At 67.8% G+C, this 57,241-nt stretch carries 56 protein-coding genes and 1 tRNA gene (1 of these 57 cut by a window edge); 17 read left to right on the top strand and 40 right to left on the bottom strand.

The features are described 5' to 3' along the window. Positions 1–209: 209 nt before the first annotated feature. The 6 genes from LCL87_RS14845 to LCL87_RS14870 form a co-directional block, all read right to left on the bottom strand. Entirely contained in the window at positions 210–407 is a 198-nt protein-coding gene (locus tag LCL87_RS14845) for a hypothetical protein (RefSeq protein WP_225020890.1), read from the bottom strand. A gap of 334 nt (positions 408–741) precedes the next feature. Further along, a tRNA-Thr gene (locus tag LCL87_RS14850) sits at positions 742–814 on the bottom strand. Positions 815–876: 62 nt separating this feature from the next. Then, positions 877–2,064 carry a DNA polymerase III subunit delta' gene (locus tag LCL87_RS14855; RefSeq protein ID WP_225020892.1) on the bottom strand — a complete coding sequence of 396 codons (1,188 nt, stop codon included), beginning with the start codon at positions 2,062–2,064 and terminating at the stop codon, positions 877–879. A gap of 44 nt (positions 2,065–2,108) precedes the next feature. Beyond that, positions 2,109–5,000 carry a type I DNA topoisomerase gene (gene topA, locus LCL87_RS14860; protein WP_225020894.1) on the bottom strand — a complete coding sequence of 964 codons (2,892 nt, stop codon included), beginning with the start codon at positions 4,998–5,000 and terminating at the stop codon, positions 2,109–2,111. 146 nt (positions 5,001–5,146) lie between these two features. Next, on the bottom strand, positions 5,147–5,731 hold the full coding sequence (locus tag LCL87_RS14865; RefSeq protein ID WP_225020896.1) for a hypothetical protein: 585 nt from the start codon (positions 5,729–5,731) through the stop codon (positions 5,147–5,149). 182 nt (positions 5,732–5,913) lie between these two features. Then, positions 5,914–6,117, bottom strand: a complete 204-nt coding sequence (locus LCL87_RS14870) for a cold-shock protein (protein ID WP_005515803.1) — start codon at positions 6,115–6,117, stop codon at positions 5,914–5,916. Between the two features lie 436 nt (positions 6,118–6,553). Here LCL87_RS14870 and sftH point away from each other — a divergent pair, with 436 nt between their 5' ends. Next, the gene (sftH, locus tag LCL87_RS14875) at positions 6,554–8,860 is read left to right on the top strand and encodes a DNA 3'-5' helicase SftH (protein WP_225020898.1); all 2,307 of its coding nucleotides are present in this window, start codon (positions 6,554–6,556) and stop codon (positions 8,858–8,860) included. 4 nt (positions 8,861–8,864) lie between these two features. Here the strand turns inward: sftH and LCL87_RS14880 are convergent, their stop codons facing one another. The 3 genes from LCL87_RS14880 to LCL87_RS14890 are packed head-to-tail and all read right to left on the bottom strand — an operon-like array spanning position 8,865 to position 9,687. After that, positions 8,865–9,221, bottom strand: coding sequence for an Rv3654c family TadE-like protein (locus tag LCL87_RS14880; RefSeq protein WP_225020900.1), 357 nt, complete (start codon positions 9,219–9,221; stop codon positions 8,865–8,867). Then, a complete protein-coding gene (locus LCL87_RS14885; RefSeq protein ID WP_225020902.1) occupies positions 9,218–9,574 on the bottom strand; it encodes a TadE family type IV pilus minor pilin in 357 nt (118 codons plus the stop codon). The genes LCL87_RS14880 and LCL87_RS14885 overlap by 4 nt, the downstream gene beginning before the upstream one ends. Continuing rightward, positions 9,571–9,687 carry a DUF4244 domain-containing protein gene (locus tag LCL87_RS14890; RefSeq protein WP_225021558.1) on the bottom strand — a complete coding sequence of 39 codons (117 nt, stop codon included), beginning with the start codon at positions 9,685–9,687 and terminating at the stop codon, positions 9,571–9,573. Before LCL87_RS14890 ends, LCL87_RS14885 begins: the two co-directional genes overlap by 4 nt. A gap of 215 nt (positions 9,688–9,902) precedes the next feature. Between LCL87_RS14890 and LCL87_RS14895 the strand changes: the two genes are divergently transcribed. Beyond that, the gene (locus LCL87_RS14895) at positions 9,903–10,064 is read left to right on the top strand and encodes a hypothetical protein (RefSeq protein ID WP_225020904.1); all 162 of its coding nucleotides are present in this window, start codon (positions 9,903–9,905) and stop codon (positions 10,062–10,064) included. 359 nt (positions 10,065–10,423) lie between these two features. On the opposite strand, the gene LCL87_RS14900 is transcribed toward LCL87_RS14895, so the two are convergent. Further along, positions 10,424–11,509 carry an MrcB family domain-containing protein gene (locus LCL87_RS14900; protein WP_225020905.1) on the bottom strand — a complete coding sequence of 362 codons (1,086 nt, stop codon included), beginning with the start codon at positions 11,507–11,509 and terminating at the stop codon, positions 10,424–10,426. A 52-nt stretch (positions 11,510–11,561) separates the two neighbouring features. On the opposite strand from LCL87_RS14900, the gene LCL87_RS14905 reads away from it, so the two are divergent. Beyond that, positions 11,562–12,170 carry a hypothetical protein gene (locus LCL87_RS14905; RefSeq protein WP_225020907.1) on the top strand — a complete coding sequence of 203 codons (609 nt, stop codon included), beginning with the start codon at positions 11,562–11,564 and terminating at the stop codon, positions 12,168–12,170. Between the two features lie 175 nt (positions 12,171–12,345). After that, positions 12,346–13,074 carry a heme biosynthesis HemY N-terminal domain-containing protein gene (locus LCL87_RS14910; RefSeq protein WP_225020909.1) on the top strand — a complete coding sequence of 243 codons (729 nt, stop codon included), beginning with the start codon at positions 12,346–12,348 and terminating at the stop codon, positions 13,072–13,074. Between the two features lie 96 nt (positions 13,075–13,170). On the opposite strand, the gene LCL87_RS14915 is transcribed toward LCL87_RS14910, so the two are convergent. From LCL87_RS14915 to ssd, 13 genes are all read right to left on the bottom strand, one after another. Continuing rightward, the gene (locus LCL87_RS14915; protein WP_225020911.1) at positions 13,171–13,539 is read right to left on the bottom strand and encodes a hypothetical protein; all 369 of its coding nucleotides are present in this window, start codon (positions 13,537–13,539) and stop codon (positions 13,171–13,173) included. After that, positions 13,536–13,922: a hypothetical protein gene (locus LCL87_RS14920; RefSeq protein WP_225020913.1), complete on the bottom strand. Its 387-nt coding sequence runs from the start codon at positions 13,920–13,922 to the stop codon at positions 13,536–13,538. Before LCL87_RS14920 ends, LCL87_RS14915 begins: the two co-directional genes overlap by 4 nt. A gap of 531 nt (positions 13,923–14,453) precedes the next feature. Then, positions 14,454–15,224, bottom strand: a complete 771-nt coding sequence (locus LCL87_RS14925) for a hypothetical protein (protein WP_225020915.1) — start codon at positions 15,222–15,224, stop codon at positions 14,454–14,456. An 82-nt stretch (positions 15,225–15,306) separates the two neighbouring features. Further along, positions 15,307–15,696 (bottom strand): hypothetical protein, encoded by a 390-nt coding sequence (locus LCL87_RS14930; protein ID WP_225020916.1) that lies wholly within the window; start codon positions 15,694–15,696, stop codon positions 15,307–15,309. 81 nt (positions 15,697–15,777) lie between these two features. After that, the gene (locus LCL87_RS14935; RefSeq protein ID WP_225020918.1) at positions 15,778–16,038 is read right to left on the bottom strand and encodes a hypothetical protein; all 261 of its coding nucleotides are present in this window, start codon (positions 16,036–16,038) and stop codon (positions 15,778–15,780) included. Between the two features lie 176 nt (positions 16,039–16,214). Then, positions 16,215–16,673, bottom strand: coding sequence for a hypothetical protein (locus tag LCL87_RS14940; protein ID WP_225020921.1), 459 nt, complete (start codon positions 16,671–16,673; stop codon positions 16,215–16,217). 441 nt (positions 16,674–17,114) lie between these two features. Further along, a complete protein-coding gene (locus tag LCL87_RS14945; protein ID WP_225020923.1) occupies positions 17,115–18,104 on the bottom strand; it encodes an AAA family ATPase in 990 nt (329 codons plus the stop codon). A 391-nt stretch (positions 18,105–18,495) separates the two neighbouring features. Next, complete coding sequence (locus LCL87_RS14950) at positions 18,496–18,882, bottom strand: hypothetical protein (RefSeq protein WP_225020924.1); 387 nt, start codon at positions 18,880–18,882, stop codon at positions 18,496–18,498. 986 nt (positions 18,883–19,868) lie between these two features. Beyond that, the gene (locus tag LCL87_RS14955; protein WP_225020926.1) at positions 19,869–21,602 is read right to left on the bottom strand and encodes a recombinase family protein; all 1,734 of its coding nucleotides are present in this window, start codon (positions 21,600–21,602) and stop codon (positions 19,869–19,871) included. Between the two features lie 165 nt (positions 21,603–21,767). After that, the gene (locus LCL87_RS14960; RefSeq protein ID WP_225020927.1) at positions 21,768–22,370 is read right to left on the bottom strand and encodes a type II secretion system F family protein; all 603 of its coding nucleotides are present in this window, start codon (positions 22,368–22,370) and stop codon (positions 21,768–21,770) included. Further along, positions 22,370–23,176, bottom strand: a complete 807-nt coding sequence (locus tag LCL87_RS14965; protein WP_225020929.1) for a type II secretion system F family protein — start codon at positions 23,174–23,176, stop codon at positions 22,370–22,372. Before LCL87_RS14965 ends, LCL87_RS14960 begins: the two co-directional genes overlap by 1 nt. Further along, complete coding sequence (locus LCL87_RS14970) at positions 23,173–24,351, bottom strand: TadA family conjugal transfer-associated ATPase (RefSeq protein WP_225020930.1); 1,179 nt, start codon at positions 24,349–24,351, stop codon at positions 23,173–23,175. The genes LCL87_RS14965 and LCL87_RS14970 overlap by 4 nt, the downstream gene beginning before the upstream one ends. After that, entirely contained in the window at positions 24,348–25,466 is a 1,119-nt protein-coding gene (gene ssd, locus LCL87_RS14975; RefSeq protein ID WP_225020932.1) for a septum site-determining protein Ssd, read from the bottom strand. Before ssd ends, LCL87_RS14970 begins: the two co-directional genes overlap by 4 nt. Before the next feature lie 396 nt (positions 25,467–25,862). On the opposite strand from ssd, the gene LCL87_RS14980 reads away from it, so the two are divergent. Further along, positions 25,863–26,681, top strand: a complete 819-nt coding sequence (locus LCL87_RS14980; RefSeq protein ID WP_225020935.1) for an HAD family hydrolase — start codon at positions 25,863–25,865, stop codon at positions 26,679–26,681. A 420-nt stretch (positions 26,682–27,101) separates the two neighbouring features. On the opposite strand, the gene LCL87_RS14985 is transcribed toward LCL87_RS14980, so the two are convergent. Genes LCL87_RS14985 through LCL87_RS15005 form a run of 5 tightly spaced genes read right to left on the bottom strand, consistent with a single transcriptional unit; the run spans position 27,102 to position 32,844 of the window. After that, positions 27,102–27,854: a Fic family protein gene (locus tag LCL87_RS14985; protein WP_225020937.1), complete on the bottom strand. Its 753-nt coding sequence runs from the start codon at positions 27,852–27,854 to the stop codon at positions 27,102–27,104. 11 nt (positions 27,855–27,865) lie between these two features. After that, the gene (locus LCL87_RS14990; protein ID WP_225020939.1) at positions 27,866–29,476 is read right to left on the bottom strand and encodes an ABC transporter ATP-binding protein; all 1,611 of its coding nucleotides are present in this window, start codon (positions 29,474–29,476) and stop codon (positions 27,866–27,868) included. Beyond that, on the bottom strand, positions 29,473–30,315 hold the full coding sequence (locus LCL87_RS14995) for an ABC transporter permease (protein ID WP_225021560.1): 843 nt from the start codon (positions 30,313–30,315) through the stop codon (positions 29,473–29,475). The genes LCL87_RS14990 and LCL87_RS14995 overlap by 4 nt, the downstream gene beginning before the upstream one ends. Before the next feature lie 10 nt (positions 30,316–30,325). Beyond that, positions 30,326–31,252: an ABC transporter permease gene (locus tag LCL87_RS15000; RefSeq protein ID WP_225020941.1), complete on the bottom strand. Its 927-nt coding sequence runs from the start codon at positions 31,250–31,252 to the stop codon at positions 30,326–30,328. Between the two features lie 2 nt (positions 31,253–31,254). Next, on the bottom strand, positions 31,255–32,844 hold the full coding sequence (locus LCL87_RS15005; RefSeq protein WP_510850777.1) for a peptide ABC transporter substrate-binding protein: 1,590 nt from the start codon (positions 32,842–32,844) through the stop codon (positions 31,255–31,257). Positions 32,845–33,147: 303 nt separating this feature from the next. On the opposite strand from LCL87_RS15005, the gene acs reads away from it, so the two are divergent. From acs to LCL87_RS15020, 3 genes are all read left to right on the top strand, one after another. Beyond that, positions 33,148–35,076, top strand: a complete 1,929-nt coding sequence (gene acs, locus LCL87_RS15010; protein WP_225020945.1) for an acetate--CoA ligase — start codon at positions 33,148–33,150, stop codon at positions 35,074–35,076. A 134-nt stretch (positions 35,077–35,210) separates the two neighbouring features. Further along, positions 35,211–37,541, top strand: coding sequence for a LuxR C-terminal-related transcriptional regulator (locus tag LCL87_RS15015; RefSeq protein ID WP_225020947.1), 2,331 nt, complete (start codon positions 35,211–35,213; stop codon positions 37,539–37,541). 139 nt (positions 37,542–37,680) lie between these two features. Beyond that, complete coding sequence (locus LCL87_RS15020; protein WP_225020949.1) at positions 37,681–38,043, top strand: OB-fold domain-containing protein; 363 nt, start codon at positions 37,681–37,683, stop codon at positions 38,041–38,043. 88 nt (positions 38,044–38,131) lie between these two features. On the opposite strand, the gene LCL87_RS15025 is transcribed toward LCL87_RS15020, so the two are convergent. Beyond that, entirely contained in the window at positions 38,132–38,872 is a 741-nt protein-coding gene (locus LCL87_RS15025; protein ID WP_225020951.1) for a CLIPPER-2 domain-containing protein, read from the bottom strand. Between the two features lie 214 nt (positions 38,873–39,086). Further along, the gene (locus LCL87_RS15030) at positions 39,087–40,475 is read right to left on the bottom strand and encodes an MFS transporter (protein WP_225021562.1); all 1,389 of its coding nucleotides are present in this window, start codon (positions 40,473–40,475) and stop codon (positions 39,087–39,089) included. Between the two features lie 250 nt (positions 40,476–40,725). On the opposite strand from LCL87_RS15030, the gene nhaA reads away from it, so the two are divergent. From nhaA to LCL87_RS15045, 3 genes are read left to right on the top strand one after another with little or no spacing between them, the layout of a single operon-like run. Further along, entirely contained in the window at positions 40,726–41,934 is a 1,209-nt protein-coding gene (nhaA, locus tag LCL87_RS15035; RefSeq protein WP_225020953.1) for a Na+/H+ antiporter NhaA, read from the top strand. Positions 41,935–41,991: 57 nt separating this feature from the next. Further along, positions 41,992–42,516: a phage holin family protein gene (locus LCL87_RS15040; protein WP_225020955.1), complete on the top strand. Its 525-nt coding sequence runs from the start codon at positions 41,992–41,994 to the stop codon at positions 42,514–42,516. A gap of 20 nt (positions 42,517–42,536) precedes the next feature. Next, positions 42,537–43,472, top strand: coding sequence for an alpha/beta hydrolase (locus LCL87_RS15045; protein WP_225020957.1), 936 nt, complete (start codon positions 42,537–42,539; stop codon positions 43,470–43,472). 15 nt (positions 43,473–43,487) lie between these two features. Here LCL87_RS15045 and LCL87_RS15050 read toward each other — a convergent pair whose 3' ends face one another. Beyond that, a complete protein-coding gene (locus LCL87_RS15050; RefSeq protein WP_225020959.1) occupies positions 43,488–44,693 on the bottom strand; it encodes an alpha/beta hydrolase in 1,206 nt (401 codons plus the stop codon). A gap of 159 nt (positions 44,694–44,852) precedes the next feature. Here LCL87_RS15050 and LCL87_RS25900 point away from each other — a divergent pair, with 159 nt between their 5' ends. Next, entirely contained in the window at positions 44,853–46,094 is a 1,242-nt protein-coding gene (locus LCL87_RS25900; RefSeq protein WP_225020961.1) for a histidine kinase, read from the top strand. 16 nt (positions 46,095–46,110) lie between these two features. Further along, positions 46,111–46,776, top strand: a complete 666-nt coding sequence (locus tag LCL87_RS15060) for a response regulator transcription factor (RefSeq protein WP_225020963.1) — start codon at positions 46,111–46,113, stop codon at positions 46,774–46,776. A gap of 27 nt (positions 46,777–46,803) precedes the next feature. Here LCL87_RS15060 and marP read toward each other — a convergent pair whose 3' ends face one another. The 4 genes from marP to nth are packed head-to-tail and all read right to left on the bottom strand — an operon-like array spanning position 46,804 to position 50,115. After that, on the bottom strand, positions 46,804–47,994 hold the full coding sequence (gene marP, locus LCL87_RS15065) for an acid resistance serine protease MarP (protein WP_225020965.1): 1,191 nt from the start codon (positions 47,992–47,994) through the stop codon (positions 46,804–46,806). Further along, complete coding sequence (locus LCL87_RS15070; RefSeq protein WP_225020967.1) at positions 47,991–48,764, bottom strand: NUDIX hydrolase; 774 nt, start codon at positions 48,762–48,764, stop codon at positions 47,991–47,993. The genes marP and LCL87_RS15070 overlap by 4 nt, the downstream gene beginning before the upstream one ends. Continuing rightward, on the bottom strand, positions 48,761–49,429 hold the full coding sequence (locus LCL87_RS15075; RefSeq protein ID WP_225020969.1) for a TlpA disulfide reductase family protein: 669 nt from the start codon (positions 49,427–49,429) through the stop codon (positions 48,761–48,763). The genes LCL87_RS15070 and LCL87_RS15075 overlap by 4 nt, the downstream gene beginning before the upstream one ends. 5 nt (positions 49,430–49,434) lie before the next feature. After that, positions 49,435–50,115, bottom strand: a complete 681-nt coding sequence (nth, locus tag LCL87_RS15080; protein ID WP_225021564.1) for an endonuclease III — start codon at positions 50,113–50,115, stop codon at positions 49,435–49,437. 175 nt (positions 50,116–50,290) lie between these two features. On the opposite strand from nth, the gene LCL87_RS15085 reads away from it, so the two are divergent. The 4 genes from LCL87_RS15085 to LCL87_RS15100 all read left to right on the top strand — a co-directional run bounded on the left by LCL87_RS15085 (position 50,291) and on the right by LCL87_RS15100 (position 53,501). Continuing rightward, on the top strand, positions 50,291–50,560 hold the full coding sequence (locus tag LCL87_RS15085) for a hypothetical protein (RefSeq protein WP_225020971.1): 270 nt from the start codon (positions 50,291–50,293) through the stop codon (positions 50,558–50,560). A 210-nt stretch (positions 50,561–50,770) separates the two neighbouring features. Continuing rightward, the gene (locus LCL87_RS15090; RefSeq protein ID WP_225020973.1) at positions 50,771–51,445 is read left to right on the top strand and encodes a Crp/Fnr family transcriptional regulator; all 675 of its coding nucleotides are present in this window, start codon (positions 50,771–50,773) and stop codon (positions 51,443–51,445) included. Between the two features lie 159 nt (positions 51,446–51,604). Next, positions 51,605–52,462: an alpha/beta hydrolase gene (locus LCL87_RS15095; RefSeq protein WP_225020975.1), complete on the top strand. Its 858-nt coding sequence runs from the start codon at positions 51,605–51,607 to the stop codon at positions 52,460–52,462. Between the two features lie 106 nt (positions 52,463–52,568). Then, the gene (locus LCL87_RS15100) at positions 52,569–53,501 is read left to right on the top strand and encodes a LysR substrate-binding domain-containing protein (protein ID WP_225020977.1); all 933 of its coding nucleotides are present in this window, start codon (positions 52,569–52,571) and stop codon (positions 53,499–53,501) included. A gap of 62 nt (positions 53,502–53,563) precedes the next feature. Here the strand turns inward: LCL87_RS15100 and LCL87_RS15105 are convergent, their stop codons facing one another. The 5 genes from LCL87_RS15105 to LCL87_RS15125 form a co-directional block, all read right to left on the bottom strand. Further along, on the bottom strand, positions 53,564–54,907 hold the full coding sequence (locus tag LCL87_RS15105) for an MFS transporter (RefSeq protein WP_225020979.1): 1,344 nt from the start codon (positions 54,905–54,907) through the stop codon (positions 53,564–53,566). A gap of 166 nt (positions 54,908–55,073) precedes the next feature. Next, positions 55,074–56,078, bottom strand: a complete 1,005-nt coding sequence (locus LCL87_RS15110; protein ID WP_225020981.1) for an amidohydrolase family protein — start codon at positions 56,076–56,078, stop codon at positions 55,074–55,076. Position 56,079: 1 nt separating this feature from the next. After that, positions 56,080–56,601, bottom strand: coding sequence for a 3-hydroxyanthranilate 3,4-dioxygenase (locus LCL87_RS15115; protein WP_225020984.1), 522 nt, complete (start codon positions 56,599–56,601; stop codon positions 56,080–56,082). Beyond that, positions 56,598–57,056 carry a RidA family protein gene (locus LCL87_RS15120; RefSeq protein ID WP_225020986.1) on the bottom strand — a complete coding sequence of 153 codons (459 nt, stop codon included), beginning with the start codon at positions 57,054–57,056 and terminating at the stop codon, positions 56,598–56,600. The genes LCL87_RS15115 and LCL87_RS15120 overlap by 4 nt, the downstream gene beginning before the upstream one ends. Further along, positions 57,053–57,241: the final stretch of a 2-keto-4-pentenoate hydratase gene (locus LCL87_RS15125; RefSeq protein WP_225020988.1), read on the bottom strand. It continues 591 nt past the right edge of the window; only the last 189 of its 780 coding nucleotides appear in the window; the start codon falls outside the window, past its right edge — the gene reads right to left on this strand; the stop codon is at positions 57,053–57,055. The genes LCL87_RS15120 and LCL87_RS15125 overlap by 4 nt, the downstream gene beginning before the upstream one ends.

The following is a 57,241-nucleotide window of genomic DNA, read 5'->3' on the forward strand; positions in this document are numbered from 1 at the left end:
GAGCCAACCAACTTCCGGGAATATCAGGCGCTCCCCGTACAACCTCGTTTTCCCTCGCTGACCTGTGAAGATCGCGTCCGGGTCGGTGTCCGTGTCGCTCTGACTTGGAATAAGTTACGCGAACCCGCCGGAGAATGCCAAATCGCCAGGTCAAGCCGCAGATAGCACCGGAACATGCGTTCCGCGGACCCCTCGGGCCGGCTCCGGAGTCAGGGAACCCAGTACTTGGTCGCCAACTCTTCCACGAGGGGATCGTCCTCGGAGACCTCTTCGAGGGCCGCCAGGTCGGAATCGATCGCGACGAGGCGCGGATCGTCACTCTCCACCTCCTCCACCGGGTGCCCCCCGTTCTCGGAGAGTTGGCGCAGAAGTTTCTCGCGAACGCGGGCCTTCAGCGAATCACTCACCTTCCGAGCATGCCGCCTCACGCGCAGCGCTGTCGAGACCTCTCGTCACGAATCGTCGCGCCGCTGGTCGTCGTCGGATCGACGGAACACCTGCCTCGCGACCGGTATCAACATGACCAACGCTCCGACGAGAAGAAGGAGCCAGAAGATCTCCATCCACACGATGAGCCACCTCCTTACCCGGAGTGCCGGGCCGGACCCACCGGCCACACGGTCCATCCTCCCCGTGTCGGCGCGGGACAGCCAGACTTCGGCGTCCGCCGAACATCCGCCGGGAGACCATGGAAACCAGAAGGGCCCCTCACCTGGTTTCCCAGGTGAGGGGCCCTTGCGGAGCTGCCTGCGAGAATCGAACTCGCGACCTTTTCATTACGAGTGAAATGCTCTACCGACTGAGCTAAGGCAGCGTGCCTTTCGGCGCACGCGAGTCTATCCCGTCCCCCCGGCCCAAATGCAAATCGGGCTCGTTCTACCTGAACTCCGCACCCAGACGGGCGACCAGAGCGTCGGCCGCGAACTTCGGCTTGACGTTCTGATCGAGCGCCTCCCGGCAGTCCAGGATCGCCTCGATGCAGCGCAGCAGGCCCTCCCTCGACGTGCGACCCGCGAGCTCTGCAGCGTGTTCCGCCATGTCCGGATGGTTCGGCGTGGCGGACGACCCGAACGAGTAGGCCAGTGCATCGCGATACAGACCGGCCAGATCCATCAGCGCGCGATCGAGCGAGTCGCGCCCCGTTCGGGTTGCGCGGGACTTCTGTCGTTTTTCGAGGTCCTTGAGAACTCCCGCCGATCCGCGCAGGGCGCCGGCCGCTCCCTTGCCGGTGCCGCCCGCACCGAGTGCCGTCCTCATCTCCTCGGTCTCACGCTCGTTGCGCTCGGCCGTGAGTTCCTTGGCTTCGAGTTCCGCGGCCTGCACCAGTTCCTCGGCAGCCGCGTAGGCGGTGCCGGGCCGAAGTGCCGCGTTCGCGAGAGCGAGCGCGCGCTTGCGTCGGCCCCGGGCGTCCTCGTCCCGCGCGAGGCGCCGGGCCCGTCCGACATGCCCACCGCAGATCGATGCGGCCCAGTCGGCGGTCTCGGCGTCGAGCTGGTCGCGCTCCCGCAGTACCTGCGCGATCGCGTCCACGCTCGGTGTCACCAACGGAATGTGCCGGCACCGCGAACGCAGGGTCACCGAGATGTCCTGCGGGTCCACCGACGGTGCGCACAGAAGGAACACCGTCCGCTCCGGCGGTTCCTCGACCACCTTGAGCAGCGCATTGGCCGCGCCCTCCGTGAGTCGGTCCGCATCCTCGACGACGACGACCTGCCAGCGACCGGTACTGGGTCGCCGGGAGGCGGTCTGCACGATGCCGCGCATCTCGCTGACGCTGATGCTCAGGCCCTCGGGCACGACACGACGGACGTCTCCGTGGGTTCCGGCCATCGTCGTCGTGCAGGCCTGACACTCGCCGCAGCCGGGGACGCCGTCGGACGTGCACTGCAGTGCCGCGGCAAAGCACACGGCCGCAACCGAACGACCCGACCCGGGTGGGCCGGTGAACAACCACGAGTGCGTCATCCGCGAACCGGCGTCGCCGCCGCGCGCCGCGGTCGCGGCAGCCGTCAACTCGACCTCGACATGCTCCTGGCCGACCAGTCGATCGAAGACACCCGCCACGCGCCGAGCCTAGCTGTCCCCGCCGACGGCGACGGCGCCACCGGTCACGACTTCTTCGCCGCAGCCTTCTTGGCCGGCGCCTTCTTGGCAGCAGTCTTCTTAGCCGCAGTCTTCTTGGCCGGCGCCTTCTTCGCGGCGGCCTTCTTCTTCACCGGGCCACGGGCGCGACGGTCGGCGAGAAGTTCGGAGGCACGCTCGTCGGTGATGGACTCGACCTCGTCGCCCTTGCGCAGGCTCGCGTTGGTCTCGCCGTCGGTGACGTACGGGCCGAACCGCCCGTCCTTGATGACCATCGGCTTGCCGGTGGCGGCATCATTGCCGAGTTCGCGCAGCGGCGCCGCCGCCGAAGCCTGACGTCCGCGCCGCTTGGGCTCGGCGTAGATCTTCAGTGCGTCCTCGAGGGTCACCGTGAACATCTGCTCCTCGTTCTCCAACGAACGGGAGTCGGTGCCCTTCTTGAGATACGGACCGTAACGGCCGTTCTGCGCGGTGATCTCTTCCTTCGACTCGGGATCGACGCCGACGACGCGCGGCAGCGACAGCAGTCGCAGCGCGTCCTCCAACGTCACGGTCTCCAGGTCCATCGACTTGAGCAGCGACCCGGTACGCGGCTTGGGTCCGGCCGCCTTCTTCGCGGCCTTCTTGGCGGGAGCCTTCTTGGCGGGCGCCTTCGTCTTGGTCGTGCCGTCGGCCGCCGTCTCGACCGGCACGATTTCCGGCTCCGGCTCGGGTGCCGGTTCGGGCAGGATCTCGGTCACGTACGGACCGAAGCGGCCTTCCTTCGCGACGATCTCGTGGCCGGTCAGCGGGTCGACGCCGAGCTTGCGCCCCTCCTGCGGGGTCGAGAACAGCTTCTCCGCGTACTCGGGCGTGAGCTCGTCCGGCGGCAGATCGTCGGGCAGGTTGGCGCGCTGCGAGATCGGATCGCCATCGGGATCGTCGGGGTTCTGGACCATCCGCTCGAGGTAGGGGCCGAAACGACCCACACGCACATGGACCTCGCGACCCTCGGCGTCGTCGAACAGGCGGATCGAGTTGATCTCGCGGGCGTCGATGTCCTCGAGGTTCTGGCCGACCATCTTCTTCAGGCCACCGGCCCGGGCGATCGAGTCGTCCGCAGCGTCCGTGTCACCGAAGTAGAACCTCGACAACCAGTTGCCCCGCTGCTCGCGGCCGCCGGCGATCTCGTCGAGGTCGTCCTCCATCGCGGCGGTGAAGTCGAAGTCGACGAGTCGGCCGAAGTGCGTCTCGAGCAGACCGATCACCGCGAACGCCACCCACGACGGAACGAGCGCGCTGCCGCGCTTGTAGACGTAGCCGCGGTCGAGGATGGTCTTGATGATCGACGAGTACGTCGACGGGCGACCGATGCCGAGCTCTTCGAGGGCCTTGATGAGGCTGGCCTCGGTGTAGCGGGCCGGCGGGTTGGTGGCGTGGCCGTCCGGATCGAGCTTGGTGGCGGTCACCTCCTGGCCCTGCGTCAGCACCGGCAGACGCGACTCCGCGTCGTCGGACTGGCCGCCGGCCTCCTCGTCGACGCTCTCGACGTAGGCCTTGAGGAAGCCGGGGAACGTGATGGTGCGGCCGGACGCCGAGAACGTGCACTCCTCGCCGGTGCCGGCGGTGCCGGTGATCCGCAGCGTGAGGGTGGTGCCGCGGACGTCGGCCATCTGGGAGGCGACGGTGCGCTGCCAGATCAGCTCGTAGAGGCGGAACTCGTCGTTCTCGAGGCGCGAATGCAGCTGGCCGGGCGTCTGGAAGACGTCGCCGGCGGGACGGATCGCCTCGTGCGCCTCCTGCGCGTTCTTCACCTTGCGGGTGTACTGGCGCGGGGTGTCGTGCACGTACTCGGCACCGTACAACTCGGTGGCCTGGGCACGGGCCGCGGCGATCGCCGACTGCGACAGCGTGGTCGAGTCGGTTCGCATGTAGGTGATGTAGCCGTTCTCGTACAGACGCTGCGCGACACGCATGGTCCGCTCCGAGGAGAAGCGCAGCTTGCGCGCGGCCTCCTGCTGCAGCGTCGACGTCATGAACGGTGCGTACGGCTTGCGGGTGTACGGCTTGTCCTCGGCCGAGGAAACGACCAGGTCGGCACCCTCGAGGGCCTCGGCGAGCCGACGGGCGTACGCCTCGTCGATCACCGTGACACCGGTGGACTTGAGCTTGCCGTCGGGCCCGAAGTCGCGTCCGGCCGCGACGCGGGAGCCGTCGACCGAGACGAGGCGCGCACCGAACGCACGGGGGCTGGCGGCGGCACCGGCGTCGAGTGTGGCCGAGATGTCCCAGTACTCCGCCGAACGGAACGCCATGCGCTCACGCTCGCGCTGCACGATGACGCGCGTCGCGACGGACTGCACGCGGCCCGCCGACAGCTTCGGCATGACCTTCTTCCACAGCACGGGGCTGACCTCGTAGCCGTAGAGGCGGTCGAGGATGCGGCGGGTCTCCTGGGCGTCGACCAGGTCGGTATCGAGATCGCGGGTGTCCTCGGCGGCCGCGCGGATCGCGGGCTCGGTGATCTCGTGGAACACCATCCGGCGGACCGGGATCTTGGGCTTGAGGGTCTCGAGCAGGTGCCAGGCGATGGCCTCGCCCTCGCGGTCGGGGTCGGTGGCGAGGTACAGCTCGTCGGCGTCCTTGAGGAGGCTCTTGAGCTCGGTGACCTTCGACTTCTTCTCCGGGCTGACGACGTACAGCGGCTCGAAGTCGTGGTCGACGTTCACACCGAGACGGGCCCACGGCTCGCCCTTGTACTTCGCGGGCACATCCGCGGCACCGCGCGGCAGGTCACGAATGTGGCCGACCGACGCCTCCACGACGTAATTCTTGCCGAGGTAGGGCGCGATCTTCTTGGCCTTCGTCGGTGACTCGACAATGACGAGGCGGCGCGTGCCGGACGCTCCGTCCGCCGTGCTCTTCTCCCGTGATGCCACCTGTTGTCCGCACCCTTCCTGGTCGATCAGTGCCGCTGTGTGCACCTGATGCGAATCTCGCCTCCGCCCCCGTTATACCGGGTCCGGTCAGTAACAGGGTGTCACACCGCGAAGCCGAGTACGTAGATCCGTCCCGGTCCGTTCGCTCAAATGTGCGGCCAGTTGCGGCGAGCGTCCGGATCGTCGGGCGCTTCGCCGATGTTCTCCGCCAGGTGCATCAGGCGTCTTCTCCCGGAAATGCGCAATCCAGGCGCGGATCCCCTGATTCCGACAATTGTCGGCGCAACGCCGGCACGCATGAGGGACTGGGCCAGGACTACATGAGTGTCCGGCGCGTGCGGATCCAGACCGAGCAGATAGCGCTGACCGTCGGCTTCGACCCGACCGGCCGCCAGCACCCACGCCCGTTGTTCACGGGCCCCGGGAATCCAGCCGGCGGGCACCGACTTGACCGCGCCCCGAGTCCATCGGGATGCGAGATCGATCAGATGCGGGACCGGCGCCGTCCGGACCAGCGGCCGCCCCTCGTCCGACCTGCCGATTTCCGGCTCGAGGTCCGCCTCGGCCATCAGGACGGCGATCGCTTCGGCCCGCCACATACTGTCGACGACGACGGACACCCGGGCGCCGTCCTTCGAGACGACCACCTGGCCCTGGGCCGCGAGCAGTCCACCGAGGTCGGTCACCGCAGGGGGCACCGATTCGGCGGAGAAGAATGACAGCTGGGCCACAAGTGGACACTAGGCCACGGATTCGCATTGTTTGCGTTGTTCGCGCATCTGGACCACCGAACAGGCCCTTTAACGCAGTCGACCCCCGCTACCGAAGTCGGTAGCGGGGGACGACGTCAGACAGTGGCCGTAACGACCGGATCTGCCTGTCGTTCAGTTCTGACGTTCAGCAGGTGAACGGATCAGATAGCGCGAACGCCGGTGGCCTGCGGGCCCTTGGTGCCCTGGCCGACCTCGAACTCGACGCGCTGGTTCTCTTCCAGGGTGCGGAAACCGCTGCCCTGAATCTCGGAGTAGTGGACGAAGACGTCAGCGGAGCCGTCCTCGGGAGCGATGAAGCCGAAGCCCTTTTCCGCGTTGAACCACTTCACAGTGCCCTGTGCCATGCTTTTCCTTCTCTTTCTTACACCGGATTCGATGGACAGCACTTCCGGTCCATCGGGCCGGTTCCGACCGCTGTACTTTCTCGATTCCCCCTCAGGAACGCACAAGCACCGCGCTCGCAACATCGATCCTGCGGGCGTGTAAACGAACACAGAAGCTGCGACCAGGTCATAGTCAACCACGTCCGACCCGCCCGCAACAGTCGAAAGACGAACAAAAACTGCAAATAGTTGATCTTGCACGCAGTGCCACTCCGGCTACTCTCCGGTACACCCCTCTCGGATATTTCCGACAGGCCGTCGATAGGATGAAAACCGCAGGTCCAGCGCGTAGCAGGCACCCAGAACGCAACACCGACGAGTTTCCCGAGAGGCCCCCGTGAATCCCTCGCCCCACCCCCGTCGAGCCGACGGAAACGGCGACGACTCATTCGGCAGGATGCTTCTCGACCGAATACTGGCGGGTACCCCGGCGGGCGAGCACCCCCTCACCTTCACCGCGGAACTCCCGCCACGCGTGTCCAGTTACGCCGATTGGCCGGAATGGGCGGACCCGGCCGTGGTCCGGGCCCTTCGCGCGGCCGGTATCCCGCAGCCGTGGAGCCACCAGGCCGCCGCGGCATCCATCGCAGCGGCGGGTGAGCACGTCGTCGTCGCGACCGGAACCGCGTCGGGCAAGTCGCTGGCGTACCAACTTCCCGTTCTGACCGCGCTCGCCGGCGACTCCCGCGGCACCGCGCTGTATCTGTCGCCGACCAAGGCGCTCGGCGCCGACCAACTACGTGCCACGGCCGCCCTCACCGAGTCCGAGCCGGACCTGCGATCGATCCACCCGAGCCTGTTCGACGGCGACACCTCCATCGAGCTCCGGCAGTGGGCGCGCGCGAACTCGCGATGGATCTTCACCAATCCCGACATGCTCCACCTCGGGATCCTGCGATCGCACCAACGGTGGTCACACCTGCTGCGCAACCTCCGCTACGTCGTGGTCGACGAGTGCCACTCGTACCGCGGAGTCTTCGGATCGAATGTCGCGCTGGTCCTGCGGCGGCTCCGCCGCGTCGCGGCCCGCTACGGGGCTCACCCGGTCTTCGTGCTGGCCAGCGCCACCACCGCCGACCCGGGGGCGGCCGCGTCCCGGCTGATCGGCGCGCCGTGCGCGCAGGTCACCGAGGACGGTTCACCGCACGGACCCCGCACGATCGCGCTGTGGGAGCCCCCGCTGCTCCCATCGGTCACGGGAGAGAACGGTGCACCGGTCCGTCGGGCCGCCGCGTCGGAGGCGTCGCGCATCATGGCGGACCTGTTGGTCGAGGGTGCCCGGACGTTGACGTTCGTGCGGTCCCGGCGCGGCGCGGAACTCACCGCGATCGGCGCGCGGCGTGCCCTCGCCGAAGTCGACCCGGACCTGCCCGACCGCGTCGCCGCGTACCGCGCCGGGTATCTCGCGGAGGACCGTCGCGAGCTCGAGTCCGCCCTCGCCGACGGCCGGCTACTCGGGGTCGCGACGACCAACGCACTGGAGTTGGGCGTGGACATCGCCGGACTCGACGCCGTCGTGGTGGCCGGCTTCCCGGGAACCGTCGCGTCGTTCTGGCAGCAGGCCGGGCGGTCCGGGCGCCGCGGCCAGGGCTCGCTGGTGGTGCTCGTGGCGCGCGACGACCCGCTCGACACGTATCTCGTGCACCATCCGTCGGCGCTGCTCGACCGCCCCGTCGAGGCGACCGTCACCGACCCCACCAACCCGTACGTGCTCGGGCCGCAACTGTTGTGCGCGGCACTCGAACTGCCGCTGTCCGACGCCGAGGTGGCCGAGTTCGGCGCCACCGAGGTGCTGACCGAACTCGCGGCACGGGGTCTGATCCGTCGTCGCGCACACGGATGGTTCGTCACGGCCGAATCGGACCCGCACAGTGCGCTCGACATCCGGGGCGGCATCGGATCCCAGATCGCGATCGTCGACGGCGAGTCCGGCCGGCTGCTGGGCACCGTCGACGCCGGGCGGGCCCCGGCCACCGCCCACCCGGGCGCGGTACACATCCATCAGGGCGAGTCGTTCGTCGTGGACCATCTCGACCTCGACGAGGGCCTCGCCCTCGTCCACCCCGAGGAACCCGACTGGACCACGTCGGCCCGCGAGGTGACCGACATCGCGATCGCCGACATCGCCGAGAACAAGCGGTACGGCGACGTCGGCGTCGCGCTGGTGCAGGTGGAGGTGACCCATCAGGTGGTGGGCTACCTGCGCCGACTGTCGTCCGGTGAAGTGCTCGACTCGGTGGAACTCGACATGCCCGCACAGACCCTGCACACCCGCGCCGTGATGTACACGATCACACCGGAACTGCTCGAGGAGCACGGCATCGGGGCGGACCGGGTCCCGGGCGCGCTACACGCCGCCGAGCACGCCGCGATCGGCCTGCTGCCGCTCGTGGCGACGTGCGACCGCGGCGACATCGGCGGCGTCTCGACCGCGCTGCACCCGGACACCGGCCTGCCCACCGTGTTCGTCTACGACGGCCACCCGGGCGGGGCCGGGTTCGCCGACCGCGGCCACGACGAACTCGCCCGCTGGCTCGGCGCGACGCGGGACGCGATCGACGCGTGCGAGTGCGCCGCCGGGTGTCCGTCGTGCGTGCACTCCCCCAAGTGCGGCAACGGCAACCATCCGCTCGACAAGGACGGCGCAGTCCGGGTGCTGACCGCAATCCTGGACGCCGTGAGGCCGTCGAACCCCGCGGCCTGACTGGTCATTCGACCGGCCCGGCGCGGGCGACGGCCCGGGCCGGACCGATCGGCAGGACACCAGCCGACGCCGTCGTCGACACGACGACCCGCCAGCCGTCGACCGAACAGCCGGCGAGTTCGACGCGCATCCGATCCGCGATCGACGACGCCGCCGCACAGGCGGACTCGTCACCACCGTCCAACGCATACGCGGCGGCGAGCGCCGCGAGGTCGGCCGCGGCCTGCGCCCGGTGCCGGCTGACGACGACCCCGCCCAGGTGCACGAGGGCTGCCGTGACCACGACGAGCGCGGCCAGCGTGAAACACGCGAGCACCGTCGCGCCGCCGGACTCGTCCCGCAGCAGCGTCCGCGACCTCATCCGCCCTCCAGCTCGGGTTCCTTGACGGCCACCGCCTCCGCGGACAGTTCGACCAGCGGGAACAACGTCGCCCGTGCCCGGACCGTCGCGACGACGAACGCACCGTCGTCGCGGATCACGATCTCCGCCCCGTTCGGGGCCACCCGGCCCGCCGCGACGGCCGCATTGGTGCGGTCGTCGCGGGCGGCGAGTCGGGCGGCCTCGCGGGCCGCGTCGATGCACCGCACCTGCGTGGACACGGCCACGATCGCCCCGATGCAGAGCACCACGACCGTCACGATGGACGCGATCGCGATGGCCGCCTCCACCGTGACGGCACCTGCGTCGCCGCGCGGGCCGGGGCGTCCGGTCACACCGACGTGGCGAGCGCCTTGTCGATGATCCCGGTGAGCGCCGACACGATCGAGTCGCCGGTGACCACCGTGTACAGCACCGCGCCGAACGCCGCGGCCGCGATGGTGCCGATGGCGTACCCGTTGCCCCTTGTTTACATCCCAATGCAAACGACCCCCGAGGTGCTACCAACACCGAGCGGGGGTCTAGGACACAACGGAGTACGCCGTTATGAACCGTTCCAGAAGTGTATCCGCAGCGCGGACACGATCCGAGCACCGCCAAGACCCGCCCTGCCGCGTGTGCGGACATGTCGAGCAACTGCATGCGCCAAACGGCCATCCGTTCATGCTGAAAACCAGCGACGTCTTCGAAGCGCTGGCCGCCCACCTTGGCGATGACCCGACCGGCGACCGCGCGTTTCGCCTACTGACGGTGCTCGTCATCGACAACCCGGGCGTGCTCCTGGACACCATCGCCACCGACAAACGGCTGTACCCGACCAAGTAGCGACCCGTTCTCTCAGCCACGGACTTAGATCCGTGGCCGGGGGTGCGGGCCGTTGGCCTGCTCGGTCGTCTACAGGGTGTCCCGACCTCGCAACCAGACACTCCCGGTGTTCCTAATCCCGTGAACCGGCACGGGCGCTCTCGCGGATGGTTCCGGCCGGACGCTGTGAGGGTCAGCGCCAGCCTGCCCGCTCTCAGCGGGTGGGCTACTGGTGTTGCCGAGACGCGATATCGGGGCATGGTTCGTGGGTTGTTCCGGGGCGGGGTTAACGACACCGGCGCCCGTGGGCGCTCCGCTCGGTCCGGTGCGGTGCCCCGCGGGGCACCGCACCAGGTAAGGCGCCCAGCACGATTCAGCGATTACGGCGTCTTGTATCTGTAGGAGATCGCTCGTAGCGAGCTCTCTTCGATTGACCACGGCTGCGTCACGACCAGTGTTCCTCCGCTTGCCTTGGGTGCGTCCTGAGAACGGTCCAGATCAATCGAGTGCACGACTGCCAAAGCGTTTGCGGGATATACCGACTGGTGATGCTCCACCTCAGCGATCGTGAGAATCACTTCGGCGCCAGCTGAGGTCGTCCCCTTCACTTCGACGCTGACCGTCTCCAACCCACGTTTGGCTTCCAAGTCGAACGACTTCTTGGCGCCGACGTCCTTGACCGTGTACCCCTCAGCCTTGAAGTACTCGGTCGCGGCATCAACTGCGTGTCGCTCAATCGCCAACTTCTCTGCAACAGTGAGGTTGATTCCCTGCCCAGAATCGGTACGAGCCTTGCCTGCCGACTGTCGAGCTGTGACAACTGCATCTTCCACTTCAGGCGGTGGGTCGCCAGGAACGTAAATGCTCGCTTCTTCTGCGGCGTAGATCGTTGCCAGCAACCCGCACATCTCCAGAAGGTCGGTTCTCAAGACATCTTCCGACGGGATTGCATCGATCGGATATGCAATCGCGTCTACGCTGCCCTTCTCATACCCCTTGCCGAGCCGCTGTTTGGCTTGAAGTGCCACCGGCCGTGACAGGTTGTGCCCAGCATCCCCCAACACGCCCTGGGCCCATTTCACCCGCAAGGCAAGCTGCTCGGGCGGCCTAGGAACGAAATCCCCCTTGTCCAGGTCCCATTCCGATGTTCCCTGGATCAGCGAGAGATAGACGGTGTCTCCGTTTGCGCTGAACAGATAGACCAGGTACCACCCGATGGTTGCCGATCGGCTCTTGGTCTTGTCGTAAACGCGGGACCAGGGGATCTCGGAGTTATTTCCCGCCCGGCCTTTTCCTTGAACGAGGAAGTCCTCCACCGAAGGAAGCGAGGCGCCTTCAAGTTGCGCGCGAATCCAGGCCGGAATCTCTTGCTCGACCAGCTTGCTGCGGCGCAGCATGTCGGGGTCCTTCGGGTCGTGTGTGTAGTCCGTCTGGAGGAGCAAGGTCTCCTCAAGCAGTTCGCGCATAGCAAGTGATCCTGCCAGCTGGAAATCCCGAATAGCACGCTATCTTCGTCCCATGCAGAGCCCCGCTAAGGAAAATGAGGTGTTCGCCGTCGTCGCCGCCGTCGCGCCGCTCAGCGTTGCGGGCATCGTCGTATGCCTCCTTGCGCTCGACAAGTCCGGGTGGCGCGTCCAGCTCGGGGACCTCGGAACTTGGGTTGGTGGAATCGGCTCCGCTGCTGCCGCGTTCGCTGCGTTCGTGACCCTGCGGCAGTTGCTTAAGACAAACAGGCAGGAACGCAACGAGATGCGCGATCGTGCGCTGCGCCGGGCCAAGCGGGTCACCTTGAAGGTTGATATGAAGGCCGGGCTGTGGACGGCGGTCGTTGCGAACCAATCTGGCCATCCGATCTATGACCCTGTGTGGCGCGGATTCGTCTCGATCGATCCGGATACTGAGTCCAGTGAGTTCTTCAAGGAACCCCCTCAGCCAGTCTCCCTCCCCACGGTCATCTTTAACGAAGGTTCACAGACGCTCTATCAACAGCGGACGGGGGCATTCTTGAACGGCGACAAACCGGAGAAAATGGTTCCCGACATTGAGTTCACAGACGACGACGGATACCGATTCAGGCGCAGCCTGACCCCGAACGGAGTCGGCTCGAGTTGGACTCATGTCGACTGACTCAATGAGGCTGCCGGTGTACCTTCCACTCAAGAACGGATCTGGAAGACCCGCGTGAACGAGTAAGGTAAGCCGGACGTGCTGATCGCCGACTCGATCACGAATACCCACTCACGGCTGACCGGTCGGCCCGCATGCCTATGCACACTGCCTTTCCCACAAACGCTAGGAACCCATGTCAACTGAGGTTACGGTCGCGCTCATTGCGGCTAGCGCGGCGGTCGTGGGACCGCTCGTTACCTGGATCATCGCCAGGCAGACGCGATCGGACGAGCGCGCTGACATCGTCCGAGATCTTGAGATTCTCAAGAACCTAAATCCTGCGTCGCCGCAATACGAGAAGCTGGACAAGCGTGTGGCCACGAACGTCGACCGCCTTGTCAATGAACAGGACCGGAGGGACGGTAGCCGTTTCCTGCTGCAGTTGTACTTCGCCATGGTCACGACGCTCGCGGCTGGCACAACTGCCAACTGGCTAATCACTCGAAAGTGGCTCCCTGCGGAGCTGTACGGCTACGTCAAGATCATTGAAGTTCTATCCCCGACACTTACGGCCATCACATTGCTGATGATCCTCGCCATCATGGGCAAGATCATTTGGCTTCTAGCTCGCCTCGCTGGGGTGCATTTCCAGTTGGTGTGGCACCGCTTTAGGCGGTGGCGTGCCGAACGGAGTCAGCGTCGCGCAGACGCTGCGACCGCGCAAGCCATGAGTCTAGCCCTCACCAGAGGGGTAACTCGTGAGCAGATTCTCGATACTCTTCAGCGGTCAATCTCACGCTCATCGGACGCTCAGACCCTAGACGACACCATGAAAGAGGAACTCCTCACCTCAAGGATGGAAATCTTCGATCGTGTTGCTGCCGAGCACGGCTCACCGAATGGTTCGTCCAGCACTCGGTAGGACGACTCCGAGGTGGTCATCACCATCCGATGGGCGCAATCCCTAGCATCGCAACCAGATCACGGTCGGCCGACTGCCGAGCAGGGGTCCTCATGCCTACCTGGGGTGGCCCATAGCGACCCGATGCATCTCCGCCGGGTTGTTCGACAAGTAGCCCGTGAACCCATTCAGGCGCTCCTGCAGATCGGCCGCAGCGGGGGTTCCGGTCATCGCGTAACGGAACCAATCTGCGACCGTGATACCGATCGCTTCCATGATCGCTAGGGTCATCCCGTGGTACTTGACGCCGTGGCGCTGAGGGAGACCTAGCGTCCCCCGAACCCAATCATCCAGGCCGGACGCGTATTCATCCAGACCACACAACGGCTTGGATCGGTCGATGACGATTCGGCAGAAACGACTGGGCAGTCGGTCCAAGAGACTGTCCAGGTTGAATCCGTCATCGGGCCGGCGTCGGATCGTCACTGAACCACCGTGAACCTTGCTGCCTGCGCCGCTCTCCGGCGGGTCTCGGAGATCTTGTCGGCCTTAGCCTCCTGGGCTTCGTCGGTGTCGGGTAGTCCCAGCTTCCCGAGGAGCTGGGCGAGAAGTCCTCGCTGGAACCGAACCTCGGAGATCAGCGGATGGATCACAAGCTGTTGCGTGGACCCCCTGGTGGTCGGCGGCTGGCCCTTCTGGGCTGCGTCCAGCTCGGAGATCTTGTCGGTGACCTTGCAGGCCTGGGTCAGGATCTCGATCTTGTGCGGCTCCGTATCCAGCTCGAACTCATCCAGGGTGGACTTCCAGAGCCGCCGGCCTGCGCCTCCGAGCCCGCGTGGCATCCTCGGCTTGTGTGCCGTCTGGGCCATCGAAAACACCTCTTTCTTCACAGTGAATTAGCCCCTGAACTGGGGTTGATCTAAAAATTCCGGAAATGGTTTGCCCAGCGGAAGGCGCATCCGCATTACGCGCCGGTAGGGAGCACGCGGGCAGGGGGTGCGCCCCCTGGGGGTGAGTGGCCGATGCTGTGTGCCTGCTACCCACTAGTCGACTACTCGACTAGTTGACTTGTCGACTGCGGTGATGACGCTAAGGACACCTTCTGGTCGAGGTGCCTACGCCAAGTGCCACGTGCTCACGTGTGCCAGCGCCCTAGCGGGGGACCTAAGCCCGGTACCTAAGCCCGGTACCTAAGCGGGGACACCGGGCACCTAAGCAGTGAACTAAGCGGGTACCTAAGCTCGAATCCCGGTGCGAGCTAATCGGACTCGAGGCCAATCGAGGACCTATGCCGGGCTGCCACCCAGAGCAGCCCCGCCCTACCCACTCCGCGGTCAGTGGTCAGCCCGGGGTGGTTAAGGGGACGGGCTTAGCCGTGGCCCGTCCCCGATCGGCGATGGTCAGAATCGGCCGTTCCCGTGGAACTTCTGAACAGCAGTCACGGGCTTAGACGCCTCGAGCTTCGCTCGGAGCGTCGCGGCCTCTACCGGGGTGTTGATCTGGAACTTAGTGCTGCGGTGAGCGGCTGCGAAGTACAGGGGGCCGATTTGGCGGACCAGCGGGTCCGCGGTCCCCGCACCGTTGTGTGCAGTCAACAACGCACGGAGGTGTCCGTAGCTGTCCGGGGTGAGCACCCGGAGGGCGGGCTCTGCCTCGTGTCCCGCATAGGCGGGGAACTGAGAGAGTGAGCCCGCCCAAGCATCCACCTTGGCAATGAACTTTGCTGCCTCCGTAGCTTCACCGAACGCTGCCAGAATCGCGGGGTCACCGGATCGGACGATCGAGTCCGAGTTGAGTTCACGAGGGAGCTTGGCAACCGCTGCGGTGTACTTCGCAGCCTGTGCCTCGAAACCGGGCGTGAGCTGGCCGATGATCCCCGGCACTGCGGTCCCGGCCTCGTGCAAGATCCGGCGGTTGAGCCGGTTCAAGATCCGGCGCTTAGCCTCGAATCGGTGCTCCTTAACGCTCAGCTCCCGGGCTACCGCTTCGACCTCGTCGGCTACGTTGGCAGGCTTCAGACGGTCCAGGTCGATCACTGGTTCGTGTCCGGTCTCGACGTGGGTCAACGCGTCTCGGGTAGCGAGCAAGCCGGAAAGCGGCTTAGGGAGCTTGACGCTAAGGCCCGCCTCCCAATTGGAGACCTGGTTCACGGTTACGTTGGCGTCGATCATGTGTGTGTTCCTCCTGGAAACGACAACGGACGGCACTGTTGGCCGTCCGGGGTGGTGGTTGTTCGATTGTGCGAGTGGGTGGTTAGCCCGCGAAGTCCTGGCGCCCTGCGATGACGCTTCGGATCAGACCGGCAGCGGAGTCGGTGGCGTGGCCGTTGATGGTCCCGGTGTTTCCTCCGAGAGCGGCTCGGAGCAGCCCGGCCCCGTTCAGCGGCAGCGGGTTGTCCTTCGGGGTCTCGTCGTCCTCGGGCTTCTGCTTTGGCGAGAACACCCGGAGGAACTTGTCCCAGTCGTCCTCATCGGCGTAAGGATCGGTCTGGACGTTCTGGCCTGTGATTACGGCCTTACGGACGTCGGTCGACCTAAGCCGAGCGAGGACGATTCCAAGATCCTGGTCGGTCACGGCTTCGGCCGGGTGGCCGTGGACTGATCGTGCAATCCCGCGCTTGAGTGCGTCTGCGGCACCGTTCATGGTGTTCTCCTGTGGGTTGGGCACCTCGGGTGCCAGGTGGGTTGTTCTGATCGCGCACAAGCGATCTGGGGCGCCTCTAGGTCAGTCGACGCCAGGACCGAACACCGAGACGAGTCGTTCGGCCACTGCCTCCGGCGTAGCGGTCGGGTCCGTGCCGAGCGCCATACGGTCGATGTCGACGTGGATTCCTCGTGCTTCCAGCGAGCGGACCAGTGCGAGCGCCGCGGCTTGCTTGAGCCGATACTTACGGTTGTCGTCTCGCTGACACTCGCGGCAGTAGCCGTTCCGTAAGCGGTCCTTAGCGGACTCGATCCGGTGCCCGTTGCGGCAATGCGTGGACATGTGTTGCCTCCTCCCTTCTCGATAGGGGTTGTGGGCAGAAGAAAGGCCCAGGCCTGTTGGCCTGGGCCGTGATGTGAAGTTGCCGGGGAGCAGCAGCCTTAGGCCCAGCGGCCCAAGGGCTTGCCCCGCTCCATCCCCTTACATCTATGAGTAGTAGTTCGGAACACAAGCGCTGGTCACCAAGTGCCGGCCTTGACTCCCTGACGCACAGGCGGGAGCCCTGCCGCCGCGAACTGTGCGTCTCGAAACTCTTTCCGCTGGGCGCGGAGTCGGCGCATTCGGCCGGCAGCGCCGTCGTCATGCTTGTCTGCGCGCTTACGGCTGCACTCGATGCAAAACGACGGCCAGCGGCCCGTCTGCGTACTTCCCCGCTTGTGTCGCTCGATGTTCCGACGCGTTGTGACGAGTCCGGTGCAATCGGCGCACCGGCCGTAGTAGATCCGGTACCCCCAGAACTGGACGACGCAACCTCCGGTCGCGTCGACCGTGTACGTGTAGAACGCGTTTGGGTTCTCGCGTCGCCACTTGTCGACCTTGGTCGGAGTCGCCTTGGGACGTTCAGGCCGGGTGGGGTCGCCGAACAAGGCTCTTTCGAGTCGTTCGGCGGGGCTCAGGGAACGGTCGTATTTCATCATGTTGACTTCTCCTTCGGGGTTGGTGGACGGCGCCGGGGCAGGCGTCGCCAAACTCCGGGTCCGGCCATCGGACCCGTTGGTGGCTAACGGCTTGGGGGATCTGCGCCTAAGGCAGATCCCTAAGGTTGGAGGCAGCCCTCAGGGCTGCTAGGACTGCACGGACCGGGAGCCGCTAGGGCTCCCTCTCGTGCCCTTGACCAGAGTCGGCCCTAAGCTGACCCTGCTTTCGTCTCCTACGGGAGCAGCCCGTAAGGCTGCGACAATCAGTCCTTACCGTGGGGGTAAGGACACGGAGCGAAGCGGAGTGTCCTATAGGGGGATGCAGTGCAGCGTGCAGCCCCTCTGACCTGCGGTTTTACAGCGCAAGTGCACTAGGTCGTGCAGCGATCGTGCAGCTCTGACCTGCACAAACGCTGAACCGCTGTACGGATCGTGCAGCCGCTACGGGGCCGGTGTGAACTTGTCGATCAAGGTCCTGATCGGCCCGCCCTCACCGAGATGGTTACGAAACGTGCTCGCGGCACGGGTCCCGGGGAACTGCTCCGCCAGCCGCTGCGCTGCCTCCACATTGCTCAGGGCTCCGAGGTTCGCGGCAACGTAGAACTGGGCGGCCTCAAGGTTAAGGTCCAACGCCTCCGCACTGCGGGCGTGCGGCTTCGCGGCGTGCTCGTCGGATTCGAGCCGGTACTCGTAGGCAACCTCTCCCACGCGGGTGCTCTCCACGGTCACGTCCTTGTTGACGCCCTGGTTGCCACGCAGGCGGAGCCGACGACGACCCGACAAACCTCCGCCAGTCGTCTCGACGTGGACACCGTGACGCCGCCACGCCTTGTATGCGGTCGGCCCCATCGGGTCCGTCGATCCCGACTTAGCGGAATGGTGGACGGCCAGCACCGGAATACCGGAACGGATGATTGACGTAAGCGGCCGGGTGATCTCGCCGGCGTCGGTCTCGTTCAGTGCCCCGCTGAGACCTCCGGTGATGTTGTCGAACACGAGCAACGACGCCTTCTCGTCGGCGGCGACGTCGCAGTACATCTCCCAGTTCGCCGGGTCGAACGATCCGATCAACAGTCGGTCGTTCGGCATCCCCAGCTCGTCCCGACGATGCGCCCACTCGACTTCGTCGCCGGGGTCCGTGGTCAACACAACCACCGGACCGTCGTTGATCGGGGTCACCGGCTGCCCCAGAAACTCGGTGTCTCGGCGTGCGATCGCTGCCACGAGAGCGGCGACGAACGACGTCTTACCCGCTTCGGAGGCCCCGGTGACCATCGTCGCCGTCGATGCGACGTACTCCGGGATGATCCACCGCGAGGCCGCAGCGTCGGCCAGCACCTCGGAGGACGTCCTGAACCCCGCCAGGAACCGCCCGTAAGCGCGTTCTTCGGCGGGGGTCAGCTCGTAGCCGTCAGTTGTCAGTGCGTTCATGTGTTCCTTAGCTCGTTAGGTGGGCAGCGCAAAGCCGCCGCTTGTGTGCGGTGTGCGTGTTTGGGCAGGGGCTACCTGCCTGGAGTTGGTGAAGATCGTCAGCGTGCAGGTCCGAGCCGGTAAGGGCTACGGGTACAGCTCGGCTAAGGACTAAGAATGACGCGCGGGCTCGCTTCACTTGTTGCGTACGCACCGGCAGACCGTCACAGGGCAGATTGCCCTTATCTGTAGCTAAACACATGGTTGTTGACATGTCAAATCGACAGGTGTATAAGCCCCCACCGGTTCGGGGTCCCCGCTTACGGGACGTTCGTCGCCAGGTGTACCCCCGTATCCCGGGCACACGAAAAAGCCCCTCAGAATCGAAATGAGGGGCAGATTCGCTGTTCTTCTATGATCCGAACATCAGGGAACCGGCGGGTTCCGGCTTCGGTTCCGGCCCCACCCAAATCTCGTAGGTCACCGGGTCCGACAGCTGCCCGTACTGCCACAGCCACCCGCCGTCGCTAGCCAGCTGTCCGCACGTTCCGGAAAGGCTGTAGCGGCCCTGCGGCAAGTTGTCGCGGGTGATCGTGACCGTCTGACCCGCCTGCGGGTAGATGGTGGCATCGGTGGGGTCCGGCCGAGTGGTCTGCCAGTTGGGGTTCTCGAAGGGCTCGACCGAGCCAGCGATTCCGATTCCCAACGAGCAGGTGCGCGTGTACCCGGCGACGACATAGGGGCCGTTCGGGTTCGTGATCGTCGCGGTGATCGACGAGTCGTCACTGGTCAGCGTCACTACCGGCGGCAGGGTCGAGGATGGAGCCTGGGCGCTCGCAACAGCGGGCACCGCCAGCGGGGTCAGCAAAGCTGCGGCAACAACTAGGGATTTCATTGTGGGTTGGTACCACAAACGTCCGACGTCACGGGCGAATGTCGGTTAAGTGGCCGACATTTCCGCTCCCAATCGCTAAGACCAGTCCGTTCACGACCTAAGTGGACCGACCCGCCGCTAGCGGGCTCTTAGCTCATCTAAGCCCGACTATGGTGTCCGCTACTCGGACGACTCGCCTGGTGAATCCTGCGACCGATACCGGTCGCGGTATATCTCCAGCTCCCAGAGTAGGAAGTGCTCTCGTTCGTCCATACTGGCTTAGACGCTGCAAGCCTTAGCTCGGTTCCAAGGATGCAGGGGCCTTACTAGTTTGCCGCGGTGAGGTTTCCTCGCGTGGCCGTAGCTGGGTTAACGAGCGGGATTCTTCCCGCCAGTCGACAACAGAGTTCTTACTCATGGTGCCGTCCGGGTTCCGACGGTTCCTCGGGACAAACTCGGGCTTACTCGGCTGCTGCGGCTTCTTCGCTTGCTTGCGGCGCCTGCGTCCTCGTCGGCCCTGGAGTAGATGGATCACCTCGAACGTGGCGATCGTCAGAGATCCGCGCTTGCGCTTGTGGTGCCGGTGGATCAGGTCGTGGCACGTCTTGCATACCGGGACCATGTCTCCGTCTCGCTCGTGGCCCATACGCTCGTAAGTGTGGTGGTGGAGCTGGATGTCGTCGGTCGATCCGCAGCCTTGGCACTTCCTCCCGTGCTTCGCGTAGTAAGCCAGCTTGCGGGCCTCCCACTCGGGGGAATGGATGTACTGGTCGTAACCGATGTTCATGGAATCTCTCTGCACGCCGGGATCTTGGGGTGACCATGTCAGATGGTGCCGACACTCGGCCTTGGCTCGGTTCCGATGGTGCCGAGTCCTGCCGTGCAGTTCGGCCGGCACCGGCGCCCGGCCGTTACTCCCCGGCTTCGCTGGTCGGGATCTCGACCCACTCGCCGGTCGGCTGTTCGTAGAACGCCCGTCCGCCGATCCAATACACCTCGACTCCGTCTTGAATCTCGATTCCCTCGACCCCGTGCGTGGTCATAGCGGCTTGCAGGTCAGTCGCACCCTTGAGTCGAGCAGTCGGCTTGACCTCGGAGGCCATCTTGTTCAGTTCACCAAGCGTCAGCTTGAGTTGCAGTGCTTCCCGCTTGTCGAACCGGACCGAGACGCCCATTGACCGCAGGTAAACGTTCCGTTCCTGGACACCCTGGCGCTCCCACCACTCAGCGAAGGTCTCGCCGGTCGGCTGCCAGGTCCATCCCGCGGGACGGGTCGTGACAGCCACCAGGTCGTCCCTGGTTTTGGCCAAGGCAGCAATCCGGTCATCGAGCGTCGCCCGCTGGGGAGTCCCAGATCGGTACGGGCCGGAACCGAGTTGTCCCACAAGGTCGGTCAGAGTTTCGTCCACCTCGGCCAGCTCGGCCGCGGTGTCTTCTCCGGCATCCCATACCCGAGACAGCCGCTCGGATTCACCCATCAGTCCGAGGACCTGTGACTCCACGAAGTCGTCCAGGTCAGCTTCTGGCACGGTCAGATTCCCACATGTGGCCTTGTACTGGGCAGAGGCGCACCGGTATCGGGACGCTCGACCCTTCCCGCCCTTTAGGCGGTAAGCGGGCCGTCCGCACACGTCGCAAAACACCACCTGTAGCAACAGGGCGCTGGACCGCTTGGTGGGCTCCTTGCGGTTCTCGCGGTCGGCCAGCTCGACGCCCAGCCGGTCGAACACCGGCTTGGTAAGGATCGGCTCCGACCGCTGCACTGGCGAGCCGTCCCCTCCTCGCACGATCTCCTCGGGACCGAATTGCTTACGGTCCTTGGAATCTCGAAGGACTCGGCCGTGCGCGTCCGTGATCGGCTCGCGCCTGGTCACGTACCCGAGCAACGTCGGGGAGGTCAGCGCACGCTTGAGGCCGGCAGAGTGCCACCCGTAGCCCTTAGGCTCTCGGCCCTGGTGGGAGTTGTACCGATCTCGGGCAGTCGGGATGCCGCGCTCGGTCAGGTCGTGGGCGATAGCGCGGAGAGGCTCGCCTGTTAGCACCCGCTCCACCACCTCTTGGATGACCGGGACGGCTTCGGCGTCGTGCACCAGTCGCCAGCCGTCCGGAGTCTCCACTGGGAGCAGCCCCCAGGGCGGGACGCCGCCTGTCCACTTCCCAAGCTGGATGTTGTGCCGGTGCGAGGACGTATTCCTCTCGCTGATTGCTTCCAACTCCATCTCCGCGAACGACGCGACGAGTTGGGCGATCAAACGGCCTACCGAGCTAGACAAGTCGAAGTGCGTCTCCGTGGCAGACACGAGGTTGACCCCGTACTGCTCGGACCAGGCAATCATCTTCCCGAGATGCCGCACTCGCCTCACGAGTCGGTCCACCCGGAAGAACACAAGTACGTCGAACTCACCGATCCGACCGGGGTTGGCGTCGTCGTCCCCGATCCACTGAGAGAGCGCAGGACGCTCGAACGGAGAGGTCTTACCTGCGCTTACGTCCAGGTCTTCGGCAACGCCTACGACCTCCCACCCGCGCGCGGCGCAAAGCTGTTCGCACGCCGCACGCTGACGCTCTGGGCTCGTGGATTCGTCGGTCATGCGAGACAGCCGAACAACGATCAATGCGCGTTTCGGATTGTGCTGGGCGACCATGCGTGTAATCTACTTCAAAGGGGTACTCGGCCGTCGACATGCCGTCGTCGGCGGTGGCGGCCATCATGATCCGGGCCTGCATCCCTCGAAACATCCTCGACCACATTGCTTTCCCCCTTCATCGATACCGACGCGGCGAGTCCACGCCGGAGCCTTCCGATCCGGTCAGAGCAGCCCACCCTCGAGCACCCGACCGGCCAGCCCGATCACGACCGGGACGATGCCCAGGCACACGAACGCGGGCAGGAAGCACAGACCCAGCGGCCCGCCGATCAGCACGCCGGCCTTCTCGACGGCGGCGATCGCGCGATCCTCGGCCTCGGTTCGCTGCTGCGTCGCCAGTTCGGCCATCGCCGACGACAACGCGGCACCCGAACGAGCGGACCGTCGGGCCATCCGAGCCAGTGCTTCGGTCGCGGGCTCCGTCGCCACGACGTCCCACGCCGTGGCCGGATCTGCACCCAGCGCGAGCCGGTCCGCGGTGCGCCGCAGCGACTCTCCCAGCGGGTCCGGCGCCGACGCCGCTACCGCGGCGACGGCATCCGACACCGGCAGACCCGCCTTCAGACAGGCGGCGAGCAGGTCGAACGTGCCAGCAACGGCGAGCGGATCCGGCGGGCCGGACGGCGAATCGTGCGCGGCACGGTCGGAGTCGGCGCCGGCGATCGCATCGGTGGTCCCGGCCGCGACCCTCAGCCGTCGGCGGAGGCGATCGGTTCCGGGGACGACCAGCACCGCCGTGGCCAGCATCAGCGCCGGCATCCACATCACGGCACCGCCCGATCGACGATGCGGTCGGTCCACGCCAGGCCGAGCGCGACCAGCACGGTTCCCGCCACCAACAGGGCGCTGCCGAGGCCACCTCCGGCGAGCACCCGCACGGGCGCGGCCCCCATGAGCTGCCCCAACCCGATCCCGAGGACCGGCAGGCCCGCGAGTACCGCGGCCGTGGCCCGGGCGCCGGCCAATCCCGCGTCGGCACGGGCCCGGAATCTACTGCGGCCCTGCAGGTCCGATCGTGCCGCCTGCAGCAGGTCGGCGAGCGGCAGTCCTCTGGTCTCGGCCACCGCCCACGCCTCCGCCAACCGGGACAGTTCGTCCGCAACGACGCTGCCCGGCAGCTCGAGGCCACCGGCCGCCGACCCGCCGAGACGTGCCCGCCCCGCGGCGGTACGCAGCGCCACCGACGCATCGCCGCGGCACTCCTGCGCGGCGACGTCGCATGCCGCCGCAGGATGCGCGCCCACACCCAGTTCCCCGATCACGGCCTCGAGCCCGACCAGCACCTGCGCGCGCTCACGGTCCCGTCGCTCTACCTCGGTGCGCCTCCGGTGACGCCGGCGCGCTGTGGCGATGACGACCGCCGCTGCGAGCGCCGGGCCGAGCGCCCCCACGACCGCGAGCGGCACACACGCCGCGAAGGCGGCGTCGTACGGCGACAGCCGACGCCACCGCGACCGACGCGACGGCGCGCCCTCACTGCTCAGGGGCAGCACGGACCGCAGACGAACCAGCGCACCCCGGCGGGGCGCGACCAGGAGTGCCGCGGCGAGCGCCAGGGCGACGGCGCTCACGAAGCACCTCTTCGAACGAGCATGTCGTGCAGCGTTCTCCCCGCCGGGTGCGCTCCCCCGCGCCACGTCCAGGCCGGCGCCACCTCGACCGTGCCCGCCACGTCGCGGCGGAGCACCGCGATCTCGGCGAGACGTCGGCGCCCCTCGGCGCCCCGCTCGACGTGCAGCACCACCTGGACCGCGGCCGCCAACTGGCTGTGCAGCGCCGCCCGGTCGAGCCCGCCGAGCGCGGCCAGCGCTTCGAGTCGGGCGGGGAGCTCACGCGGCGAGTTGGCGTGCACCGTGCCCGCGCCCCCGTCGTGGCCGGTATTGAGTGCCGTCAGCAGGTCCACCACCTCCGCGCCCCGCACCTCACCGACGACGATCCGATCGGGGCGCATCCGCAGCGACTGCCGGACGAGGTCGCGCACCGTCACCGCGCCGACGCCCTCGACGTTGGCCACCCGCGCGACCAGACGGACCACGTGCGGGTGGGCCGGGGCGAGTTCGGCCGCATCCTCGACGCACACGATGCGCTCACCCGGATCGACCCGGCCGAGCAGAGCCGCCAACATCGTCGTCTTCCCTGCCCCGGTTCCACCCGTCACCAGAAAAGCGAGGCGCGCCTGCACGATTCGTTCGAGCAGTGCACGCGCATCACCAGGTAGCGCACCGGACGCCGCCAGTTCGTCGAACCCCTGCGTCGCCTGCCGGAGCACGCGCAGCGACAGACAGGTTCCGGCCTGCGCGACCGGGGCGAGCACGGCATGCAGCCGGACACCCGAGTCACCGTCTCCGGCCGCCGGGAGCCGGCCGTCGACCCACGGCTGCGCGTCGTCCAGCCGTCGACCCGCGGACAGCGCCAACCGCTGCGCGAGCCTGCGCACCGCCGCCTCGTCCGCGAACGTCACGTCGGTCCGTTCGAGTCCGGCGCCCCGATCGACCCAGACCGCGTCGGGGGCGGTGACGAGGACGTCGGTGACGCCCGGCTCGGCGAGCAGGGCGTCGAGCGGACCGGCACCGGTCAGTTCGGTCTGCAGCACCCGCAGCGCGGCCAGTAGATCCGTGTCGCCGAGCACGCCTCCCGACTCGGATCGGATGGCCGCGGCGACGGTCGCCGGGGTCGGATCACCGTCGGCGGCCGCGAGACGCTCACGCACCCGGTCGAGCAGCTCGGTCGAGAACAGCACACTCATGCCGCCCACCGCCCGGAGCGGGGACGCGCCGCGAGCACGTCGAGCACTGAACGTGCCGCGGCAGCGAGCGGCGAGCGATCACCCGGATCGAGCCCACCGCGTTCGAGCATCGCGTCCAGCCGCGGTGCCGGGCGCATCACCGCGATCACAGGCGCGTCCAGACTCTCGGCGAGGTCCGTTCCCCGCAGTCCACCCGGAGCGGGACCTCGAACCACGATGCCCCGGTGCGGGTTCCGCTGCGTGATCCACGAAAGCACCCGCCCGGAGGCCACGCCCCCACGCACCGTCGCCGGAACGACCACGACGACGAGATCGGCGAGGTCGACGAGGCTGTCACCGACCGCGCCGGGATGCCGGGCGACGTCGCACACGACGAGGCATCCGGCCCGGCGGCCGGCCTCCACGACCGCCGTCGCCGCCGCGGGAGTGAGACCGCCCGCACGGCTGCCGCGATCACACGCCAGGATGCTGACCCCGGCCCGCGAGGGCAGGGCGGCGTGCAGCGCGTCGGCGAGCACCCGGCCGCCCTCGACTGCGAGGCCGGACCACCGCAGCCCCGGAGCGCCTTCCACCCCCAGCAGCAGGTCGAGTCCACTCCCGAGGGGATCCGCATCGAGCAGCAACACCCCCGGCGCACGTTCCGTCTTCCGCGTCCGCGCACCGCCGAGGGCGATCGCGGCCGCCAGCGTCGAGGCCCCCGCACCACCCGTGCCCGCGACGACGGACACGACCGCGCCACCCGCTTCTCGTCGGGTGTTCCGGTCGGCGAAGACCGCAACGAGGACGTCCTCGTCGTCGGGGATGCCGAGCACCCGATCGGCACCCACCTCCGCCGCGGCCTGCCAGTCGGCGATGGCCGGGACGCCGGAGCAGACGACCACCACGCGGTCGCGGCGCGGCAGCCGCGCGGCGCACTCACGCGCCGCTGCGGCGTCGAGCACCACCAGGTCCGCCGACATCCACACACTCCGGCCGACCGGCGCGGCCGACTCGACAAACGATTGATCAGTCGCTGCGGCGACGGAGCGCAGAATCTCGATCACGGCACGCTCACCGACGGCGGCGAGAACGCCGGGACAGTCGAGCGCGGGAGCGACGGAGGATTCGGAGGTCATGGCGCCAGCCTGCGGCATTCGGGCACACCCCGAACCGTCGATCCGCCGAATGTGGACAGGTCCGGGGGCTGTGGATGAATTGTCGTACGTTCGTACCAGTTTTGCGGCATGGAACTGTGCCGGAAGCGTGGCCACGAGAGCAGTAGGGCGCCGGAGACATCCGGGCCTGGATATGGGACGACCCCCGCCAGGGGGGGAGGAGGCGGGGGTCGTCAGAGTTCAGCCCCGGGGGGTCGGGCTGAACACGCCTGGATCGCGTCCAGGTAGAAGCAATACTACACCTAGGTCCAGGAATAATTGCAAGTTCAGCGATCGCCCGAATCCGCCCGGATAGCCGGGATCGTCCGGTACCCCGTACCGGGCCGAAGGCGAGGTCTCTCCCCTATTCTTGGTCAGGTGACCGCCCACCCGAGCGACCTCACCCAACGCGGACGCGTCGCCGCGTTCTTCGACCTGGACAAGACGATCATCGCCAAGTCCAGCGCCCTGGCGTTCAGCAAGCCGTTCTTCGCCCAAGGGTTGATCACGCGGCGGTCGGTACTGCAGAGCAGCTACGCGCAGTTCCTCTTCATCCTCTCCGGCGCCGATCACGACCAGATGGAGCGGATGCGGAGCCACCTGACGAGCATGACGGCCGGCTGGGACGTCGAACAGATTCGTGCGATCGTCGCCGAGACACTGCACGACATCGTCGATCCGCTGGTCTACGCGGAGGCCGCGGACCTCATCGCCGACCACAAGCTGCGCGGCCACGACGTCGTGATCGTGTCGGCGTCCGGCGAGGAGGTCGTCACGCCCATCGCCGACGCGCTCGGCGCGTCGCACAGTTGCGCAACCCGCATGGTGGTCGAGGACGGCCGGTACGCCGGCGACGTGGAGTTCTACTGCTACGGCGACGGCAAGGTCGAGGCGATGCGCGAGCTCGCCGAACGCGAGGGCTACGACCTCTCGCAGTGCTACGCCTACTCGGATTCCGTGACGGACCTGCCGATGCTCGAGGCCGTCGGCCACCCCACCGCGGTCAACCCGGACCGCGGTCTCCGCCGCGCCGCCACCGAAAATGGTTGGCCCGTATTGTCTTTCTCGAACCCTGTCTCGCTGCGCGCCCGGCTGCAGTCCCCGTCGCGGTCGACGGTCACCGCTGCCGCCGCCGTGCTGTCGAGCGCCGCGGTCGCCGGCGCCTTCACCTACGGGATGCGCCGCCGCAAACGCTGAACCCGCATCTGCCACAAAGGAAAATTGCCACTTGAAGTGGGTCGGGGCACAGGGTACAAAGGAGTTACGGAAGGCCGGAAAGCCAGGATCGATCCGGAAGAGAAGGACCGATTCCCCGACCGGAATTCCCAGCACGGGCACCAGGTACCCACGCGGAGCACAAGCCACTATAAGGGCAGAAGCGTTGTGGGCTTGCGTGACTCGGATGACTGACGGTAAGGACCCCGCACCCGTTGTGGGGACGACCCGCCACCGCCCGAGACCACGCCGAGGCCGTTGACACACAACCCACCTTGCACGCTTGGTAACCCGGCATCCGTGCTAGCGGGTGGCGACGCCGACCACGGTCGGTGGCACCACCCGCTTCGCATGTGCGGGTGGCACTCGACTCGCCTGCCACTCGCCTACCGCGGCCCGACGTCAGCCTGCTGCGGCGGCATCCGCAATCGACATCGCCTCGCGGGCACCGGCTTCCAGGGCGCCGCAGCACAGGATCACCCAACTACCGACGCCCTCGGCCGTCCCTGACTCGAATCCTGCGATGCCGTCCCGGTACGCGGGGGCGCGACGCATCCAGCTCACCTCGGGCACGCCCAGATTGTGCGGGTCCAGACCCGACGACGTGGCAACCAGTCGGGATGCTGCACGGGCAACGATCCCGTCGGCCACTCCGAACGGCCTCAGGGCGAGCAGTTCACCGTGCACGACCGCCGCCAGCACCGGTGCCGGCGCGTTCGTTCCGCCCGTCACCAACTGCGCCAGCATGTCGAGTCGCTCACCGACTCCAGGGTCGGTGCGCGGGCGTCCCAGGACTTCGGCATCGTCGACCAGATCGGCCGCCGCGAGCAGGTGGAGCCGGGCCAGTGCCTGCAGCGGCGCGCGCTGCCACGTCGGCAGGATGATCGTGAGCGCCTCCCCGTCCAGCGCCTGCGCGACCCGCAGCGCACCCGACAGCACCGGATCGCCGACCGTCCCCGGCGCCGGCAGCTCGGTCGAGCCGCCGTCGATGGATGCGGACGCACGCGCGGCACGAACGGACGCCTCGGTGGCCGTCTTCGGCCAGTCCCGGCGGTTGGTTCGGTGGCGGTGCACCTCACCTAGTGCATCACGCGCACGATCCGCGGCGTCGACGACGCCCGGGAGGTCCAGAAGCGGCTGCAAGGGATCGGTCACGCCGTCAGACGCTACCCGCCTCTTCGGCGTCGGCGCCCGGCCGGTACGGCGTCGAGCAGGCGTCGGGTGTACTCGTTGGCGGGGTGCTCGAACACGTCCTCCGCGGCCGCCTCCTCCACCACCCGGCCGCCGTGCATGACGACCACGCGGTCGGCGATCCGTCGCACCACCGCCAGGTCGTGGCTGACGAACACGTACGTCAGGCCGAGGTCGCGCTGCAGGTCGTCGAGCAGTCGCAGGATCTGGTCCTGGACCACGACGTCGAGGGCCGACACCGCCTCGTCGCACACCAGCAGTTCCGGCGCGAGCGCGAGAGCCCGGGCGATCGCCACCCGCTGCCGCTGCCCGCCGGACAGCTCGGCCGGGAACCGACGCGACAGATCCGCGGGCAGCGCGACGCGGTCGAGCAGTTCACGCACCCGCCGCGCGCGCTCGCCGCGGTCGCCGATCCGGTGCACCCGCAGCGGCTCCTCGACGATCCGGAACACCGAATACGTCGGGTCGAGGCTGCCGTACGGATCCTGGAACACCGGCTGGACCCGGCGGCGGAACGTCTTCTCGCCGCGTCCGAGCGCGGCGGGATCGGTGCCGTCGAACAGCACCGTGCCGGCGTCGGGCGCCAGCAGTCCCAGGATCATCCGCGAGACCGTGGTCTTGCCCGATCCCGACTCGCCGACGATCGCGGTGGTGGTTCCGCGATCCACGGTGAACGAGACGTCGTCGACGGCGGTCACCTCGGTGCGTCTGCTGCGGAAAGCCTTTCGGAGACCGTCGACGATGAGCAGCGGACGCGTCCCGGCCGGCGCGGCCGCAGCCGGCCGGGCACGGGCGGTGCCGAGCGACGGCGCCGCCGCGACCAGCCGTCGGGTGTACGGATGTTCCGGTGCGGTGAGAATCTGCTCCGGCGAACCGGATTCGACGACCCTGCCGTCGTGCATGACGACGACGTGTTCGGCCCGTTCGGCGGCGACCCCGAGATCGTGCGTGATGAGCAGCAGCGCCGTCCCCAGCTCGTCGGTCAGACCTTCGAGGTGATCGAGAACGCGCTGCTGGACGGTGACGTCCAGCGCGGACGTCGGCTCGTCGGCGATCAACAGCCGTGGGCGGGCGGCCAGTCCGATCGCGATGAGGACGCGCTGGCGCATTCCACCGGAGAACTCGTGCGGGTAGCGTCCGGCGCGAGCCTCGGCGTCGTCGAGTCCGGCCTCCGCGAGCAGTCCGGCCGCCCGCCGGTGGGCGGCGCGACCCTTCGCGATCCCGTTGGCCGCCAGGGTCTCGCGCACCTGGAACCCGATCTTCCAGACCGGGTCGAGGTTGGTAGCCGGGTCCTGCGGCACGAAACCGATTCCGCTCCCCCGGATCCCGACGAACGTCCGCTCCGACGCGCGTGTCAGGTCGCGCCCCTCGAACGCGATGCGGCCGCCCGTCACCCGGCCCCCACCGGGCAGCAGCCCGATCAGCGCGTGCGCGAGAGTCGACTTCCCCGAACCGGACTCGCCGACGATTGCGACGGTCTGCCCGCGTGCGATCGTCAGGTCGACGCCGCGGACCGCGCGCACCGCAGAGCCGCCGGTCCCGAAGGTCACCTCGAGCCCCTCGAGCGCGAGCAGTGGCGCGGTCATCGGCGTCTCGCCCGCGTCGGATCCAGGGCGTCGCGCAGGGCGTCACCGAGCAGGACGAACCCGAGCACGGTGATCGCGAGCGCCCCGGCCGGATAGAACAGGATCGCCGACCCGCGCCGCAAGGTGACCTGTGCGGTGCTGATGTCGCCGCCCCACGAGACCGTGGTGGACGGCAGCCCGATCCCGAGGAACGACAGCGTCGCCTCGGCGACGATGAACGTCCCCAGCGACATGGTCGCCACCACGATGATCGGGGCGAGCGCGTTGGGCAGCACGTGCCGGACGAGGATCGACGGGCTCGACATGCCCACGGCTCGCGCCGCGAGGACGTAGTCGTGTGATTTCGCCGAGATGACCGCTCCACGAGCAATTCTCGCCATCTGTGGCCAGCCGAACAGGGCGAGGACCGCGACCACCGTCCAGATCGTCCGGACGGCGAACAACTGCATGAGGACGATCGCGGCCAGGATCAGCGGAATGCCGAAGAAGATGTCGGTGACCCGGGACAGCAGCGAATCGGCCCACCCTCCGTAGTAGCCGGAGAGCGCGCCGAACAGCACTCCGATCGCCAGCACGGCCGCGGTCACGCACACCCCGACGGTGACGGACGGGCGGGCGCCGTAGATGGTCCGCGCGTACACGTCGCAGCCCTGACGGTCGAAGCCGAACCAGTGCCCGGACCGCGGCGGCCCGAGACTGTCGGCGATGTTGCAGTAGCGCGGGTCGACGCTCGTGAACGCCCCGGGGAACAGCGCGATCGCGGCCACGACGAGCAGGATCACGCACGCGAGCAGGAACATCGGACGCCGCCGCAACCGGTGCCACGCCGATCCCCACATCCCGCGCGCGTCAGGCATAGCGGATCCTCGGATCCAGGACGGCGTACAGCAGATCGACGAGCAGGTTCGCGACGAGATAGACCACGACGAGGACACTGACGAACGAGACGACTGTCGGCGCCTCCCCACGGATGACGGCCTGATAGATCGTGCCGCCGACCCCGTTGATGTTGAAGATGCCCTCGGTCACCACCGCGCCGCCCATCAGAGCCGCGAGGTCCGCGCCCAGGAACGTCACGACCGGGATCAGCGAATTGCGCAGCACATGCACCCACACGACCCGAGGCCGGGACAGTCCCTTCGCGGTCGCGGTCCGGACGAAGTCGGCGGAGAGCGTCGTCGCCACCGACGTGCGTGTCAGGCGCAGCACGTACGCGAACGAGACCGCCGCGAGCACACACGCCGGGAGCAGCAACCGCGACAGGCTGGTGTCGGCGCCGACGGTGGGCGGCGCCAGGCCCCACCGGATCCCGACGAAGAACTGCGCCAGGAATCCGAGCACGAACACCGGGATCGCGATGAGCACCAGGCTCAGGACCAGGACGGTGCCGTCGAACACCCCGCCCTGCCGCAGCCCGGCGATCAGTCCGGCCCCGATCCCCAGCACCGTCTCGATGACGATCGCCGTGAACGCGAGCTTCAACGTGATCGGAAACGCCTGCGCCAGAACCTCTCCGACGGGCCGACCGGAGAAGGACGTGCCGAAGTCGAACGTCAGAAGGCCCTTCAGATACAGCAGGTACTGCACCAGGAACGGCTGATCCAGGTGGTACCGGGCGCGCAACTGCTCCGTCACCGCCGGAGTGAGCGCCCGGTCCCCGGCGAGCGCCGCGACCGGGTCACCGGGAAGGAGGAACACCATCGCGTAGATGAGGAACGTGGTTCCGATGAACACCGGAATCATCTGCAGCACACGACGGCCGGTGTAGCGCAGCACGACTATTCCTTCTCGACGAGGTAGTAGAGCGGCACGCCGTCCCACCCGATCCGGACGTTGGTCACGTACTCGGACCAGCCACCGGTCGCGTTGCGATTCCAGTTCGGGACGGCCGGCAGGTCGCGCAGCAGGATCTGTTGCGCGCCGTCGATCAGCCGCTGCGATTCGACCGGATCGGTCGCCCCGGCCGACGCCCGCAGCAGCGCGTCGAACTCCGGGTTGGAGTACTCGCCGTCGTTGGAACTGCCTCCCGTCTGGTAGTTCTGCGCCAGGAACCCGTACTGCTGCGGATAATCGGCCTGCCAGCCCGAGCGGAACGCGGTCCGGATGGTCCGCTCGGTGGCCTCGGTCCGCAACTGCGCGAACGTCGGGTACGGCGCACCCCGGGCGTCGATGCCGAGCGTGTTGCGAATGCTGTTGCAGACCGCGTCCACCCAGTCCTGGTGTCCGCCATCGGAGTTGTAGGCGATCGCGAACGTCCCACTCCACGGCGCGAGGGCGTCGGCCTGCGCCCACAACGCGCGTGCACGGTCGGGGGCGAAGTCCAGGTTCGCCGATCCCGGCAGATCCGGCGTCCAGCCCGGGACGGCCGGACTCGTGAAGTCGCGCGCCGGGGTACGGGTGCTCGCGAACAGTCGCTCGGTTATCTGCTCGCGATCGATTGCCAGCGAGATCGCCTGCCGACGCAGCCGACCCTCCTCACCGCCGAAGTGCGGCAACCGTTCCGGGATGGTGAACGTCTCGATCGTCGCGGACGGCTGGTTCACCGTGCGGCCGGGCAGATCCTCCTCGAACGTGTCCAACGCACTGGCCGGGACGCCGTCGAGGACGTCGAGGTTGTTCGACAGCAGATCGGTGTACGCGGTGTCGAGGCTGCTGTACATCACGAAGGTGACCCCCTCGTTCCGTGCCGCCCGCGGGCCCCGGTAGTCGGGGTTCACCGTCAGGTCGATGCGCACGTTGTGCTGCCACGCGTCGTCGCTCGCGAACCGGTACGGGCCGTTGCCGATCGGGTGCTGCCCGAACGCGACCATGTCGGCGTACGCGGACTGCGGCAGCGGGTAGTAGGCGGCGAACCCGAGGCGTTTCGGGAATGCCGCCTCCGGCTGTTTCAGCGTGATCGTGAACGTCCGGTCGTCGAGTACCTCGAGTCCGGACATCGTCGTCGCCGTCGGGTTCGAGACAGCCACCTCGTCGTAGCCCTGGATCGGGTCGAAGAACGACGACTGCAGTTGCGCATTGGTGGACAGCGCGCCGTAGTTCCACGCATCGACGAACGAGTGCGCCGTGACGGGGGTTCCGTCGGTGAAAGTCCAGCCGTCCTCGAGCGTCACGGTGTAGCGCCGGCCGTCGACCGTCTCGATCGACCGCGCCACCTCGTTCTCGACGTCACCGGCGGCGGTGTACGACACCAGACCCGCGAAGAGCGCGTCGAGCACCCGGCCACCGGTGTTCTCGCCCGTATCGGTGGGCACCAACGGGTTCTGCGGTTCGCCGCTCCACGCGTACACCGTGCGCGCGCTCGGCCCCGCCGGACCGGTGCACGCCGCGAGCAACGCCGACACCAGCACCACGACAAGTGTCGACGTCACCGCAGCCGCCCTGCTCCGCCGAACGGACACCGCTCACCTCCCGAACCCCTCGGTTGGTTCCTGCGACGATAGACAGCGCATCCGCTGCTCGTCGGCGTCCCGTGGCCGCCGACCGGATCGGCACCCGTTCGAGGCCCGATCGCAACGTCGCGCCGGATCCGCGACCGCCCGTCGCACCATTTCGACCGATCGGCGCACACGGCGACCGCTCCGCGGGAGGGAACCGTGCGACCCCGGTCACGTGTGACTACCCTCACACGTGCGACAACCGTCGATTTCGACCCGGAAAGAAGGCAAGCCGAGATGACGAGCAGTGCAACCGACGCACCCGAGGTGTACCCGCCCAGTGCCGAATTCGCGGCCGCGGCCAACGCGGGCCCCGAGTTGCAGGCCGAGGCGGACCGCGACCGGCTCGCCTTCTGGGACGCCCAGGCCCGGCGCCTGGACTGGTCGACCCCGTGGACCGAGGTCCTCGACTGGTCGGACGCCCCCGTCGCGAAGTGGTTCGTCGGCGGCGAACTGAACGTCGCATACAACTGCGTCGACCGGCACGTGTTGGCCGGCAACGGCGACCGCGTCGCGATCCACTTCGAGGGCGAGCCCGGCGACAGCCGCGACCTCACCTACAACGATCTCCTCGCCGAAGTGAGCCGCGCGGCAAACGCTTTCACGGAGCTGGGCCTCGTCGCCGGTGATCGCGTCGCGATCTACATGCCGATGATTCCCGAGGCGATCGTGACGATGCTCGCGTGCGCCCGGCTCGGCCTCACCCACTCGGTCGTGTTCGCCGGATTCTCCGCGACCGCGCTGCGTTCCCGCATCGACGATGCCGCCGCCAAGCTCGTCGTCACCGTCGACGGGCAGTGGCGCCGCGGCCAGGCCGCCCCGCTCAAGCCGGCCGTCGACGAGGCCGTCGACGGCGCGGCATCGGTGCAGAACGTGTTGGTGGTCAAGCGAACCGGCATCGACGTCGACATCACCGCCGGCCGGGACCTGTGGTGGCACGACACCGTCGAGAAGGCGTCGGACACACACGAGGCGCAGCCGTTCGACGCCGAGCACCCGCTGTTCATCCTCTACACGTCCGGCACCACCGGTAAGCCGAAGGGCATCATCCACACCTCCGGTGGCTACCTGACGCAGGCGTCGTACACGCACCACAACGTGTTCGACCACAAGGCCGGACAGGACGTCTACTGGTGCACCGCCGACATCGGCTGGGTCACCGGGCACAGCTACATCGTGTACGGCCCGCTGAGCAACGGCGTCACGCAGGTCGTCTACGAGGGCACCCCCAACTCCCCCGACGAGCACCGCCACTTCCAGATCATCGAGAAGTACGGCGTCTCCATCTACTACACCGCGCCGACGCTGGTGCGCACGTTCATGAAGTGGGGCCGCGAGATCCCCGACGCGCACGACCTGTCGTCGATCCGGCTGCTCGGCTCGGTGGGCGAGCCCATCAACCCGGAGGCGTGGCGCTGGTTCCGCGACGTCATCGGCGGCGGGACCGCCCCGATCGTCGACACGTGGTGGCAGACCGAGACCGGCGCGATCATGATCTCGCCACTGCCCGGCATCACCGCGACCAAGCCCGGTTCCGCGATGGCCCCGCTGCCCGGCATATCCGCGAAGATCGTCGACGACGAGGCCCACGAGCTCGGCGCGGGCGGCAGCGGCTACCTGGTCCTCGACCAGCCGTGGCCGTCGATGCTGCGCGGCATCTGGGGCGACATGGAGCGCTACAAGGACACCTACTGGTCGCGGTACGCCCAGGAGGGTTGGTACTTCGCCGGCGACGGCGCCAAGTACGACGAGGACGGCGCGCTGTGGGTGCTCGGCCGCGTCGACGACGTCATGAACGTCTCCGGGCACCGCATCTCCACGTCCGAGGTGGAGTCGGCGCTCGTCGGGCACCCGTCGATCGCCGAGGCCGCCGTCGTCGGCGCCGCCGACGACACGACCGGCCAGGGCATCGTCGCGTTCGTGATCCTCCGTGAGGGCGCCGACAACACTGGCGAGGCACTGATCGCGGAGCTGCGCGTGCAGGTCTCCACCGAGATCTCCCCGATCGCCAAGCCGCGGCAGATCACCGTCGTGCCCGAACTACCCAAGACCCGCTCCGGCAAGATCATGCGCCGCCTGTTGCGCGACGTCGCCGAGGGCCGCGACCTGGGCGACACCTCGACCCTCGTCGACCCCAAGGTGTTCGACGCGATTCGCGGTAAGTAGGTCCGGCAAAGTAGGTCAGCCGAGAAGCCGGGTGTTCTCCGTCCACGGAGGCACCCGGCTTCTTCGTGCCGGTGGACGCCGGTGGCGAGTCGACGGGCGTACCGTGACCTGAGGGGACCGAAAGAAGGTCGCGGATGGCAGCTGCCGTACGAGGCAAGGTCGGCAACCTGCCTCTCGATCTGACCAGTTTCATCGGTCGGCGCCGCGAGGTGGCCGAGACGAGACGGGCGCTGGGTGCGTCGCGACTGGTGACCCTGACCGGCATCGGCGGAGTCGGCAAGACCCGTCTCGCACTCCGCGTGGCCGCCGACTCGCAGCGATCGTTCTCCGACGGCGTCTGGCTGGTCGAATTCGGGGAGCGCCGTGATCCGCAGCTGGTCGCCGAGTCCGTCGCCGCGGCATTGGGATTGCGCGAGCAGGCAGCGGTACCGACCACGCAGATCCTCACCGACTACCTGGCCTCCCGGAATCTGCTGCTCGTCCTCGACAACTGCGAGCACCTCATCGACGACGTCGCGAAGCTCGCCGAGACCCTACTGCGGGCGAGTCCCGACCTGCGGATCCTCGCCACCAGCCGCGAGCCCCTCGCGATCAGCGGCGAGATGGTGTTCCGCGTCCCGCCGATGACCGTCCCCGTACCCGACGAGTCGACACCGCTGCGGGCACTCGCCCAGTACGAGGCGGTGAACCTGTTCGCCGAGCGCGCGGCCGCCGCCGTACCGGGGTTCGAGCTGACCGACGAGAACCGCGAATCCGTCGTCGCGATCTGCACCGAACTCGACGGGCTCCCGTTGCCGATCGAACTCGCCGCGGCGCGGCTGCGGGCGATGTCGGTCGATCAGATCCTCGAACGGTTGACCGACCGGTTCCGCCTGCTCACGGGCGGCAGCCGCTCCGCGCCCGATCGCCAGCAGACGCTGCGGATGAGCATCGACTGGAGCCACGAACTGTGCAACCCGGACGAGCGGGAACTGTGGCGCCGGCTGTCGGTGTTCACCCGCGGGTTCGAACTCGACGCGGCGGAAGCGATCGTAGCGGGCGAGCACACGTCGCACGACCTCCTCGACGTCGTGGCCTCACTCGTCGACAAGTCGATCCTCATCCGCGAGGAGCACTCCGGCGTGGTGCGCTATCGACTGCTCGACAACCTCCGCGAGTACGGACTCGAGCGGTTGCACGAGTCCGGTGAGTTCCCCGATCTGAGCAGACGCCACCGGGACTGGTACCTGGCGCTGCTGGACCGCGCCGAGGCCGAATGGATCGGGCCGGACCAGCCCTCGTGGATCACCCGGATCGAGCGCGAACGTCCAAATCTGGCGGCCGCTCTCGAGTACTGCCTGACCGAACCGGGTGAGGCCGAGACCGGGCTGCGCATCGCAAATGTTCTGTACATTTTCTGGATCTCACGAGGACTGCTCAACGAGGGCCGCCTCTGGCTCGCACGAGTGCTCTCCGCGCAGGGCGGGGAGCCGACACGCGAGCGGGTGAAGGCCCTGGCCGCCTCGGCGATCCTGGCCGCGAACCAGGGCGACCTCCCGGTCGGCCACGCGCTCGTCGACGAGGCACTCGTCGCTGCAACCCGGCTCGACGATCGCGAGTCCGAGATCATCGCTACCCATGCCGCCGGACATGTCCAGATCTACGCCGGCAACCCTGACGAGGCGATCCGACTGCTCGGAAGCATCGTCGATGCCGTTCGCGCCGGACAGAACACGTTGCGCCACGTCTCCACGGTCCTCGGCCTCGCAACGGCCACGGCGGTCCTTCGCGAGCGCGAGCAGACCGCGGAGTACACCGACGAAGTACTCGAGATCACCCGCGCCCACGGCGAGTCGATCTACCGCTCGTACGCCCTCTGCATGAGGGGACTCGCCCTGTGGCAGGACGACCCCGACGCGGCACGCCCGCACTTCGCCCAGGCGGCGGCGCTGAGCGGCGAGGTGGACGACCTCCTCGGCACCGCGATCTCTGTGGAGGCCCTCGCGTGGACCGCGGCCGCGACCGCCCAGTTCCAGCGGTCCGCGATTCTGCTGGGCGCCGCCGACACCCTCTGGTCCGCCGCCGGCAATCCGGGCGTCGTGATTCCCGCGCTCCGTTTCAACCGCGACGAGGCCCGCGACCGGTGCGAGCGCGCCCTGGGCGACCGCGCCTTCGACACCGCCGTACGCCAGGGATGCGAGCTGACACTCGACGAGGTCGTCGACTTCGCCGTCGACGACCGGCTGCCCGAGGAGGAGTCGGCCGAGCGCTCCGCGACCGATCTGACGCCACGCGAGCAGGAGGTCGCCGAACTGGTGGCTCAGGGCCTGACGAACAAGGCGATCGCGGAAAAACTGGTGATCTCTCAGCGCACCGTCCAGGGCCATGTCGAGCATGCCCTCGCGAAACTCGGGTTCAACTCGCGGACCCAGATCGCCGCTTGGGTCGTCGAACAGGGGCGCGGGGTCGAAAGCGACTCCGCCTGAGCTGCGGTTTCACCGCATACGGGTACCCGCCCCGCGGGAAACAGGTATGTGCACGGGTACTTCTACCGTCGTGGCCTTGCGCGTCTCTTGGAACTGTGGGAGTCGGACATCCCAAGCTTCACGAAGTCGAGGTATCCCGATGCACGATCAACTGACCCGCACCACCACCGATGTGGACAGCTTCACCATCGGCCGCTGCGACAGCTGCGACGCCCTGCTCGCCCCCGACGCGGCGGTCTGCTCGTCGTGCCGCGGCACCGAGATCAGCCGCGCACCGTCCGCCGGCAACGGATCGATCGTCTCGTGGACCGTCATCGAGATCTCGCCCAGCCGGACCTGCACCGACTTCACCCCGTACACGATCGCGATCGTCGCGCTCGACGAAGGGCCGTGGGCGTACGCCTGGATCGAGGGAGCACTCGACGAGAGCGAGAAGCGCGCCCGGGTTCGCTACGACCGAATGATCGCCGGCGAGCGGTATCCGCTGTTCGTCCGCCAGTAGCGACGAGACCTCGACGCAGACGAGTGGCCCGGGACTTCACGTCCCGGGCCACTCGTCTGTCTCGAGCTTTGCGGGTCCGGCGCTTCGGTCAGGGTCCCTCGGGGTTCTGACCGCCGTTCGGTTCGCCGGGGCACGGCGAGGTCAGCATCGGAACGTACGGGAACGGCACGTTCTGGAAAGGCGCGTTCAGGCACTGAGCCACCGGGGCCGGCTGGTACGGAGTGGTGAGAGCCACGCCGATCAGGCCGCCCAACCCGCCCAGCAAACCCAACGAGCCCAGCCCCAGGGACCCCACGGCCAACGGCCCCAGAGCGAACAATCCGCCTTCCCCCGCCGATCCCAGTGCCGCCGGCAGGAAGGCGCTTCCGGCAAAGTCGGCACCGCAGTCCGTGAGAACCTGCGCGGAGTCGGGCGCCGATACGACGTCGGCGGGATCGACGCCGGTGGCCTGGGCCGTGTTGGTGATGACACAGGCGGCCTGGTCCTCGTCGGTCACGTCGTACGTAGCGACACAGGTCGTCGACTGCGTCGGTTCGAGAGTGTCCTCGTCACAGGACACCTCGGGCGGTCCGCCCGAACCCGTGAATGCAGTTTCCACCACGGTGATCTCGGAGACCGTCGTCGTGCCGGTATTGCTCACCGCGAAGGTGTAGGTGACCGTGTCGCCCGATGCGACGCCGAAGCTCGGCGCGGCCGTTTTCTGCAGCGTGAGTTCACCTGCGGGAGGCTGAGCGACGCTGGTCGGCCCGGCGATCACCGTCGTCAGCGCGACCAGGGCAGTGAGCACCGCGATGACCAGAATTCGGAAAGCTGCACCGAAATTACGCACTCTGGAAACTCCTTTTCGCCATTTACAGGACAAATCGGGTTCGAACTCAGGTGCCGCGTATTACAAGCGTTTCGGAAGATACTGGATATTCGCCATCAATGCTCGCGAACGAAACTGACGAGCGGTTTTCGGAATCCCGGGAAACCACGCACAGTTGACGAAAACGGGCACGTCCCCGCACCAGCGCGTAGACGTGCCCGTCGGAGGTCGACCGTCAGACCTCGTCGAGCGAGTCGTCCTTGGTTTCGCGCATGACCAGCAGCGACACGAACGTCAGGGCCGACGCGATCAGCAGGTAGATGCCCACCCAACCGACGCCGTAGGTCTCGGCCAGCCACGTCGCGATGAACGGCGCGACGGCCGCGCCCAGGATGCTCGCGGTGTTGTAGGCGATGCCCGAACCCGTGTAGCGGACATTGGTCGGGAACAATTCCGGCAGAACGGCGCTCATCGGGCCGAACGTGAGCCCCATCAACACCATGCCGATGACCAGGAACACCAGCATCCGGGTGTCGGTCATGCCCTCGGCCGCGAGCAGGAGCCCGAACGTCAGGCCGAAGACCATCATCGCGGCGGTGATGACGAGCAGCGTGATGCGCCGGCCGTAGCGGTCGGCCAGCCAACCGGCCACCGGGATGGTCGCCGCGAAGAACAGCACTGCCACCAGCTGCAGGACGAGGAAGTCCCGGTACTGGAAGCCCGCGCCGTAACCGCCGTCGGCGGCGGTCTTGCCGGTGCCGTAGCTCAGCACCCACGTCGTCATGATGTAGAAGAGCGTGTACGTCGCGAGCATCACGAACGTGCCGATGATCAGCTGACGCCAACTGGTCTTGAAGACCTGCTTGAGCGGGGTCTTGACCTTCTCGCCGTTCGCGACGGCGCGCGCGAACACCGGCGTCTCCTCGAGCTTGAGACGGACGTACAGGCCGATCATCACCATCACCGCGCTGAGCAGGAACGGAATGCGCCAGCCCCACGTGAGGAACGCGCTGTCGAGGTCCGGGTTCGAACTGCTGGTGTAGCCGAGCGCCAGCGTGAGGAGCAGGAACAGGCCGTTGGCGAAGAAGAAGCCGATGGGGGCGCCCAACTGCGGCCACATCGCCGCCCACGCGCGCTTGCCGCTCTTCGCGGTCTCGGTCGCGAGCAGCGCCGCACCGGACCACTCGCCGCCGAGGCCGAGACCCTGGCAGAACCGCATCAGCGCCAGCAGCGCGGGCGCCCACAGCCCCACCGCGGCATAGGTCGGCAGCAGACCGATGAGGAACGTCGCCACGCCCATCGTGAGCAGCGAACCGACGAGCGTGGCCTTGCGGCCGATCCGGTCACCGAAATGGCCGAAGACGATCGAGCCGAGCGGACGGGCGACGAACGCGAGACCGAACGTCGCGAACGACGCGAGCAGCGCCGTCGTGTCGTTGCCCTTGGGGAAGAACAGGTGCGGGAAGACCGATACCGCGGCCGTCGCATAGATGTAGAAGTCGTAGAACTCGATCGACGTGCCGACCATGCTGGCCACGACGATGCGGCTACGGGGCACACCGGCCACCGTCCCGTCGTCGGCCGACGCCGATAAGTCACCGTGTCCGCGCTCGGCGGACTCCACACCCTTGCTCACGTGAATTTCTCCTGCACCTGTGTCCCCGACGGACCCCGCGGGCCCCTGCGGACGCTTCCACTGAGTGGAAGTTCATCCCAAACCTTAGGAATTGAACACTTCACCCGGATGCGTCGCAACCACGCGCTATCGGACTGATCGGTTGCAAAGAACACGTTAAGATCTATGGAGGTGTGCCGGGAAGTCTGGTCGGCGATGTTCTGCCGTACCCGTCGAAACCCCTGGTGAGAGGCTTTCCTTGATTTCTGCCGCACGCTCCGAACTCGGCCGCTATCTCCGCACGGAGACGGTCGGCGGATCAATCCTCCTGATCGCCGCCGCGGTCGCGGTCCTGTGGGCAAACTCTCCCCTCGCCGACGCCTACACCTCGCTGCGGGACTGGCAGATCGGCCCCAGCGCGATCCACCTGAACCTGTCGCTCGGCACGTGGGCGCAGGACGGTCTCCTCGCGATCTTCTTCTTCGTCGCGGGCCTCGAGCTCAAACGCGAACTCGTCGTCGGCGAACTCGCCGACCGGAAGAAAGCCGCGCTGCCGATCATCGCCGCGTGCGGCGGTGTGTTGCTGCCCGCGATCATCGCGGCCGCCGTCGGCGCCGGCGCGCCCGGCATGGACCGCGGCTGGGCGATTCCCGTCGCCACCGACATCGCGTTCGCACTCGGTGTCCTCGCCCTGACCGGTTCCCGTATCCCGGCGAGCGCCCGCGTCTTCCTGCTCAGCCTCGCGGTGGTCGACGACCTGCTCGCGATCATCCTCATCGCGGTGCTGTTCACCGGATCGATCGCGATGCTGTGGATCCTCACCGCGGTCGCGTGCATGGTCGTCTACTGGTACGCGCAGCACCGCCGGATCACGACGCCGTTCCTGTACGTCCCGCTCGCGCTGCTGACCTGGTACAGCGTCCACGAGGCCGGCATCCACGCGACGCTCGCGGGCGTGGCGCTGGGGCTGCTCACCCGGGTCCGCACCGATCCCGACGAGCAGTTCTCGCCCGCGGCCCGGCTCGAGCACCGTCTGCAGCCGTGGTCCGCGGCCGTCTGTGTGCCACTGTTCGCCCTGTTCGCGTCGGGAGTCCCGATCAACGGGGAGGTGCTCGGCGCGCTGTTCACCGACCGGATCTCGCTCGCGATCATCCTCGGTCTGCTGGTCGGCAAGACCGTCGGAATCTTCGGGATCTCGTGGCTGGCGATCCGTCTCGGCATCGCCACCAAGCCCCGCTCGCTCGGCTTCCGCGACATGTTCGCCCTGTCGGTGCTCGGCGCCATCGGGTTCACGGTTAGCCTTCTTGTGGCCGATCTCGCTCTCGCGGGTGTCGGCGACGGCAGCGAAGCGGACATCGCGAAGGCCGCGGTGCTCATGACGTCGTTGGCTGCGTCACTGATCGGATCGGCGCTACTGTTGCGGCGCGGACGGGTTCATCAGGCTCGCGCCGCTGCCACCGATGTGTGAGGTCGACTTGCACATCACAGCTACCAGCGCGTCAGAGCTACCTGGAGGGGTCGAGAAGTGAGTGTCACCAACGGCAGTGGAGTCACCGGAAACGGCAGCCGGGCCACCGGCGACGGGGTCCCGACGACGATCTCCTCGATCCCCCTGACCGATCCGCACAACCCGGAGACGGCCTCGATCGGCACCCTGGTGCGCGACGCGACCGCCCAGGTCTCCACGCTCTTCCGCGCCGAGGTGGAACTGGCGAAGGCCGAGGTGACCAGCGAGGTCAAGAAGGGCCTGCAGGGCAGCCTCTTCTTCATCCTCGCGCTCGCCGTCCTGGTGTTCAGCTCGTTCTTCTTCTTCTTCTTCCTCGCCGAACTGCTCAGCGTGTGGCTGGACCGGTGGGCCTCGTTCCTGATCGTGTTCGCCCTGATGGTCGTCGTCACGGGCGTCCTCGCCCTGCTCGGCTACCTGCGGGTTCGCAAGCTCCGCGCGCCGAACAAGACGATCGATTCCCTCAAGCAGGCCGCCACGGTGCTGCCCGGTCAGCGTCCGGAGGCAGGCTCTCCGCTGGGCACCGGAACGGGCACCGCCGGCTGATCGCCGCCGTGGCCCCATCAGTGACACAGCCAGATCCGTCCACGGTCCGTTTCGACGGACCGTGGACCCATCGGGACATCCACGCCAACGGCATCCGTATCCACGCCGCCGAGGCCGGACCGTCCCACCCCGACGCCCCACTCGTCGTGCTCCTGCACGGCTTCGCCGACTTCTGGTGGACGTGGCGCCACCAGCTGACCGCACTGGCCGACGCAGGATTCCGAACGGTCGCGGTCGACCTGCGCGGCTACGGCGACACCGACACCCCGCCCCGCGGCTACGACGGCTGGACGCTGGCCGGTGACATCGCCGGCCTGATCCGCGCGATGGGCCACACCGACGCGACGCTCATCGGACACGCCGACGGCGGACTGGTCTGCTGGGCCACCGCGCTCCTGCACCCGCGGCTGGTGCGTTCCATCGGCCTCGTCAGTTCGCCGCACCCGATCGCACTCAAGGACGCCGTCCTGCGCGACCGCGGGCAGCGGTCGGCGCTGCTCCCGACGTTCCTCCGGTACCAGGTGCCGTGGCGCCCCGAACGGCGTCTGCTGCGATCCGAGGGCGCCGAGGTCGAACGTCTGCTGCGAGCCCGGTCCGGGCCGGCCTGGGCGCAGTCCGACGAGTTCCCCGAGGTGGTGGGCCGCCTGCGGTCCGCGATCCGGATTCCGGGCGTCGCCCACTCCGCGCTCGAGTACCAGCGCTGGGCGTTCCGCAGCCAGTTCCGCCCCGACGGCCACCGGTTCATGACCGCGATGGACCACACGCTGCGGATCCCCGTCCTACAGATGCACGGCGACCTCGATCCGTACGTGCTGAAGCGCACCGTCGAGCGGTCCACCCGGCACGCACCCGGTCAGCAGCTGCACTCGATCCCCGACGTCGGCCACTTCGCGCACCAGGAGGCACCGGCCGAGGTGACGGCCGAGCTGCTGCGCTTCGCCCTCGCCTCCCGCTGACACACCAGCAGCGCATCAGTTGTTCCTCTCGGAGGTCAGGAAGTCGAGCAGGATCTGCCGACTGTGCTGTGCGGGGATGCTGCCGAACGCGTCGTCGAACGCGTGATCGGCGAAGGGGAGCACCTCGAGAGTGGAGTCGACGCCGTCGGCGCGGAGCTCGTCGTGGAGTTGGCGGACGGAGGCCGGTGTCGCGCTGTGGTCGCGGTCGCCGACTACGAGCAGGGTGGGCGGTAGGCCCGGACCGACGGCTCCGAGCGGTGAAACCTCTGCGTAGCGATCGGGAAATTGATCCGGGGTGCCACCGGTGAACAGTTCCGCGGCGTTGCGGCTGCCGAGAATGTTCTGCTCCCACATCTGGGAGACGTCGGTGCCGGGATAGAAGCCGACGACCGACGCCGGTGCGGGTGGCGTCGGGCCGCCGTCGGTGGCGGTCAGAGTTCCGTTCTGCAGACGGTAGGCCGTGTTCATTGCGAGGGTGCCGCCGGCCGACATTCCGCCCAGGGCGATCCGATCCGGGTCGAGTCCGTACTCACCGGCGTGGTCACGTACCCAGCGCAGCGACGTGACCAGGTCCTGCGGCGCCGCGTCCCAAGTGGGGCGGTCCTCCGTGGCGAGCCGGTACTGGACGGCGAACACCGCGACGCCGCGGTCGGCGAGCCAGCGCCCCGTCCCCCGCAGGTCCGCCTTGTCGAACGTGTGGAACCCGCCGGCATGCGCGAGGATCACCGCCGGGATCTTCTCGGCCGACGGAGCGGCCGGGTCGTGGCCCTCGGGCAGGTACACGTCGACATCGAGAGGTTCGCCGTCACGGACGGTGTAGGTACGTGTCGCGTCGGGTGTGGTTCCCGGGTACGCAAGTTGCGTGCCGACATCGCGGAGCGAGATGTCGGTGCCGGCTCCGGCCGCCGCGGCGATCTGAGTGCCGCCGATCCCCAGCGCGGCAACGAGTGCCAGGGAACCGATCGCGGTGATAGCGGCGCCCCATCGGCGGAGTCCGGCGCGCCAGGCGAGCAGTGCGAGGACGGTCCCGCACAGCGCGAAGAGTGCCATGTGGAACGGGTACTGGCCACCGAGGACGGGGCCGAACAAGCCCACCTTCGGGATCGACGGGAAGTAGGCGCCGATCATGACGATTGCGAGCAGCACGGCGATGATCGTCGCCGCGGTCGCCGCGACTGTGCGTGAGATGCGAATGGGTAGGCCGGGTGAGTCCGTCGGCATCGTGGTTTCCGCTCCTGTGGGTGTGAGAAATGTCGGGGTCGATCGACCCCTTCACTGTCGCCCGCGGGGTCGGGCATCCACCTCCCCCGCGGGAGCCAACTTCCCGGGTAGCTCTCACGGGGGACGCGACCGCGCACAGGGTGGTCGACAATCGACGACGTGGAAGCCGCACCGCACCCGAAGCCGTCCGGATCGAGCCTGATCGACGCGGTCCGGGCCGGTTCCGGTGAACTCTTCACGCTCGAACCGATGCCGCTGCCCGGCCTCTCGTGGCCACGCGCACTGCGGTGGCTACCGCACGTACTCCTCGTCGTCCTCGCCGTTCTGCTGTCGATGACCGGCGCGGACGACACCGCGACGGCGCTGGCGACGGCGCACGCGGCGACGATCGTCGTGGCGTTGAGGTGGCCGGTACCGGCCTGGTGGATCTCGCTGGGGTTCGTCGTCGTGCAGGCTGTCGCCCATCCACCGAGCTACGACAACCAGCAGTGGATGTGGCTGGTCCACGCGATCGTCCTGGCGTTGCTGGCCTTCCGGGTCCGGACGGCCACCGCCCTCGTTGCGGCAGTGGTGAGTGTCGCGGTCGCGGTGGTGCTCGAACTGGTCGGGATGCAGATCGGGTCCTGGCTCGTCGTGGCGGCCGCGGCCACGGAGTTCGCGTGTGCGGTCGCCCTCGGCATCCTGGCGCACGGGTGGCGGACCGACCGGGCGAATCTGGCCGCCCAGATGGAACTGAACGCCCGCGAGAGGGCCCAACGAACCGTTCTCGAGGAGCGCTCGGCGATCGCTCGGGAACTCCACGACGTGATCGCGCACCACATGTCGGTGATCTCCATCCAGGCGCAGGCGGCGCCGTACCGGGTCGAGAACCCCCCGGACGAGCTCGTGAACCAGTTCCGGCAGATTCGGGAGACGGCACTCGACGGTCTCGCCGAGCTACGGGCCCTCCTCGGGGTGCTCCGGCCGACGCCGGACGGTGCAGCGCCGACAACGCCCCAGCCGTCGTTGAGCGACATACCGGCACTGGTCGATTCGATGCGCGCGGCCGGCGTCACCGTCACCCTCGATCGACGCGGCCCTCTGGACACCCTCCCCGACGGGGTTCAGCTGGCGTTGTACCGAATTCTGCAGGAATCCTCGAGCAACGTGGTGCGCCACGCGTCAGGGGCAGCCACCCGCGTCGAACTCGTCCACACCGGGGAGTCGGTCAGGCTGTGCGTGTCCAACGAAGCGCCGCCGCAGCCCACACGAGCGAACGACATGTCCCCCACCGGCGGCCACGGGCTGATCGGCATGCGCGAACGCGCGGTGATGCTCGGAGGTCACCTGACCGCGGGTCCCACGCAGTCCGGCGGATTCGAGGTCCAGGCCGAGCTGCCCACTCGCCCGGCGACGTCGTGAACGACAATCTCAGAGCATGAGCATCCGGGTCATCATCGCCGACGATCAGGCAATGGTTCGCGACGGCTTCTCGGTTCTGCTGGGCGCAACGCCGGACATCGAGGTGATCGCCACCGCGGGCAACGGGGCCGAGGCCGTCGCCTTGACGTCGGAACTCGGGCCGGACGTCGTGTTGATGGACATCCGGATGCCGTTCCTCGACGGAATCGAGGCCACCCGCCGGATCGTCGCCGCGGGCGGCCCGGCTCCCCACGTCCTGGTGCTCACCACCTTCGACCTCGACGAGTACGTCTACCAGGCACTGCGGGCGGGCGCATCCGGATTCCTGCTCAAGGAAGCGTCCGCTGCCGACCTTGCCGACGCCGTCCGGACCGTCGCGCGGGGAGACGCGCTGCTCTCACCGGACCTGACCAGACGACTGATCACCGAGTTCTGCCGCCTGGAACCTCGCGACACCGCCGACGACTCCGCACGGGTACACACCCTCACCGCCCGCGAGTCGGAGGTCCTCGTCCTCATCGCGAGCGGACTGTCCAACAGTGAGATCGCCTCGAAGCTCTTCGTCTCGGACGAAACCGTCAAAACCCACGTCGGCAGGATCCTCGGCAAGCTGCAGCTCCGGGACCGCACCCAAGCCGCCATCTACGCCTACGAGTCCAGACTCGTCCGCCCCAAGGACTAGGAGACCGAACTCCCGGCCCCGCCTCGATCAGGCGATGCAGACGCCCGTACCCACAGCGGCGCGCGACTGACCGGCCTGCTCGAGCTGGCGCGACACCTCGTCCGCGGTGAGGACGAATCCGGTGTCGCTGTCGTCGACGGCGGCACCGAACACGACGCCGAGGACACGTCCCTGCTCGTCGACGAGCGGTCCGCCCGAGTTGCCCTGACGGATCGACCCGCGCACCGTGTACACCTCGCGCTCGACGTTGCCGGAGCGGTAGATGTCCGGGCCGCGCAGGTCGAGGACCTCGCGGATGCGGGCGGCGCTGGCCGTGTACGGTCCTCCGCCCGGGTAGCCCAGCACGATCGCGCTGTCACCGGTGCGCGCCTTCTCGGGCGCGAACTGCAGCGGGGCGGCGGTGAGCCCGGGAACGTCGAGCACCGCGACGTCCACCGCCGGATCGAACAGGACGACACGTGCGTCGAGCGGTCCCGCCGCCGTGTCGACGGTGACCGACGACGTGCCCGCCACGACGTGCGCGTTGGTCATGACCCGTTCGGGACCGACGACGAAGCCGGATCCCTCGAGGGCCTTCTGGCAGCTCGGCGCCGCGCCACGGATCCGCAGGACACTCGACTGCAGCTGCTGCGCCACCGGGCTCGCGAGCACGCTGGCGTCGGGCGGTTCCACGTTCGTGATGGGGGTCCGGCCGAACGGGCCGATGACGTCCGGCAGACCGGAGGTGTCGAGCAGGGCCGAGAACTCGCTCGGCACGTTGCGCAGCCAGTTCGGGGCGACGTCGTCGACGGTGCTGAGCACCTTCGACCCGCGCACCGCGGTGGCCACGTTGGCCTGAGTCGACGTGGCCAGCGGGATCGCGAGCAGCCACGCCGCGACCAGGACGGCCGTCAGCTGCAGACCCGCGCCGACGACGCTGTCCACCGATCGCGCGACGGGGCTGTGCATGCCGCTACGGGCGGCCCGGCCCAACACCATGCCGGCGACCTCACCGATCACGACGAGGACGACGATCAGCGCGATGCCGGCGAGCACCCGGGCCCGCCCCTCGTCGACGTGGACGAGGACGTGCGGGGCGATGAGGATGCCGGCGACCGCACCGAGCACGACGCCGAGGAACGCGAGCGCCGACGCGACCGCACCCTGCCGCCAGCCCGACGACGCGGCCAGCAGCGCGATCAGGATCACCGCCAGGTCGATCCATCCGGATCCGCTCAACGCTCCCCCTTCCGAGCCTGCTGCCCGAAGTTTCCGTCGTTCTCGTCCATCCCGGTCGCGACCCGGGTGAGCGTCGCGTCGAGGTCACGCACGTCGTGGTGATCCCACTCGATCTCCCAGCCGGACACCGTGAGCAGTCCCGCGAGCACGCCGGCGGTGAAGCCCCACACGAGCATGCCGTCCACCTCGAACGCCGGGCCCTGATAGCCGGCGCGGTGCCGGACCTGGAACCGGTTGTCGGGGTCGATCAGATCCCGCACCGGCACCCGCACCACACGTTCGGCCTCGGCCGCGTCGACGACGCCGACCGGGCTGGGATCCCGCCAGTAGGCGAGCACGGGGGTGACGTCGAACCCGGACGGCGGGATGAACAGCTCCGGCAGCGTCACGAGCGGTTGCACGCCGGCGCGCACGAGCCCGGTCTCCTCCTCCGCCTCACGCAGGGCCGTGTCGACCGGGCCGTCGTCCTCCGGGTCGGCCGCGCCGCCGGGGAAGGCCACCTGACCGCTGTGCTGACGCATCGTCGACGCCCGCTGTGTCAGCAGCACGTCGGCGTCGGCGGGCAGGCCGCCGACGGCGAGGGGGTCGGATTCGGGCGATCCACCGAACAGCACCAGCACCGCCGCGGGCCGCACGGCGGCGCCGTCGGGCGCACGCCGGTTCAGCACCGGGTTGACGCGATTGGGGTCCGCGGGCGGGGTGTGTGTGACACCGCGCAACCACTCGGGCGCGGCCGCGGGATTCAAGGACGGGTGCGATCGGAAGCTCATGCGGCGACGCCGAGGTACTGCTGGACGACGTCGGCGATCTCGTCGACGCTACGGAACGGCTGCGGCAGGATCTTCGCGACGGATCCGTCGGGGCGGATCAGCACCGACACCGGCAACACCGCGGGCGATCCGACGGCGGCCTGCACGCGCGCCGACCCGTCCTGGACGCCGGGCAGGTGGACGTCGTACTCGGCGAGGCGCGCGAGGGCGTTCGCCTCGTTGGGATCGGTGTGCACCGTGAGTACGGTAACCGCGCTGCCCGCCCGATCCGCGTACTGCTGCAGATACGGCAGTTCCTCCCGGCACGGCCCACACCAGTAGGCCCACAGGTTGAGCAGGACCGGCTTGCCGGCCAGCGACGCCGCGAGGTCGACGCGACTGCCGTCGCCGACACATTCGAGGGTGATGCCGTCGAGCACCGACCCCACGGGAGCGGGACCGCCCGGTGCGGGGCACGGCGCCAACTCCGCGTCGGCCCGGGCCGCGGCCAGCGACTCCGGGGTGTCGGCGGCCCGCCGCTCCTGCTGCGAACCCGAACGGTCCGCGCCGGGATAGCCCCCGACGTCGGCCGCCTCGTCGCCGCCGCGTGGCCAGATGGCCACGATCAGGGCCGCCACCACCACGAGCGCGACCAGACTCCACCGCGCTGCACTCGACATCCGCATACCGCTCACATACCTGCCAGTTCGAGAAGGTGCTCGGTCTCGGGGCCCTTCACGAGCGCGGCCGCCGCGGCCTTGTCGGTGGGCCCGGTGCCGTAGGACGGGCAGTCCTTGGCCAGTACGCACACCCCGCACGCCGGCTTGCGCGCGTGACAGACCCGACGACCGTGGAAGATCACGCGATGCGAGAGGTCGGTCCACTCCTTGCGTTCGATGAGTGCGCCGACCGCGTGCTCGACCTTGACCGGGTCCGTCTCCTCGGTCCACTTCCAGCGTCGGACGAGCCGACCGAAGTGAGTGTCGACTGTGATTCCGGGCACGCCGAACGCATTACCGAGGACGACGTTCGCGGTCTTGCGGCCGATACCCGGCAGCGTCACGAGGTCCTTCAACTTGTCGGGAACCTCGCCGTCGTAGCGCTCGAGAAGCGCCTGTCCGAGGCCGATGATCGAGTTCGCCTTGTTCCGGTAGAAACCGGTCGACCGGATGTACTCCTCGAGTTCCACACGATCGGCCTCGGCGTACGCGCGGGCGTCGGGGTAGTGCGCGAAGAGAGCGGGAGTTACCTGGTTGACCCGCACATCCGTGCACTGCGCCGACAGGATCGTCGCCACCGTCAGCTCGAGCGGCGTGGTGAAATCCAGCTCGCAGTAGACGTGCGGGAATGCCACCTTCAGGCGGCGGTTCATGCGCCGGGCCCGGCGCACCAAGGCCAGCCGGGACTCACCCGACGTGACGGGTTCTACGTCCGATTTCGGGCCACCGGCCGAGGTCGCATGCACCCCGACAACTCTACGGACTCAGCAGCCGATCGGATTCCGGACCGTGTCGCTTCTGAGACCTTCGTTGTGTTTACTTCCGCATATGCAAGGTCTGGCTGTGGTGCTGTTTCCTGTGCTGCTGATGCTGTTCGCTCTGGCCATGGAGCGCGTCGAGTTCCGGCTCCGTCGACTCACGGTCCGCGAACAGGAGGTCGAGGAGTTCCTCGACCAGGCGAGCCAGTCGGAGGTGGCGACGCTCGCGTCCGAGGGCTTCCCGCACGCCCTGGCCCGTTTCAACCGCCGTCGGCGCAGTGGCCGCGGCGAGGCCGACGATTCGGACGATGCCGACAGGACCGCCCGCCGGGCGAGCTGAAACGACACCGGCCGAGATGCGGCCGACCCGAATCATGTTGTCCCGACACTCCGAATCGGGCATCTTCCGCAAAGTTGTGAAACTCTACGTGGTGTCCGTGACTCGTCACACAGGCGCGGCAAGTAGACTTTGTGTGCGTACTCGTTGCATGAGACCTCCGTCATGTGCAGCAACTTGCATCGATGAACAGTTTTTCCCAAAGGAGCGCACGTGGACGAGGTCCTGGCCAGAGCCGGCATCTTCCAAGGAGTCGAGCCCTCGGCGGTGGCTGCACTGGTCAAGCAGCTTCAGCCCGTCGATTTCCCGCGCGGGCACGTCATCTTCAACGAGAATGAGCCCGGTGACCGGCTGTACATCATCGTTTCCGGCAAGGTGAAGCTCGGCCGCCGCTCGCCGGACGGCCGCGAGAACCTGCTGACGATCATGGGTCCGTCGGACATGTTCGGCGAACTCTCCATCTTCGATCCGGGTCCCCGCACCTCGACCGCGACCACCGTCACCGAGGTCCGCGCCGTGAGCATGGACCGGGACGCCCTCAAGTCGTGGATCGACCAGCGTCCGGAGATCGCGGAGCAGCTGCTGCGCGTCCTCGCACGTCGTCTGCGTCGTACCAACAACAACCTCGCGGACCTGATCTTCACCGACGTCCCCGGTCGTGTCGCGAAGGCGCTGCTGCAGCTCGCCCAGCGCTTCGGCACCCAGGAGGCCGGCTCGCTCCGCGTCACGCACGACCTGACGCAGGAAGAGATCGCCCAGCTCGTCGGCGCGTCCCGCGAGACCGTGAACAAGGCCCTGGCCGACTTCGCGCACCGCGGCTGGCTGCGACTCGAGGGCAAGAGCGTCCTGATCTCCGACTCGGAGCGTCTGGCGCGTCGCGCTCGCTGATCGCCTCCGGCGTCGGCACCTGAACAATCGAAGCCGCCCTGTCCCACGCGGGACAGGGCGGCTTCGCTGTTCCCGGCCGTGTCCGATATAGCAGTACGGACATATCTCGAGTCCGATTTCGCATTCGACAGGCATTCGCACGCGCCCGAGGATGGGACGGTGACCGACCCGCAGATCGACGCGGACTACAACGTCCGCAACACCGTCTCCCCCCAACTGTTCGACGCGACCGTCGAGGAGTATCGACGGCGCTCGCGGGAGACCGTCGACGGACTCGACGGATTCGCCGATCTTCGCTTCGATCCCGACAGCACCGAACGCCTCGACGTCTGGGGAACCGGACCGGGACTGCGTCCGGTGTTCGTGGCCGTCCACGGCGGGTACTGGCGGGCGCTGTCGCGGCACCACACCGCGTTCATGGCGCGCATGCTCGACGACGCCGGGATCGCCACCGTCGCGGTCGACTACGGACTGGCACCCCACACGCCGCTCGAGGAGATCGTCCGGCAGGTCCGGGCGGCGGTCGCCTGGGTGTACCACCACGGTGCCGAGCACGGACTCGACCGGGACCGGATCGTGGTGGGGGGCAGCTCCGCGGGCGGTCACCTGACCGCCACCACGATGGTGTCCGGGTGGCAGGCCGATTTCGGACTGCCCGACGACGTCGTGCGCGCCGCGATGCCGATCAGTGGACTGTTCGACATCCGCCCGCTCGTGAACTCGTTCGCCAACGAGTGGCTGAGCCTGGACGACACCCGTGCGAGCGCCCTGAGCCCGATGCTGCAGACCGATCGTGTGGGCCCGCGCGCGGTGATCGCGGTCGCGGAGCACGACGGCGTCGGTTTCCTCGAGCAGAGCCGGATGTTCCACAGCGCGTGGGCACGCCGGTCGGAGAGCGAACTACTGGTCGTCCCCGACCGCAACCACTACGACATCTTCCTCGATCTCACCGAACCGGACTCCGCGCTCAGTCGCGCGCTACTGGGGTTGTTCGCCGGTCTCGGCGACCCGTCCTGACACGATGGCGGCACGCGAAAGCTGCTTCACCGCAATACAGTTGCGCATCGCAACCACCAAATCGCTGACGGTATACGCGGGACAGGGTCGTCGCTAGGATTCCCCCATGGACATGCCCAAACTGCTGGACGGGCGCCTCAAGCTCCGCCACCTTCTCCTCGTCGACGCACTGACCAGTCAGGGCAGCGTCGTCGCCGCGGCCGCGGCCCTGCATGTCACCCAGCCGGTCGCGACACGGAGCCTGCACGACATCGAGTCCATTCTCGGTGTCTCCCTGTACGACCGGGGGCCTCGCGGCATCACTCCGACGATCTTCGGGGAGGCGTTCACCGCGCATGCCCGCGCGGTGATCGCGCAGCTGACGCAGGCCGGTCGGCATGTCGTCGAGCTCGCGGACGCCGACCGTGGAACCGTGGTCGTGGGAACACATCTCGCGGGTTCGAATGTGCTCCTGCCCGGCGCGATCGCCCGGCTGAAGAAGGAGCGCCCACTTCTGACAGTGGTGGTCCGCGAGGGCACCCCGGAGATGCTGCTGACCGAACTGCAGTCCGGGCGTATCGATCTCATCGTCGGCCGGCTCACGTCCCCCACCGACGAGATGGCCGTGCGCCGCACGTTGTACGCCGAATCGGTCGAGCTCGTGACGCGTCGGGGCCACCCCCTGGCCGGCCGGAGCGAGATCCAGCTGAGCGATCTCACGCAGTACCCCTGGATCCTGCCGGGCGTGGAGACGGCACTGCGCCGCGAACTCGAGGAGTTCTTCGCCCGCAACAGCCTCGCGCTGCCCGAGAACCGGGTGGAGGCCACGTCGTTCCTCACGGTGCGTCAGCTACTGATCGAGACCGACATGGTCGCGGTCCTCCCCAGCCTCATCCCCCGCGACGACGTTCGGCTCACCACCCTGCCGATCACGCTGGATCCGATCGGCCACAGCGTCGGCATCACACTGTCGGCCGGACGCACCCTGAGCCCGTCGGCCTCCGCACTGGTGGACTTCCTTGCCGAGTTCGCGGCCGAGATCGCACCGGCCCGAGCCTGACACGGAGAACGAGTCGGAGCCGCCCACCGAGAAGGTGGACGGCTCCGGTTCCCCCGACGGGATCAGGCGGGAACGACCGCAGGTTCGTCGTGCTGCAGGCCCCGCGAGGAGTCCGGCACGACCCGGAACAGGGCGATCGCACCGACCAGGCTGATCGCGCAGACGGTCGCGAGGTACCACGTGACGCCGGCGGACGATCCGGTGGCGTCCAGCAGCGCGGTGGCGATCATCGGCGCGAGACCGCCGCCCAGGATCGCGCCGCTCTGCAGGATCAGCGACGAACCCGAGTAGCGCACCTTCGCGGGGAACGTGTCGGCGATGATGCTGCCCTGCACGCAGTGCGTGACCGGGACGATCAGACCCATACCGAGGAACGCGATCACGGCGATCACCGAGTTCTCGGTGTTGAGCAGCGGGAAGAACACGATGCACCACGCCAGGATCGCCGCCGAGCCCGCGATGAACATCGTGCGGCGACCGTGCTTGTCGGCCACCCTGGTCCACACCGGAATCGACGCGAACCACAGCACGGCGGCGGCCGTCACGCACAGGATCAGGAACTGCTTGTCGAAGCCGAGGTGCTGACTGCCGTAGGACAGCGAGAACACCATGAAGGCGTACGCGACCGCAGAGTTCGCGAGAACCGCGAGCAGGGTGAGCGACAGGCGCGGGAAGCCGACCTTCAACGACTCACGCAGCGGGAACTTCGACACCTCGTTGTTCTCGACGATCCCGGTGAACGACGGGGATTCGGTGACCCGCAGACGGATGACGAGACCGATTGCGACGAGAACGAAGCTGAGCAGGAACGGGATCCGCCAGCCCCACGAGGAGAACGCGCTGTCCGACATCACCGAACTGGTGGTCAGGAAGATGCCGTTCGCGAGCACCAGCCCGGCCGGCGTGCCCATCTGGGGGAAGCCGGCATAGAGATTCTTCTTCCCGGCGGGGGCGTGCTCCATCGACATCAGTGTCGCTCCGGCACCCTCACCGCCGAGTCCGATGCCCTGCACGACGCGCATCGCCACGAGCAGGATCGGGGCCCACACTCCGATCGCGTCGTAGTTGGGGATGAGGCCGATCAAGGTCGAGCCGATGCCCATCATGACGAGCGAGACCACGAGCGTCGCCTTGCGGCCGATCCGGTCTCCGTAGTGCCCGAACACCAGGCCGCCGAGCGGACGGGCGATGAACCCGACTGCGAACGTACTGAACGCGGCGAGCGTACCGGCCGTAGGACTCAGGCTCGGGAAGAACTGCTTGTTGAAGATCAGGGCGGCGGCAGTGCCGTAGAGGAAGAAGTCGTACCACTCGAGGGTGGTGCCGGCCAGGGTCGCCATGGCGACGCGGCTGCGCGCGGCCGGGGCGGGGGCGGGGCCCCGCCCTCGTGTCGTACTGTCGGTCATCGCAGATACCTATCGGGTGTCGAGGGGAGGCGGTCGGATATCCGAGATCCGTTCTTCGCCAAAGGAATCCGGCGGCCTTTTCGGCCTCGTACGAAAGATTCTGCACGCGTGAGACATGACTCACAAATGCCGAATCGGCCGCCGGGTATCTCAATTTGGCTATGCCTCAGGCGATGTCGGAGAGCCCGAGGAACCGCTCGGCATTGCCGCGCTGGATCAGGTCCCGCGAGACCTCGTCCAGGAACTCACTCTTGCGCACGACCTCCCCCACCGGCCGCTCCCCCAGCGGGTACGGATAGTCGCTGCCCACCATGACTCGGTCCACACCGACGGTGTCGACCAGCAGGCGCAGCGCACGGTCGTCGAACACCACCGAGTCCACGTAGAACCGGCCGAGGTAGTGCGACGGCGGCATCTCGGACGTGCCGATGATGTCGTTGCGACGGTGCCAGGCGTTCTCCATCCGCCCGAGCCAGAACGCGAACGATCCACCGCCGTGGGCGAACCCGATCTTCAGCCGGTCGTCGATGCGGTCGAAGACACCACCGAGGATCAGCGCCAGGATCGACAGGTGGGTCTCGGCCGGCATCGCGGTGAGCCACTGCGCCATCCACCGATCCAGGCGCGGCGACGAGTCCATGTCCCACGGATGCACGAACACCGGGACGTCGAGCGACGCGCAGTGCTGCAGGAACGTCACGACGCCCTCGCTGTCGAGGTCGCGGTCGCCCACGTGGTTGCCGATCTCGACGCCGCGGTGCCCGTTGGCGACACAGCGTTCCACCTCACGGCAGGCCGCGTCGGCGTCCTGCAGCGGCACCTGACAGAACGGGATCAGCCGGTCCGGGGCCGGGGCGACGATGTCGAGTGCGAGGTCGTTGAAGATGCGGGAGATCCGCTCGGCCTGCTCCCCGGTGCGCCCGTAGTTGAAGAACGCCGGCGTGGGCGAGACCACCTGGGTCCGGACACCGTCGGCATCCATGTCCCGCAGTCTCGTCCCGGCATCCCAGGCGTCGGCCTGGATGCGCCGGAACTCCTTGGAGCCCATCATGATGACGGCCTCCGACTCGCTCTCGACCCGTAGCCACGGGGCGTCCGGACCGGCGTCCGCGGTGAGGTCGGGCCACCCCTTGGGGACGTAGTGGGTGTGGATGTCGATGATGCCGCTCACGTCAGCCCTTTCCGGGGTGCAGTGCACCGCAGTTGTCGCACGTGCGGGCCTGCTCGTCCTCGTAGAACTGCACGAACACGGGCGGCAGGTCGGCGACGATGTCGCGCACCTGCAGCTCGATCTCGTGGATGAGGTGGTTGCAGTCCAGGCAGTACCACTGGAACTTCTCGAGGGTGCCCTCGCGCCGAACCCGCTCGATGACCAGACCGATCGAGCCCGCGGTGGGCCGCTGCGGCGAGTGCGGCAGATTGCCCGGCAGCAGCCAGGTCTCGCCCTCGCGGATGTGGACCCGCTGCGGCCCGTCCTCGGTCATGACGTCGACGTGGATGTCGCCCTCGAGCTGGTAGAACCACTCCTCGTACGGGTCGAGGTGGTAGTCGGTGCGCTGGTTGGGTCCGCCGACGACCTGGACGATGAAGTCGTCGCCGAGCGCCATCGTCTGGTTGTTCACCGGCGGCGCGAGCAGATGGCGGTTCTCGGCGATCCACTTCTGGAAGTCGATGACGGGCGGGATACTGGTCATGAGTGATCCTTCGTGTCGGCGGAGGTCGTGCGTCGGTCGGCGGGGAGGTACGCCACGCCCTGGATTTCGATCAGTAGGTGCGGGTGCGGAAGCTGGTGCACCGCAACCGTGGTTCGGGTGGGACCGGTCTCGTCGAACATCTCGGCGTACACCTCGTTGTATCCGCCGAAGTCGTTCATCGAGACGAGGTAGGACGTGACCTGGACCAGGTCGCTCAGGTCGCCGCCGACCTCGGCCAGGATCGCCGCGATGTTCTCGATCACCGCGCGGGTCTGGGCTCGGATGTCGAGGTTGGTCGTTCCCATCTCGTCGACCTCGACGCCGACGAATGTGTTGTCCGGGCGGCGTGAACTGGTCCCGGAGACGTAGACGAAGTCACCGGCCACCTTCACGTGTGGGAAGCGCCCGCGAGGTGTGGCCAGGCGCTCGATCACCTTGGCGGCATTGTCGCTCATGCGATTCCCTCCACCGTCACGCTGCCCAGACCATCGATGTCGCATCGCGCGACGCCGACGGTGAGCGGGATCGCCGCCGTCGCGGCGCCCGCGAGAACGACGTCGCCGGCGCGCAGCGGGATGCGTCGGCGCCGGCTCATGTCGAGCAGCGCGTGCAGCGCATTGACAGGGTCGTCGAGGATCGC

It is taken from the genome of Prescottella equi, assembly GCF_020171745.1.
Classification (GTDB): domain Bacteria; phylum Actinomycetota; class Actinomycetes; order Mycobacteriales; family Mycobacteriaceae; genus Prescottella; species Prescottella equi_A.

Excerpts from the sequence above, each read along its gene's own strand:
- LCL87_RS14870 (WP_005515803.1), bottom strand. The coding sequence starts at position 6,117 with ATGGCACAGGGCACTGTGAAGTGGTTCAACGCGGAAAAGGGCTTCGGC.
- sftH (WP_225020898.1), top strand. The coding sequence starts at position 6,554 with ATGCTTCTCGACCGAATACTGGCGGGTACCCCGGCGGGCGAGCACCCC.
- LCL87_RS14880 (WP_225020900.1), bottom strand. The coding sequence starts at position 9,221 with ATGAGGTCGCGGACGCTGCTGCGGGACGAGTCCGGCGGCGCGACGGTG.
- LCL87_RS14895 (WP_225020904.1), top strand. The coding sequence starts at position 9,903 with ATGCTGAAAACCAGCGACGTCTTCGAAGCGCTGGCCGCCCACCTTGGC.
- LCL87_RS14900 (WP_225020905.1), bottom strand. The coding sequence starts at position 11,509 with ATGCGCGAACTGCTTGAGGAGACCTTGCTCCTCCAGACGGACTACACA.
- LCL87_RS14905 (WP_225020907.1), top strand. The coding sequence starts at position 11,562 with ATGCAGAGCCCCGCTAAGGAAAATGAGGTGTTCGCCGTCGTCGCCGCC.
- LCL87_RS14910 (WP_225020909.1), top strand. The coding sequence starts at position 12,346 with ATGTCAACTGAGGTTACGGTCGCGCTCATTGCGGCTAGCGCGGCGGTC.
- LCL87_RS14920 (WP_225020913.1), bottom strand. The coding sequence starts at position 13,922 with ATGGCCCAGACGGCACACAAGCCGAGGATGCCACGCGGGCTCGGAGGC.
- LCL87_RS14925 (WP_225020915.1), bottom strand. The coding sequence starts at position 15,224 with ATGATCGACGCCAACGTAACCGTGAACCAGGTCTCCAATTGGGAGGCG.
- LCL87_RS14930 (WP_225020916.1), bottom strand. The coding sequence starts at position 15,696 with ATGAACGGTGCCGCAGACGCACTCAAGCGCGGGATTGCACGATCAGTC.
- LCL87_RS14935 (WP_225020918.1), bottom strand. The coding sequence starts at position 16,038 with ATGTCCACGCATTGCCGCAACGGGCACCGGATCGAGTCCGCTAAGGAC.
- LCL87_RS14940 (WP_225020921.1), bottom strand. The coding sequence starts at position 16,673 with ATGATGAAATACGACCGTTCCCTGAGCCCCGCCGAACGACTCGAAAGA.
- LCL87_RS14945 (WP_225020923.1), bottom strand. The coding sequence starts at position 18,104 with ATGAACGCACTGACAACTGACGGCTACGAGCTGACCCCCGCCGAAGAA.
- LCL87_RS14955 (WP_225020926.1), bottom strand. The coding sequence starts at position 21,602 with ATGGTCGCCCAGCACAATCCGAAACGCGCATTGATCGTTGTTCGGCTG.
- LCL87_RS14960 (WP_225020927.1), bottom strand. The coding sequence starts at position 22,370 with ATGTGGATGCCGGCGCTGATGCTGGCCACGGCGGTGCTGGTCGTCCCC.
- LCL87_RS14970 (WP_225020930.1), bottom strand. The coding sequence starts at position 24,351 with ATGAGTGTGCTGTTCTCGACCGAGCTGCTCGACCGGGTGCGTGAGCGT.
- ssd (WP_225020932.1), bottom strand. The coding sequence starts at position 25,466 with ATGACCTCCGAATCCTCCGTCGCTCCCGCGCTCGACTGTCCCGGCGTT.
- LCL87_RS14990 (WP_225020939.1), bottom strand. The coding sequence starts at position 29,476 with ATGACCGCGCCACTGCTCGCGCTCGAGGGGCTCGAGGTGACCTTCGGG.
- LCL87_RS14995 (WP_225021560.1), bottom strand. The coding sequence starts at position 30,315 with ATGTGGGGATCGGCGTGGCACCGGTTGCGGCGGCGTCCGATGTTCCTG.
- acs (WP_225020945.1), top strand. The coding sequence starts at position 33,148 with ATGACGAGCAGTGCAACCGACGCACCCGAGGTGTACCCGCCCAGTGCC.
- LCL87_RS15015 (WP_225020947.1), top strand. The coding sequence starts at position 35,211 with ATGGCAGCTGCCGTACGAGGCAAGGTCGGCAACCTGCCTCTCGATCTG.
- LCL87_RS15020 (WP_225020949.1), top strand. The coding sequence starts at position 37,681 with ATGCACGATCAACTGACCCGCACCACCACCGATGTGGACAGCTTCACC.
- LCL87_RS15050 (WP_225020959.1), bottom strand. The coding sequence starts at position 44,693 with ATGCCGACGGACTCACCCGGCCTACCCATTCGCATCTCACGCACAGTC.
- LCL87_RS15060 (WP_225020963.1), top strand. The coding sequence starts at position 46,111 with ATGAGCATCCGGGTCATCATCGCCGACGATCAGGCAATGGTTCGCGAC.
- LCL87_RS15070 (WP_225020967.1), bottom strand. The coding sequence starts at position 48,764 with ATGAGCTTCCGATCGCACCCGTCCTTGAATCCCGCGGCCGCGCCCGAG.
- LCL87_RS15075 (WP_225020969.1), bottom strand. The coding sequence starts at position 49,429 with ATGCGGATGTCGAGTGCAGCGCGGTGGAGTCTGGTCGCGCTCGTGGTG.
- nth (WP_225021564.1), bottom strand. The coding sequence starts at position 50,115 with ATGAACCGCCGCCTGAAGGTGGCATTCCCGCACGTCTACTGCGAGCTG.
- LCL87_RS15085 (WP_225020971.1), top strand. The coding sequence starts at position 50,291 with ATGCAAGGTCTGGCTGTGGTGCTGTTTCCTGTGCTGCTGATGCTGTTC.
- LCL87_RS15100 (WP_225020977.1), top strand. The coding sequence starts at position 52,569 with ATGGACATGCCCAAACTGCTGGACGGGCGCCTCAAGCTCCGCCACCTT.
- LCL87_RS15105 (WP_225020979.1), bottom strand. The coding sequence starts at position 54,907 with ATGACCGACAGTACGACACGAGGGCGGGGCCCCGCCCCCGCCCCGGCC.
- LCL87_RS15115 (WP_225020984.1), bottom strand. The coding sequence starts at position 56,601 with ATGACCAGTATCCCGCCCGTCATCGACTTCCAGAAGTGGATCGCCGAG.
- LCL87_RS15120 (WP_225020986.1), bottom strand. The coding sequence starts at position 57,056 with ATGAGCGACAATGCCGCCAAGGTGATCGAGCGCCTGGCCACACCTCGC.